Origin of the sequence: Mesorhizobium sp. M0296, assembly GCF_040321675.1 — a bacterium.
Classification (GTDB): Bacteria; Pseudomonadota; Alphaproteobacteria; order Rhizobiales; family Rhizobiaceae; genus Mesorhizobium.
The window spans coordinates 55,665-105,586 of the sequence record NZ_JAMYRZ010000022.1 but is presented as its reverse complement, the minus strand read 5'-3'; the positions used below and the strand labels follow the sequence as shown (position 1 = coordinate 105,586).

The 49,922-nt window shown below is 61.8% G+C and carries 54 protein-coding genes and 1 other RNA gene (1 of these 55 only partly in view); 13 read left to right on the top strand and 42 right to left on the bottom strand.

What is annotated here, in order from left to right; all coding sequences use genetic code 11:
- Positions 1 to 961: endonuclease/exonuclease/phosphatase family protein (locus NKI97_RS21330; protein ID WP_352836430.1), on the bottom strand; the 961-nt coding region annotated here is incomplete at its 3' end.
- Between the two features lie 187 nt (positions 962 to 1,148).
- Between NKI97_RS21330 and NKI97_RS21325 the strand changes: the two genes are divergently transcribed.
- Positions 1,149 to 1,733, top strand: coding sequence for a BA14K family protein (locus NKI97_RS21325; RefSeq protein WP_352450039.1), 585 nt, complete (start codon positions 1,149 to 1,151; stop codon positions 1,731 to 1,733).
- Between the two features lie 175 nt (positions 1,734 to 1,908).
- Positions 1,909 to 2,193 carry a PilZ domain-containing protein gene (locus NKI97_RS21320; RefSeq protein ID WP_352680286.1) on the top strand — a complete coding sequence of 95 codons (285 nt, stop codon included), beginning with the start codon at positions 1,909 to 1,911 and terminating at the stop codon, positions 2,191 to 2,193.
- Between the two features lie 10 nt (positions 2,194 to 2,203).
- On the opposite strand, the gene NKI97_RS21315 is transcribed toward NKI97_RS21320, so the two are convergent.
- The 5 genes from NKI97_RS21315 to NKI97_RS21295 form a co-directional block, all read right to left on the bottom strand.
- The gene (locus NKI97_RS21315; RefSeq protein WP_352836427.1) at positions 2,204 to 2,464 is read right to left on the bottom strand and encodes a hypothetical protein; all 261 of its coding nucleotides are present in this window, start codon (positions 2,462 to 2,464) and stop codon (positions 2,204 to 2,206) included.
- 351 nt (positions 2,465 to 2,815) lie between these two features.
- The gene (locus NKI97_RS21310; protein WP_352742387.1) at positions 2,816 to 3,337 is read right to left on the bottom strand and encodes a hypothetical protein; all 522 of its coding nucleotides are present in this window, start codon (positions 3,335 to 3,337) and stop codon (positions 2,816 to 2,818) included.
- A 501-nt stretch (positions 3,338 to 3,838) separates the two neighbouring features.
- Positions 3,839 to 4,816, bottom strand: a complete 978-nt coding sequence (locus NKI97_RS21305) for a DUF3592 domain-containing protein (protein ID WP_352836424.1) — start codon at positions 4,814 to 4,816, stop codon at positions 3,839 to 3,841.
- Between the two features lie 256 nt (positions 4,817 to 5,072).
- Positions 5,073 to 6,092, bottom strand: a complete 1,020-nt coding sequence (gene ilvC / locus NKI97_RS21300; protein ID WP_352450043.1) for a ketol-acid reductoisomerase — start codon at positions 6,090 to 6,092, stop codon at positions 5,073 to 5,075.
- A gap of 135 nt (positions 6,093 to 6,227) precedes the next feature.
- Entirely contained in the window at positions 6,228 to 6,881 is a 654-nt protein-coding gene (locus NKI97_RS21295; protein ID WP_352456491.1) for a TetR/AcrR family transcriptional regulator, read from the bottom strand.
- A gap of 153 nt (positions 6,882 to 7,034) precedes the next feature.
- On the opposite strand from NKI97_RS21295, the gene NKI97_RS21290 reads away from it, so the two are divergent.
- The gene (locus NKI97_RS21290; protein ID WP_352450045.1) at positions 7,035 to 7,463 is read left to right on the top strand and encodes an anthrone oxygenase family protein; all 429 of its coding nucleotides are present in this window, start codon (positions 7,035 to 7,037) and stop codon (positions 7,461 to 7,463) included.
- Positions 7,464 to 7,500: 37 nt separating this feature from the next.
- On the opposite strand, the gene NKI97_RS21285 is transcribed toward NKI97_RS21290, so the two are convergent.
- On the bottom strand, positions 7,501 to 7,953 hold the full coding sequence (locus NKI97_RS21285) for a MarR family winged helix-turn-helix transcriptional regulator (RefSeq protein ID WP_352742391.1): 453 nt from the start codon (positions 7,951 to 7,953) through the stop codon (positions 7,501 to 7,503).
- Between the two features lie 96 nt (positions 7,954 to 8,049).
- On the opposite strand from NKI97_RS21285, the gene NKI97_RS21280 reads away from it, so the two are divergent.
- Both NKI97_RS21280 and NKI97_RS21275 read left to right on the top strand, forming a co-directional pair.
- Positions 8,050 to 8,355, top strand: a complete 306-nt coding sequence (locus NKI97_RS21280) for a Rieske (2Fe-2S) protein (RefSeq protein WP_352742393.1) — start codon at positions 8,050 to 8,052, stop codon at positions 8,353 to 8,355.
- Position 8,356: 1 nt separating this feature from the next.
- Positions 8,357 to 9,082, top strand: a complete 726-nt coding sequence (locus tag NKI97_RS21275) for a glutathione S-transferase family protein (RefSeq protein WP_352836421.1) — start codon at positions 8,357 to 8,359, stop codon at positions 9,080 to 9,082.
- A gap of 54 nt (positions 9,083 to 9,136) precedes the next feature.
- On the opposite strand, the gene NKI97_RS21270 is transcribed toward NKI97_RS21275, so the two are convergent.
- Positions 9,137 to 9,547, bottom strand: coding sequence for a winged helix-turn-helix transcriptional regulator (locus NKI97_RS21270; RefSeq protein ID WP_352450047.1), 411 nt, complete (start codon positions 9,545 to 9,547; stop codon positions 9,137 to 9,139).
- A 136-nt stretch (positions 9,548 to 9,683) separates the two neighbouring features.
- Here NKI97_RS21270 and NKI97_RS21265 point away from each other — a divergent pair, with 136 nt between their 5' ends.
- The gene (locus NKI97_RS21265) at positions 9,684 to 10,574 is read left to right on the top strand and encodes an SDR family oxidoreductase (protein ID WP_352450048.1); all 891 of its coding nucleotides are present in this window, start codon (positions 9,684 to 9,686) and stop codon (positions 10,572 to 10,574) included.
- Between the two features lie 41 nt (positions 10,575 to 10,615).
- On the opposite strand, the gene NKI97_RS21260 is transcribed toward NKI97_RS21265, so the two are convergent.
- From NKI97_RS21260 to NKI97_RS21250, 3 genes are all read right to left on the bottom strand, one after another.
- Entirely contained in the window at positions 10,616 to 12,535 is a 1,920-nt protein-coding gene (locus tag NKI97_RS21260) for a potassium transporter Kup (RefSeq protein ID WP_352450049.1), read from the bottom strand.
- A gap of 158 nt (positions 12,536 to 12,693) precedes the next feature.
- Entirely contained in the window at positions 12,694 to 14,607 is a 1,914-nt protein-coding gene (locus NKI97_RS21255) for a potassium transporter Kup (RefSeq protein WP_352450050.1), read from the bottom strand.
- Between the two features lie 96 nt (positions 14,608 to 14,703).
- Positions 14,704 to 15,444: a pyridoxine 5'-phosphate synthase gene (locus tag NKI97_RS21250; protein WP_352471639.1), complete on the bottom strand. Its 741-nt coding sequence runs from the start codon at positions 15,442 to 15,444 to the stop codon at positions 14,704 to 14,706.
- A gap of 115 nt (positions 15,445 to 15,559) precedes the next feature.
- On the opposite strand from NKI97_RS21250, the gene NKI97_RS21245 reads away from it, so the two are divergent.
- Positions 15,560 to 15,964 (top strand): SpoIIAA family protein, encoded by a 405-nt coding sequence (locus tag NKI97_RS21245; RefSeq protein WP_352450052.1) that lies wholly within the window; start codon positions 15,560 to 15,562, stop codon positions 15,962 to 15,964.
- Between the two features lie 19 nt (positions 15,965 to 15,983).
- Here NKI97_RS21245 and NKI97_RS21240 read toward each other — a convergent pair whose 3' ends face one another.
- The 8 genes from NKI97_RS21240 to NKI97_RS21205 all read right to left on the bottom strand — a co-directional run bounded on the left by NKI97_RS21240 (position 15,984) and on the right by NKI97_RS21205 (position 25,185).
- Positions 15,984 to 17,111, bottom strand: coding sequence for an ATP-dependent DNA helicase (locus NKI97_RS21240; protein WP_352745234.1), 1,128 nt, complete (start codon positions 17,109 to 17,111; stop codon positions 15,984 to 15,986).
- A 147-nt stretch (positions 17,112 to 17,258) separates the two neighbouring features.
- Complete coding sequence (locus tag NKI97_RS21235) at positions 17,259 to 17,591, bottom strand: nitrile hydratase accessory protein (protein WP_156937343.1); 333 nt, start codon at positions 17,589 to 17,591, stop codon at positions 17,259 to 17,261.
- Positions 17,592 to 17,610: 19 nt separating this feature from the next.
- On the bottom strand, positions 17,611 to 18,270 hold the full coding sequence (gene nthB, locus NKI97_RS21230; RefSeq protein ID WP_352680213.1) for a nitrile hydratase subunit beta: 660 nt from the start codon (positions 18,268 to 18,270) through the stop codon (positions 17,611 to 17,613).
- On the bottom strand, positions 18,267 to 18,872 hold the full coding sequence (gene nthA, locus NKI97_RS21225) for a nitrile hydratase subunit alpha (protein ID WP_352570421.1): 606 nt from the start codon (positions 18,870 to 18,872) through the stop codon (positions 18,267 to 18,269). Before nthA ends, nthB begins: the two co-directional genes overlap by 4 nt.
- 56 nt (positions 18,873 to 18,928) lie before the next feature.
- Positions 18,929 to 22,087 (bottom strand): efflux RND transporter permease subunit, encoded by a 3,159-nt coding sequence (locus NKI97_RS21220; protein WP_352836418.1) that lies wholly within the window; start codon positions 22,085 to 22,087, stop codon positions 18,929 to 18,931.
- Positions 22,084 to 23,331, bottom strand: coding sequence for an efflux RND transporter periplasmic adaptor subunit (locus NKI97_RS21215; protein ID WP_352450056.1), 1,248 nt, complete (start codon positions 23,329 to 23,331; stop codon positions 22,084 to 22,086). The genes NKI97_RS21220 and NKI97_RS21215 overlap by 4 nt, the downstream gene beginning before the upstream one ends.
- Positions 23,332 to 23,499: 168 nt before the next feature.
- Positions 23,500 to 24,096 carry a LysE family translocator gene (locus tag NKI97_RS21210; protein ID WP_352450057.1) on the bottom strand — a complete coding sequence of 199 codons (597 nt, stop codon included), beginning with the start codon at positions 24,094 to 24,096 and terminating at the stop codon, positions 23,500 to 23,502.
- A gap of 132 nt (positions 24,097 to 24,228) precedes the next feature.
- Positions 24,229 to 25,185, bottom strand: coding sequence for an acyl-CoA desaturase (locus tag NKI97_RS21205; RefSeq protein WP_352705109.1), 957 nt, complete (start codon positions 25,183 to 25,185; stop codon positions 24,229 to 24,231).
- Positions 25,186 to 25,371: 186 nt separating this feature from the next.
- On the opposite strand from NKI97_RS21205, the gene NKI97_RS21200 reads away from it, so the two are divergent.
- Complete coding sequence (locus tag NKI97_RS21200; RefSeq protein WP_352450059.1) at positions 25,372 to 25,776, top strand: metalloregulator ArsR/SmtB family transcription factor; 405 nt, start codon at positions 25,372 to 25,374, stop codon at positions 25,774 to 25,776.
- Here NKI97_RS21200 and NKI97_RS21195 read toward each other — a convergent pair.
- The 8 genes from NKI97_RS21195 to NKI97_RS21160 all read right to left on the bottom strand — a co-directional run bounded on the left by NKI97_RS21195 (position 25,773) and on the right by NKI97_RS21160 (position 32,013).
- Positions 25,773 to 26,459 (bottom strand): SEL1-like repeat protein, encoded by a 687-nt coding sequence (locus tag NKI97_RS21195; RefSeq protein WP_352836414.1) that lies wholly within the window; start codon positions 26,457 to 26,459, stop codon positions 25,773 to 25,775. The genes NKI97_RS21200 and NKI97_RS21195 overlap by 4 nt on opposite strands.
- 2 nt (positions 26,460 to 26,461) lie before the next feature.
- Positions 26,462 to 27,034, bottom strand: a complete 573-nt coding sequence (ilvN, locus tag NKI97_RS21190) for an acetolactate synthase small subunit (protein WP_023676680.1) — start codon at positions 27,032 to 27,034, stop codon at positions 26,462 to 26,464.
- Positions 27,035 to 27,100: 66 nt separating this feature from the next.
- A complete protein-coding gene (locus NKI97_RS21185; protein WP_352644617.1) occupies positions 27,101 to 28,852 on the bottom strand; it encodes an acetolactate synthase 3 large subunit in 1,752 nt (583 codons plus the stop codon).
- Between the two features lie 352 nt (positions 28,853 to 29,204).
- Positions 29,205 to 29,672, bottom strand: a complete 468-nt coding sequence (locus tag NKI97_RS21180) for a PcfJ domain-containing protein (protein WP_352836411.1) — start codon at positions 29,670 to 29,672, stop codon at positions 29,205 to 29,207.
- Positions 29,673 to 29,711: 39 nt separating this feature from the next.
- Positions 29,712 to 30,353, bottom strand: a complete 642-nt coding sequence (locus NKI97_RS21175) for a hypothetical protein (protein WP_352836409.1) — start codon at positions 30,351 to 30,353, stop codon at positions 29,712 to 29,714.
- Between the two features lie 231 nt (positions 30,354 to 30,584).
- Entirely contained in the window at positions 30,585 to 31,112 is a 528-nt protein-coding gene (locus tag NKI97_RS21170) for a GNAT family N-acetyltransferase (protein WP_352836406.1), read from the bottom strand.
- A 21-nt stretch (positions 31,113 to 31,133) separates the two neighbouring features.
- Positions 31,134 to 31,445, bottom strand: a complete 312-nt coding sequence (locus NKI97_RS21165; protein WP_352836403.1) for a hypothetical protein — start codon at positions 31,443 to 31,445, stop codon at positions 31,134 to 31,136.
- A gap of 1 nt (position 31,446) precedes the next feature.
- Positions 31,447 to 32,013: a helix-turn-helix domain-containing protein gene (locus NKI97_RS21160; protein WP_352644866.1), complete on the bottom strand. Its 567-nt coding sequence runs from the start codon at positions 32,011 to 32,013 to the stop codon at positions 31,447 to 31,449.
- 150 nt (positions 32,014 to 32,163) lie between these two features.
- Between NKI97_RS21160 and NKI97_RS21155 the strand changes: the two genes are divergently transcribed.
- Positions 32,164 to 33,990, top strand: coding sequence for an ATP-binding protein (locus NKI97_RS21155; protein WP_352836400.1), 1,827 nt, complete (start codon positions 32,164 to 32,166; stop codon positions 33,988 to 33,990).
- A 36-nt stretch (positions 33,991 to 34,026) separates the two neighbouring features.
- Here NKI97_RS21155 and NKI97_RS21150 read toward each other — a convergent pair whose 3' ends face one another.
- The 3 genes from NKI97_RS21150 to miaA all read right to left on the bottom strand — a co-directional run bounded on the left by NKI97_RS21150 (position 34,027) and on the right by miaA (position 36,413).
- Complete coding sequence (locus tag NKI97_RS21150) at positions 34,027 to 34,413, bottom strand: ester cyclase (protein ID WP_352471649.1); 387 nt, start codon at positions 34,411 to 34,413, stop codon at positions 34,027 to 34,029.
- Between the two features lie 132 nt (positions 34,414 to 34,545).
- Positions 34,546 to 35,340, bottom strand: a complete 795-nt coding sequence (locus tag NKI97_RS21145) for a GGDEF domain-containing protein (protein ID WP_352471623.1) — start codon at positions 35,338 to 35,340, stop codon at positions 34,546 to 34,548.
- Positions 35,341 to 35,444: 104 nt separating this feature from the next.
- Positions 35,445 to 36,413, bottom strand: a complete 969-nt coding sequence (gene miaA / locus NKI97_RS21140) for a tRNA (adenosine(37)-N6)-dimethylallyltransferase MiaA (RefSeq protein ID WP_352836438.1) — start codon at positions 36,411 to 36,413, stop codon at positions 35,445 to 35,447.
- Here miaA and serB point away from each other — a divergent pair.
- Positions 36,403 to 37,290 carry a phosphoserine phosphatase SerB gene (gene serB / locus NKI97_RS21135; protein WP_352450067.1) on the top strand — a complete coding sequence of 296 codons (888 nt, stop codon included), beginning with the start codon at positions 36,403 to 36,405 and terminating at the stop codon, positions 37,288 to 37,290. The genes miaA and serB overlap by 11 nt on opposite strands.
- On the top strand, positions 37,287 to 37,859 hold the full coding sequence (locus tag NKI97_RS21130; RefSeq protein WP_023676690.1) for a GNAT family N-acetyltransferase: 573 nt from the start codon (positions 37,287 to 37,289) through the stop codon (positions 37,857 to 37,859). Before serB ends, NKI97_RS21130 begins: the two co-directional genes overlap by 4 nt.
- Positions 37,860 to 37,906: 47 nt before the next feature.
- Here the strand turns inward: NKI97_RS21130 and NKI97_RS21125 are convergent, their stop codons facing one another.
- From NKI97_RS21125 to NKI97_RS21105, 5 genes are all read right to left on the bottom strand, one after another.
- Positions 37,907 to 39,424 (bottom strand): DegQ family serine endoprotease, encoded by a 1,518-nt coding sequence (locus tag NKI97_RS21125; protein WP_352450068.1) that lies wholly within the window; start codon positions 39,422 to 39,424, stop codon positions 37,907 to 37,909.
- Between the two features lie 146 nt (positions 39,425 to 39,570).
- The gene (gene hflC / locus NKI97_RS21120; protein WP_023676692.1) at positions 39,571 to 40,533 is read right to left on the bottom strand and encodes a protease modulator HflC; all 963 of its coding nucleotides are present in this window, start codon (positions 40,531 to 40,533) and stop codon (positions 39,571 to 39,573) included.
- Positions 40,533 to 41,627 carry an FtsH protease activity modulator HflK gene (gene hflK, locus NKI97_RS21115; RefSeq protein WP_023676693.1) on the bottom strand — a complete coding sequence of 365 codons (1,095 nt, stop codon included), beginning with the start codon at positions 41,625 to 41,627 and terminating at the stop codon, positions 40,533 to 40,535. Before hflK ends, hflC begins: the two co-directional genes overlap by 1 nt.
- A gap of 162 nt (positions 41,628 to 41,789) precedes the next feature.
- Positions 41,790 to 42,308 (bottom strand): dihydrofolate reductase, encoded by a 519-nt coding sequence (locus NKI97_RS21110; RefSeq protein WP_352836396.1) that lies wholly within the window; start codon positions 42,306 to 42,308, stop codon positions 41,790 to 41,792.
- The gene (locus NKI97_RS21105) at positions 42,308 to 43,318 is read right to left on the bottom strand and encodes a DUF4424 domain-containing protein (protein WP_352539564.1); all 1,011 of its coding nucleotides are present in this window, start codon (positions 43,316 to 43,318) and stop codon (positions 42,308 to 42,310) included. Before NKI97_RS21105 ends, NKI97_RS21110 begins: the two co-directional genes overlap by 1 nt.
- Before the next feature lie 141 nt (positions 43,319 to 43,459).
- Between NKI97_RS21105 and cobF the strand changes: the two genes are divergently transcribed.
- Entirely contained in the window at positions 43,460 to 44,233 is a 774-nt protein-coding gene (cobF, locus tag NKI97_RS21100; RefSeq protein WP_352680226.1) for a precorrin-6A synthase (deacetylating), read from the top strand.
- Positions 44,234 to 44,266: 33 nt separating this feature from the next.
- On the opposite strand, the gene NKI97_RS21095 is transcribed toward cobF, so the two are convergent.
- The 6 genes from NKI97_RS21095 to NKI97_RS21070 form a co-directional block, all read right to left on the bottom strand.
- Positions 44,267 to 44,608 (bottom strand): winged helix-turn-helix domain-containing protein, encoded by a 342-nt coding sequence (locus NKI97_RS21095; protein WP_023676697.1) that lies wholly within the window; start codon positions 44,606 to 44,608, stop codon positions 44,267 to 44,269.
- Between the two features lie 81 nt (positions 44,609 to 44,689).
- On the bottom strand, positions 44,690 to 45,802 hold the full coding sequence (gene modC / locus NKI97_RS21090) for a molybdenum ABC transporter ATP-binding protein (protein WP_352724763.1): 1,113 nt from the start codon (positions 45,800 to 45,802) through the stop codon (positions 44,690 to 44,692).
- Positions 45,799 to 46,503, bottom strand: a complete 705-nt coding sequence (gene modB, locus NKI97_RS21085) for a molybdate ABC transporter permease subunit (protein WP_023676699.1) — start codon at positions 46,501 to 46,503, stop codon at positions 45,799 to 45,801. The genes modC and modB overlap by 4 nt, the downstream gene beginning before the upstream one ends.
- A 15-nt stretch (positions 46,504 to 46,518) precedes the next feature.
- Positions 46,519 to 47,310 carry a molybdate ABC transporter substrate-binding protein gene (gene modA / locus NKI97_RS21080; RefSeq protein ID WP_352745157.1) on the bottom strand — a complete coding sequence of 264 codons (792 nt, stop codon included), beginning with the start codon at positions 47,308 to 47,310 and terminating at the stop codon, positions 46,519 to 46,521.
- Between the two features lie 286 nt (positions 47,311 to 47,596).
- A complete protein-coding gene (locus NKI97_RS21075) occupies positions 47,597 to 48,391 on the bottom strand; it encodes a thymidylate synthase (RefSeq protein ID WP_352705121.1) in 795 nt (264 codons plus the stop codon).
- 113 nt (positions 48,392 to 48,504) lie between these two features.
- Positions 48,505 to 48,816: a DUF2853 family protein gene (locus NKI97_RS21070; RefSeq protein ID WP_352705123.1), complete on the bottom strand. Its 312-nt coding sequence runs from the start codon at positions 48,814 to 48,816 to the stop codon at positions 48,505 to 48,507.
- A 163-nt stretch (positions 48,817 to 48,979) separates the two neighbouring features.
- Between NKI97_RS21070 and ssrA the strand changes: the two genes are divergently transcribed.
- Positions 48,980 to 49,335: a transfer-messenger RNA gene (gene ssrA / locus NKI97_RS21065) on the top strand.
- Positions 49,336 to 49,433: 98 nt separating this feature from the next.
- Here ssrA and NKI97_RS21060 read toward each other — a convergent pair.
- Positions 49,434 to 49,922, bottom strand: the end of a protein-coding gene (locus NKI97_RS21060) for an acetolactate synthase 3 large subunit (RefSeq protein ID WP_352745160.1). Its footprint extends 1,308 nt past the window's final position; the window shows 489 of its 1,797 coding nt (coding positions 1,309-1,797); the start codon falls outside the window, past its right edge; it ends in the stop codon at positions 49,434 to 49,436.

The window sequence follows — 49,922 nt, the reverse complement described above, 5'->3', positions numbered from 1 at the left end:
CGGCAGCGTATGATGTGTTTATTAGACTGAGGATGTAGTCGAGCTGGCAGAGATGCCGCTCTTCCGGTCCGCGTGTGTGGTAGAAAGTCCAGCGGTCCATTTCCGGCCGCCGCTCGACCGCGTTTTCACAAAAGCCGCCGGCAGTGAGCACATCGATGCAGGACCGGCTCTCGTCGATGACCTCGAAACGGTAGCCGTCGACGGCATCGCCGGTAATCTTCACGCGCTGCCGGTAGTCGTTCATATCGCCGCAGATTGCCCAGCGCTTGTCGGCGGCATGGTCCTTGCCGAAGCGCTCCTCGATGATCCGGCGCACTGCTTGAGCTTCGGCGATGCGCAGCGGCATTGTCGCTTCACGGCCGTCGAGGCCGTTGCGGGGCGAGCCCATCGACTTGAAATGCACGAGGTAGAGCGTCAACGGCGCGCCAGCCACCGTCAGATCGATTTCCAGGCAGTCGCGCCGGAAGATGCGCTCATTGGCCTGATGCCCAAGCGCTGCCAATTCCGCCGTGTGCAGGCCGAATTGCTCGAACGTGACATAGGCGTAGCTGGTCATGCGCACGAATTCGATTGGCTGGCCCTGCGCGGTCTCGTTGCGCATCATCACGGCGACGTCGATGCCGCGCGAATCATTGCCGGCGGTGGTGTATTTCTGCCGGTAGCCTTGCCCCACCATCTTGAACAGATAGCCATATTCGAAGGCCCTCAGCGCCTCGATATTGTCGACCTCCTGCATGCAGATGATGTCGGCGCGGGTGGCCGCGATCGCCAGCGCCGTCAACTGCCGCGTGTCGTCGGACTGGGCGATGGCCCGCGCCTGCTCGAGCATCTTGTATTCGGCCTCGCTCTGGATGTCGAAAAGCGCCAGCGTGCGATCTTCGTTGAGCTGATTGCGGTATCCGGAATAATCAAACCTGTTCATCAGGTTTTCGACGTTGAAGGTGGCAAGACGCAGCGACATGGCTTTGACCTTTGCCCGCAAGCGCGCCCGAAAACAAGGGCGCAGAAATCAGGTGGCTCTGATTGATCGCGCGCGCCCTATGGTTGACGGAACCTTTTTGTTCATCTTCCGTTCAGATGGAAAGTTCCATCAATAGGCCCTTCCCCGGGGTATTCTGGGCGTGGGGCCTGAATCTTCGGAGAGTGCGATGAAACCGCTCTTTTTATCTTCCGCCAGATCCGGGCTGATGGCCCTCGGTCTGATCGCCGGCCTCTCGGCCCCGTCGCTTGCCGGGCCGATGCCCAAACCTCTGCTGCCGGTGGCGGGCAATGCCGCCGACATCGTGCAAATTCGTGAAGATTGGGCCGGCGGCAACGACAGGCAGATATGGCGTTGGCGCAACCACGGCTTTCGGCAATGGCACGGCGGCGACGATTGGAGATGGCGGTCCCACAATTTCCGCGGCCGTCATTTTTCGAGACACTGGGACAATGGCGGCTGGGACGACAGCTGGCGCTGGCGCCACCATCGCCGCCATTACCGCGGCGGCTACTATGATGATGGTGCGGGTGCCGCGATTCTTGGCTTGGGCCTGGGGCTCGGCCTTGGCAGCCTGTACAACAGCTACAACTACTACGACGCGCCGCCACCGCGCCGCTATTATCGCGCAGGGCGGCTTTCCAGTGCACATGTCCAATGGTGTTACAATCGCTACCGGTCGTACCGCGCCTGGGACAATACCTTCCAGCCCTATTACGGGCCGCGCCAGCAATGCTACTCGCCCTATAGGTAAGCAGGCCGACAACAAGCATCATTCGGCGCCGTGCTTCGCGGCGCCTTTTTCTTCCAGCCAGGAACCGCGAACATCGCCCAGTCCCGACTGCTGATAACGCTATTTTTATCAGGCAGGTCTAATAATCCTCCCGATCAGAACGCCCGAGACGCGAAAAATGGCTGGATTGCGTGCGATGGCCGAGGACGAACAGAGGGACAAACGCCGGCAGCGCGTCTTGAAGGGCGCGACGATCCTGACCGGCGTGAGCAATTCCGAGGTCACATGCACGCTGCGCAACATGCATGCCGGCGGCGCCGAATTGAAGGTCTCGATCGACGCGCGCGTGCCCGATGAGTTCCTGCTCTATGTTCCGACCGACGGCATTGCCTACAAGGCCGTGGTCCGCTGGCGCCGCGAGGATCGTATCGGCGTGATGTTCACCGGTACCGAACCAAAGCCCAGTTGGCACTACGGCTGAGATCCCGGCGCTATCCGGGTGGCAGGACTCGCAGTGTCTGCTCGTCAAACAGCGGCTCATCCTGGCCGACGCGAACGAATAGAAGCTTTCGCAGTTCGGGTGATTGCACCTCGAAATACTGAATGCCGTCCGGGGCTTCGCCCCATTCGCCGCAAGGCGGTACGACCTCGTCAGGGTTGGCGACGGTCTTCAATTCCTCACGATAGGCGGCATCGGGACTGAAAACATACCGGAGGATGCGCGCGGGCGTCGCCCCTTCGGTGTAAGGCATGAGCACGCAACGTGTGCTGATGGCTTCTCGGTCTTTTCCGTAAAAATGCGCTGCAACGCAGCATCGGCGGCCTCGCCAGGCAGCATATCGAAGACTTCGACGACGGGATCGGCCGGCCCGCCGTCGCTGTATTTGATGGCAAGAGCATTGCCGCCAAGCTCGAAATGAATCCGGCGAAAACCGAAATCGCAACGCTGCACCCAGGCAGCCAGCCCGACATCCCTGTCCGCCAGCCGTTCCCAAGCGCATTTGTCGACAGGCGGACGCGACGGCTTGCTTTGGTCGGCACGAGCGCCGGTTGCCATGGCAATAAGGACCGGCAGGGCGAAGATGCAGGCCGGCAGTCTCTTGCTATTCATCGCTACAACCCGTCAAACTAAAAGCGTCCCAGGCTGAACCGTCGGGATTGGCTTTGGCGAAATCGGGCCATTCGGTAAAAATCGCGCCGAAGTCAGGCAACAGCAACCCTGCCGGTGCCGGCGAGGCTTCACGGGAACTCAACTGCTCGGCACCGCCTGCATTGAACGCATAGACCTGCCCATCCCACACTCTGCACAGCCCGTTGCCGTCCTCGAGACCAGCCTCACGATCGTCGTCGGTGCAGGTGTGCCGGATCGTGCCCACAGGAAACGAGTACTTGCCATTGGTCCAGGTAATGTCCGACGGCAGACGAATGTCGGTGTTGGGAACGATCAACGAAAAGACCTCGGTCGTCAGCGCGGCCGGCTCGTTGTTGGTTGGCCGGAACTGTATCGTCGCTCCCGAACGCGGCTCGCGATAGGTCGCATGGCTGAGCGAACATTCTGTTGCGTTCGCTGCTTGCAACAGGCTCAGCATGCTCAGAAAAATAGCTGCTGCTTTGTGGATGATCATTTAAGTCCCTTGGAGCAGCATCATTGTGAAGTCTGAGCATCGATGCTTTAGCATGGCCCAAGGCCACGTCGAAAAGAAGAATCGATGATGCGAAATCTCTTGATGCTCATTTCGATCTTAACATTTTCGTGCGGCAGCGCCTTTGCCACGGAACCCTATGTGGGCACATGGTCCGGGAACAGATCGAACTGTACCGGCGTTGCGGATGTTCAACGCCAGACTGTCTACACATTATACCGCGACGCGCTGTCGGTCCCTGCTCTCGGCTGCGAACACGCAACGTTCCTCAAGACGCCCACGGGCTGGGTGGCGCGGGCCAGCCAATGCTACGGATCCGACCCGTCGGCCGAAGAGCCGTTCTCCCGTGTCATCCATATTGTGGTCGACGGGGCGACGGTGAGATTGACATGGCCTGGCTTCGACAGCGGAGTTCTTGTCAGATGCTGACGACAAGTGTCCTCTTCCTCTGGATCTACAGCGTCTAGGACGGCAGCTTCAGCATTAGATCACCCCGACAAGCAGCGCGGCTCCACCTATCAAGCCAACGGCGCAGACCCACAGGAGCCAAAGCCCGCTCACCCTGCATTCGAGAACCGCTGCAACTGGGTTGTCGGGATCGTAGTGGACCTCAACCCTGTCGCCCTGAAGATAGCGCTGTGATTGACCGCTGACGAGGCTCGGCAGCGAAGCCGTCACGTTTGCGCCGAAAGCGATGCGATCGGCGGCGTAGCGCTGGCCGGCGACGCTATAGCTGTAGACGATGCGGGATTTGAAGACTGTTCGCCAGGGCCGATAGCCGCCTCCGGACCTGTCGCGGGTCTCGAATTTCTGCAGGCCTGAAGCATCGATGCGTCCTGCCGTGATCGGCCATTTGGCCGCCTGTTCCGCAAGTGACTTCTGGGCAAAGCCCATGCGCAAGACAAACAATCCCATGAAAAGCAGCAGGGCCGCGGCGCCGAGGTTCTGCGGCCTGGGCAAAAACGGCCGGATCGCTTCGAGGACGCCGCCGACGGAGAAGACCAATACAAGCGCGCCGACCACCAGCCCGGCCGAAAGCTGGACCATGAACTTGAAGGAGCCATCGGGCATGGTGCGTTCGATCACGGCCTTGGCTGGATCGGCCGGATTGTAGAAGACGGTTACGCCGGCCCCGTTTGGAAATTTCGCAAGGGTTTCCGCCACGGCAAAGTTTCCAAGGTTCTCCTGCACGCTGTAGTGCGAACTGCGAAATGTCTTGCCGTTCACTTTGTATTCGAAGGTGATTGCCGGGAAGTTGCGGATGTCGGTCGACCCTCTGCTGTCCGAGCCGGATCCCGAACTGGTCACCTCGCGAGCCTCGACCCGCGACGAGATGATCTTTCCCGGCGTCGGAGACCAGCGGCTGACCGCCCTCACCTCCAACCACTTCAGCAAGGTGACGAGGGAGAGCATGCCGGCAACCGCGCAGGCAAACCCGACCAACAGAAATTCGAGTTCCAACTCTCACCCCCTTGGCACTTTTGTGCTATGCCCCGCACAGGCATATCACGGTGATGATGATAGTGCGCCTGTCCAGAAGCCTGGAAACCACACAATCTTGATGCGAAAGGCCGGCGGATCGCTCCGCCGGCCTTTCTTGATCGGCAATGAAATTGCGATCAGGTCTTGGCTTTGTCGACCAGCTTGTTCATGGAAATTCCCACGCGCCCGCAGGGCGAAGCCCGAGGACGGGTAACGAAACGAACGTGGATTTCCTTCAGTTCTTGGCCTTATCAACCAGCTTGTTCTTCGAAATCCACGGCATCATCGCGCGCAGCTTGGCGCCGACTTCCTCGATCTGGTGGCTGTCGTTGTTGCGGCGGATGCCCTTGAAGCGCGACATGCCGGCGCGGTATTCCTGCATCCATTCCGAGGTGAACTTGCCGGTCTGGATATCCTTCAGCACGCGCTTCATCTCGGCCTTGGTCTCGGCGGTGATGATGCGCGGGCCCGAAACATATTCGCCCCATTCGGCGGTGTTCGAGATCGAGTAGTTCATGTTGGAAATGCCGCCTTCATAGATCAGGTCGACGATCAATTTGACCTCGTGCAGGCACTCGAAATAGGCCATTTCCGGCGCGTAGCCGGCTTCCACCAGTGTCTCGAAGCCGGCGCGGATCAATTCGACCAGGCCGCCGCACAGCACCACCTGCTCGCCGAACAGGTCGGTCTCGCACTCCTCGCGGAAATTGGTCTCGATAATGCCCGAGCGGCCGCCGCCAACGCCGCAGGCGTAGGAGAGCGCCAGGTCGAGCGCATTGCCCGAAGCGTCCTGGTTGACCGCGACCAGGCACGGTACGCCACCGCCCTTCTGGTATTCGCCGCGCACCGTATGGCCAGGCCCCTTCGGCGCGATCATCACAACGTCGACCGAAGCCTTAGGCTCGATCAGGCCAAAATGCACGTTGAGGCCGTGGGCGAAGGCGATTGCCGCGCCATCGCGGATGTTTGGCGCGATCTCGGATTTGTAGATGTCGGCCTGCAGCTCATCCGGCGTCGCCATCATCATCAGGTCGGCCCATTTGGCGGCATCGGCTACGCTCATCACCTTGAGCCCGTCGGCCTCGACCTTCTTGGCGGTCGCCGAGCCGGCCTTGAGGCCGATGGCGATGTCCTTGACGCCGGAATCCTTGAGGTTGAGCGCATGCGCCCTGCCCTGGCTGCCATAGCCGATGATAGCGACCTTCTTGCCCTTGATCAGGTTGAGATCGGCGTCGCGATCGTAATAGACACGCATTTTTCTTCCTTCCCGTTTTGAACCAGAGCATGATGCCGAAAAGTGTGAAGCGGTTTTCGGACGACATCATGCTCCATCTTTTAGTGTAGAGCCGGATTCAGATTTCAGGTCGATTCGACCTGAAATCATCCGGCTCTATGGGCCCTGCGGCCCGGTTTTTGCCCCGAAAAGAGCGAGAAACTGCTGCGTCGCCCGGACGGCATCGCCGCCGATCGCCACATCAGTCAATTCCAGCCGGTCGCCAAGCAGCAAGCGGATCTGCACGTCACGGGCGACCAGCCCGAAAAAGGTGCGGAACGCTGTCTCCGCGTCCGAAAATTCAAGGAACCCGGCCTGTCTCCCGGCCTCCAGCACCGGCTTGAGGCGCTTGGCCAGCGCAAATCGACCGTTCTCCAGCACGATGGCGCCGAGATCGTCCTTCCCCGAACTAGCATGGCCGACCGCCACCCTGTTCAGCGCGATCGAGGTGTCGCTCGAAATTACCTTGAGCCAGTCCGAAGCGAAGCGTTCGAGGCTCGCCGTCAGCGAAGGGAGGTCGAGCCCCTTGCGGTCGACCGGCACTACCCGCACCTTGGACGCCTGCCATTGTACCGTTGCCGTCAACAGCCCGTCGCGATCGCCGAACCATTTGTAGAGCGTCTCCTTCGAGCAGCTCGCCCGCCGCGCCACGGCGGTCATGGTCAACTGATCGCCCTCTTCGACCAGCAGGCGAAGGGCGGCGTCGAGCACGTCCTTCTGCCGCTCCGTCAGCGCCTCGCTGGTGTCGATGTCGGTCACAGCGTGCAACACAGTTTTTCCTCAGGAGGCAAACTCACCCGCAGTTCAGATACGAGCTCGATGGCGTACCGTACGTTACGGTTCGGCTTTATGGCGTATTGCCCGACCCGACGCAAGCCTTTATTTCTATTTGCTCCATGCGGGGCATCACGGGAGACACGGATCATGCTCGCCGGATTGCTTGCCTTGACCGTTGCCGCAGTGTTCGCTGGCGCGGCTATCTACGTCAGCGTCGCCGAACAGCCGGCGCGGCTTCGCCTCGATGACAAGGCATTGCTGCAGGAATGGCAGCCTTCCTACAAGCGCGGCGCCGCCATGCAGGCCTCGATCGCCGTCATCGCCTGTATTCTGGGCCTCGTCGCCTGGTGGCTGACCGGCAATCTCGCTCATCTGGCCGGCGCCGTGCTGATCATCCTGCCTTGGCCATGGACGCTGCTGGTGATGATGCCGGCAAATAGGTTGCTGGAGGCGATGGACGCGAACTCCGTCAATCCTGAAGCTCGGACATTGATCGCCAAATGGGGCAATCTGCATCTGGTCCGCGTCGGGCTTGGCGTTCTGGCGACGTTGGCATTCCTCTTGGGCAGTGCCTGACCTCGCCAATCGGTGCCATCTTCGTCATGAAGGCGTGTCACTCCAGGGCGGGCGGACCTCGCAGGCGCCCAAGCAGAGCTGACAGCGCGTCGAGCTCATCATTGGAAAGCCGGGAGCCGACCAACTCCGCGATCGACCGGCCGTAGACAGCCCACATGCGGCGGCGCGTCTCGCGTCCCTTTTCTGTGACGCGGACTGTTTGCCCGCGGCCGTCATCGGCAACTGGAAGCTTCTCGACCTGCCCGTCGGCTTCGAGCCGCGCCAGCAGCCGGGAGATGTTGTACTGCGCAAACAGAGTGCGCTCGGTGAGTTGGAACGGCCGCAATCCGCCCTCGCCCGCCTCGGCAAGCTCATGCAGGACGTCGTACCAGGCAAGCGGCGGCAGGCCACTGTCCTTCAGCGCGTCCTCGGCTCGTTCCAACAACTGGCGCGAAACCCGCATCAGGCGGGCCCAGGCCTTGATGGCTGGAGGTGAAGGAATCCCGGTCATGATTGCATCGTAGGCGATAGATGCAATTGCATCAAGACGATCGATGCAAATGCATCTATATAAATGCAATCGCATCAATCATGAGAGGCAATTCCGATGAAGCATGAAATCTGCAGGATTGCCGACATTCCGGAAACAGGCAGCCTGATCGCTCCGTTCTTCGGCCGCGAGGTCCATGTCTACCGCAGCGGCGAGCGTATCCGCGCCGCCGCCAACGTCTGCCTGCATTTCGGTGGCCCGCTCGGCTGCAAGGACGGCAAGCTCGTCTGCCAGTGGCACGGCGCCTCGTTCGACATGGCCAACGGTGATCGCCTCGAAGGCCCGGCGCCGAAGGGCTCCCGCCTGATGTTCCTCTCCACCCGCGTCGAGGACGGCGCTTTGAACTATGTCTGGGGAGAGTGAGATGATCGACAAGCTCATCCTCGTCAGCCACCATCTTTGTCCCTATGTGCAGCGCGCGGCGATTTCACTTCGCGAAAAGGACGTGCCATTCGAGCGCATCACGGTCGATCTCGCCAACAAGCCTGCCTGGTTCAAGGCGATATCGCCGCTCGGCAAGGTGCCGCTGCTCCGCGTTAAGCATGACGGCCAGGAAACGGTGATCTTCGAATCGCTCGTCATCCTCGAATTCCTCGAGGAAACCCAGCCCAATCCGCTGCATCCCACCGACCCCTATGCCCGTGCCCGGCATCGCGCCTGGATCGAGTTCGGCTCGGCAATCCTCAATGCCATCGGCCGCTTCTATTCAGCACTCACCGAAGCCGCCTTCATCGCCGAACGCGGGGCTCTGGCAGCAATGTTCGATCGCCTGGACGTGGAACTGGCGAACGGCGCGGCTGGGCCACGGTTCGACGGCGAGCGCTTTTCACTGCTCGACGCGGTCTACGGGCCGATTTTCCGTTATTTCGAGGTCTTTGACCGGATCGGCGATTTCGGCATCCTGGACGGAAAACCGCATATCCAGGCCTGGCGCAAGGCATTGCACGAACGCCCATCCGTGAAGGACGCGGTCGCTCCCGATTATCCGGAACGCCTCCACGCATTCTTGCAGGCTAAGGGTTCGCACCTTTCGGAAATCATCCGCCAAAACGATCCGGCCACAGCGCTTCCGCAAGCCCGATCGGCTTGAATGGATTGAGCACCGTTCCTGTAACCATGGAAGCCGCTGTCTCGGCCTTGAGGCTCAGCCCTCGGCAGCATCGAAAATCTTCCGCGCCTCGCGTACAGCGCCGTGATTGAGCTCGGCCCATTGGATCAGCTGATGCAAGGGTCCAAACATCGAGCGCCCGAGATCGGTGAGGCTGTATTCGACGCTCGGCGGTTTGGTCGGAAACACCTGGCGATGCACATAGCCGTCGCGCTGCAGATCGTGCAGCGTCTGGGTGAGCATTCGCTGTGAAATATCGGGCACCAGCCGCCGCAATTCGCCGAACCGGTACGGCTTCTCGGCCAAGGCCTCCATCAGCAGTGAACTCCATTTATTGCTTATGCCCTGGATCACGTCGCGAACCGGGCAATCCGCAAGGTTTCCGCCACCGCTGCCTGCTTTGTATATCTCGAGCTTCGATCTCAGATTGACGATCTTGCCGTCCATGGCTGGTTCCCTGGATGTGCCTACCTCCCGCAAAACTGCCTTCTTTACGAGGATGGGTCAATTCCTATTTTAGTGTTGGTCTCTTTTTGAGACTAACATATGCACCCGCCGCTCCGGCGCAACGTCAGGACATCTCATGACCGACACCCTTCTCGTCACCGGCGCCTCCGGCCAGCTTGGCCGCGGCGTCATCAATCATCTTCTTGACACGCTCAAGGTCTCCCCTCAGCGCATCATCGCCGCCACCCGCAATCCGGAAAATCTGGCCGATCTGGCAGCCCGAGGCGTCACCATCCGGGCAGTTGACTTCGACGACACCGCGTCGTTGGCCAGTGCATTTACCGGCGCCGACAGGGTTCTGATCATTTCGACAAACGAGCTCGCCGTTCCGGGCAAGCGCCTGAAGCAACATGAGGCCGCGGTCGCCGCCGCAAAAAGCGCCGGCGTTTCGCATCTGCTCTACACGTCGATGCCCAATCCGGAGCCAGGATCGCCGGTACTGTTTGCGCCCGATCACCACGGCACCGAGCAGGCGATCAAGGCGAGCGGTATCCCCTACACCATCTTCCGCAACGGCTGGTATCAGGAGAACCTGTTCATGGCGCTGCCGCACGCCATCGCCTCGGGGCACTGGTACACATCCGCTGGAGACGGCCGCATTGCACACGGCGCGCGCGACGATATGGCCGCGGCAATCGCCGCCGGCCTCGCTTCGAGTGCAACCGAAAGCACGACATACACACTGACTGGCCCCAAGGCCCACACGATGGCCGAGATTGCGGCCCTCGTCACCGAGGTCACCGGCAACCCGATCGAAGTCGTCCAGCTTTCGGATGAAGCGCTGACCGAGGGATTGAAGGCAGCCGGCGTTCCCGAAGCTTTTGCGCCTGTCATCGTTTCCTTCGACACCAACACCCGCTCCGGCCGGATCGGCATGGTGACCGACGCGGTCGAGACGCTGTCCGGCAGGAAGCCGCAGCCGCTGAAGCAATTTCTTGAAGCAAACAAGGCGGCTCTGGTGAGCTGAGCCTCACAATGGCCGTGCCCTCAAAGGGCACGGCCATTTGTTCAGATAGCCACCTGCGTCCCGATCTCGACCACCCGTCCGGTCGGGATCTGGAAATATTCCGTCGCATCGGCCGCCGTGCGCGCCAGCCCGATGAACAGCTTGTCCTGCCAGACCGGCATGCCGGAATTGGGCGAGGCCTTGAGAGAGCGCCGCGACAGGAAGAAGGAGGTCGTCATGATGTCGAACTTCCAGCCCTGTTTGCGGCAGATCGCCAGCGCACGCGGGATGTTGGGCTGCTCCATGTAGCCGAAGGTCAGCGTCACCCGCATGAACAGCTCGTTGACCATTTCCATCTTGACGCGCTCGCTGTCGGGCACAACCGGCTGCGGTGCCGTCACCACCGAAAGGATGACGTTCTGCTCGTGCAGCACCTTGTAGTGCTTCAGGCTGTGCATCAGCGCGGTCGGCGCGCTCAGCGGGTCGCTGGTCAGGAACACCGCGGTGCCCGACACCAGATGCGGTTTCTTCTTCAGCAGATTGCCGGCAAGGAAATCGAGCGGGATCTCGTTCCGGCGCGTCTTGTCGAACAAATAGCGGCTGCCGCGGATCCAGGTCCACATAGTCATCACGATAACTGCGGCGATGGCAAGCGATGCCCAGCCACCTTCAAACACCTTGACTATGTTGGCGGCAAAGAAGCCGGTATCGACGAAGGCGAACACGGCCATCAAGGCGATCGCGACGCCGAGCGGCCATTTCCAGATGCGCGTCATCACAACAAAAAGCAGCACATTCGTCACCAGCATGTTGCCGGTCACCGAAATACCGTAGGCCGAGGCCAGGCGGCTGGATTCGCCGAAGCCGACCACCAGCAACATCACCACCAGCGCCAGCATCAGGTTGATGCGCGGCAGATAGATCTGGCCCGACTGTTTTTCCGACGTATGCTGGATAACGAAACGCGGCAGCATATTGAGCTGCACCGCCTGTCTGGTCAGCGAAAAAGCGCCGGAGATCACCGCCTGGCTGGCGATGACGGTCGCCGCCGTCGCCAGCACGACCATCGGAATAAGCGTCCAGCCCTGGTTCATCTCGAAGAATGGATGACCGACAACGCCGCCATTTGCCAGCACGAAGGCGCCTTGCCCGACATAGTTGAGCAACAGACAAGGGAACACGATTGCCAGCCAGGCGAGTACGATCGGCTTGCGGCCGAAATGGCCGAGGTCGGCATAGAGCGCCTCGGCGCCGGTGACGGCGAGGAAGACCGCACCAACCGTGACGAACGCGACATCGGGCGAGTTGACCAGGAACGACACGATGTAATGCGGGCTGATCGCCAGCAGGATTTCCGGATCGGCGATGATGTGGTTAATGCCGGAAAGGCCGATGGCCAGGAACCACAGAGCCGTGACTGGCCCGAACACCAAACCTACGCCGCCGGTGCCGAATCGCTGTACCGCAAACAGGATCGCCAGGATGGCCAGTGTCAGCGGCACCACATAGGGCTGGAATGTCGGCGTGACGACATTCATACCTTCGACCGCCGATAGCACCGAGATCGCCGGCGTAATGACTGCGTCGCCGAAAAAAAGCGCCGCGCCGACGATGCCGATGCCGAGGATCACCGCCGAGCGCGTCGGGAAACTGTTGCGCGCCAGCGCCATCAGCGACAGCACCCCGCCCTCGCCTCGATTGTCGGCGCGGAGCACGAACATGATGTATTTGATGGTGACGGTGATCGTCAGCGACCAGATGATCAGCGATAACACGCCGAGGATGTCGCCACGGTTGGCGACGTTGCCACCGGCCGATGCATGCAACGCCTCGCGAAATGCATAGATCGGGCTGGTACCGATATCGCCGTAAACCACGCCGAGCGCGCCCAGCATCAGCACCTTGGTGCTGTGCTGCTCGACCTCAGAATGGCTGGATTGTTCGACAGGTTCTGCCTCGTTACCAGCATTGGTAAGGGCCATGGACGACACTCCGGTAAGCGGGCGGTGCTCTACGCTTGCTGCGCTGCAATATCAAGTGCCGTGACGTAATGGCTCCGTCCCGATATTGCGAGTCCTCCACGACTTGGCAGACTCAGTCCGATCGGCAGACCACCTGGAATGTCGCAACGGACACGTTTTTAAATAGCCACCTGCGTCCCGATCTCGACCACCCGTCCGGTCGGGATCTGGAAATATTCCGTTGCATCGGCCGCCGAGCGCGCCAGCCCGATGAACAGCTTGTCCTGCCAGACCGGCATGCCGGAATTGGGCGACGCCTTGAGTGAGCGCCGCGACAGGAAGAAGGACGTCGTCATGATGTCGAACTTCCAGCCCTGCTTGCGGCAGATCGCCAGCGCACGCGGGATATTGGGCTGCTCCATATAGCCGAAGGTCAGCGTCACCCGCATGAACAGCTCGTTGACGGTCTCCATCTTGACGCGCTCGCTGTCGGGCACGACAGGCTGCGGCGCCGTCACCACCGAAAGGATGACGTTCTGCTCGTGCAGCACCTTGTAGTGCTTGAGGCTGTGCATCAGCGCCGTCGGCGCGCTCAGCGGGTCGCTGGTCAGGAACACCGCGGTGCCCGACACCAGATGCGGCTTCTTCTTCAGCAGATTGCCGGCGAGGAAATCCAGCGGGATCTCGTTCCGGCGCGTCTTGTCGAACAAATAGCGGGTGCCGCGTATCCATGTGGACATGATCAGCCCCATGCCGCAAGCGACCGTGATCGACACCCACCCGCCTTCGAGGATCTTAACGACGTTTGCGAGGAAAAATCCGGTATCGATCGTGCCGAACAGCAGTGTGAGCGCGGCTGCCAGTGCAAGCTGCCATTTCCACCGGAACCGCATCACCACGAACAGCAGGATGGTTGTCATCAGCATTTCGCCAGTCACCGAAATGCCATATGCGGAAGCCAGCGAACTCGAGCTGCCAAAGCCGACCACCAGCAACATCACGCCCAGCGCGACCACCAGATTGACCCGCGGCATGTAGATCTGGCCGGACTGCATCTCGGAAGTATGCTGCACCTCGATACGTGGCAGCAGATTGAGCTGCACCGCCTGCCGCGTCAGCGAGAAAGCGCCGGAGATCACCGCCTGACTTGCGATCACCGTCGCTGCCGTGGCCAGCCCAACCATGGGCATTAGCGCCCAATCCGGCAGCATCTGGAAGAATGGATTGGTGGGTTTGCCGCCGTTGGCCAGAACGAACGCGCCTTGTCCGAAATAGTTGAGGAGCAGACAAGGGAACACCACGGAGAACCACGCCAGCACGATCGGCCTGCGGCCGAAATGGCCGAGATCGACATAAAGGGCTTCGGCCCCGGTGACCGCCAGGAACACCGCCCCGACCGTGACGAACGCACCGGTGGGCGTATTGGCCAGATAAGCGACCGCGTAATAGGGATTGATCGCCAGCAGGACCGACGGGTCGTCCAGCAGATGGTAGACCCCGGCGGCGCCGATCGCCAGGAACCACGCTGCCGTCACCGGTCCGAACACGGCCGCCACCCTGCCGGTGCCAAAGCGTTGCACGGCAAAAAGTATTGCCAGGATGATCAGCGTGATCGGAACAACATAAGTTTCCAGCGTCGGGGTCACCACTTCCAGGCCCTCGACCGCCGAAAGCACGGAGATGGCCGGCGTTATGATGGCGTCGCCGAAAAACAGCGCCGCGCCGCAAAGTCCGATCCCCAGAATGAACCGGGCTCCCTTTGGATAAGCGTTGCGCGCAAGCGCCATCAGCGACAGCGTGCCGCCCTCACCCTTGTTGTCGGCTCTGAGCACGAAAGCGACGTACTTTATCGTGACGATGATCGTCAGCGCCCAGACGATAAGCGACAGCACGCCAAGGACGTCGTTGCGCGCTACCGGTCCCGACGATGCGTGCAGCGCTTCCCGAAACGCGTAGATTGGGCTCGTGCCGATATCGCCGTAAACCACGCCCAACGCGCCCAGCATCAAAACTCTGGTGCTGTGCTGCTCGGCCTTGGAGTGGCTGGATTGTTCGATGGGTTCTGCCTCGCTACCAGCGTGGGCAAGGGCCATGGACGACACTCCCATAGACGTGCGGCGCTCTATGCTGCGGGATGGAAAGGACGCGCTGCCGTGCCGGGAACGCATGGCCTATCGGCTCGCCTTTCTCTACCAGCCACAAGCCTTCAGAAACCGCCTGACCGTTGCGGCCATGCCATACTCCAACGCATCGGCTGTCAACCCATGTCCGATCGACACTTCGGCCAATGCCGGGATGCGCCTGGCCAGCGCCGGCAAATTGCTCACCACAAGGTCGTGCCCGGCATTGACCTGGAGCCCTGCAGCCAGTGCGGCATCCGCCGTTTTTCCCAATTTCTCCAATTCCTTCGCCGCTTTTGCCGAATCGGAATGATAGCTGCCATATGGACCCGTATAGAGTTCGATCCGGTCGGCGCCGGTGTCGCGAGCGGCGTTCACGCCAGCGGGGTCCGGATCGGAAAACAGCGATACGCGAAAGCCTCCCTTCTTCAGGCGCTTGACGACCGGTGTCAGAAACGCAGCCTCGGCGGCGAAGTTCCAGCCATGGTCGGAAGTCGCCTGCGCCGGGTCGTCGGGCACCAGCGTCACCTGCTCCGGCTGGTGCTTTTCCACAAGCGCCAGGAACTCCTCGGTCGGATAGCCCTCGATGTTGAATTCCGCATTCGGGAACTCGTCGTCGATCAGCGCCCTGATCTCAGGCAGATCGGAATGCCTGGTGTGCCGCTCGTCGGGTCGCGGGTGCACCGTCAGCCCATGCGCGCCGGCAGCAAGCGCGATGCGTCCAAGCCCGGTCACGCTTGGCCACGGCAGGTCGCGTCGGTTGCGCAGCATGGCGATCGCATTAAGGTTGACGGAAAGCTTTGCAGGCATTTGCACGGCTCCAGGCTGATCTTGGCGCGCATCTATACCGCCTTTAACGGGAACAGACAGAGGGTTTCAGGTGTTCCAAGGTGTGCGAAGAAAATCGAGCCCAAGGAGTTCCCTGTTGAATTTTCTCGAGGCCGTGCCGGCGGTTCGCCGCATCGACACCGATCGCGAAGATCTTTTCGCCATCGATGTCGTCGGCCATGTCGCAGCGGCTGACGCCGAAAACCTGTTCGGATTGCTGGAGGCGGCCTATGCGCTGCATCCGAAGATCGACGTGCTGGTGCGCCTGATCGACCATGAGGGTGTCGACTGGGCCGACGTATCGGACGAGACGATCGAACAGGGCATAGCTCATGCCGTGGAGCATATCGGCCGCTGCGCGGCGATCGGTGAGCCGAACTGGATACCGGAGGCAAGAGCCTTTTTGCCTGCCTCTTTGCCTATCGAACTCCGGCATTTCGAGGCCAAGGACGAAGCCGCCGCCTGGGAATGGCTTGACGCCAGACCGATCGCCCAGCGCTGATACGACGGACCTGACAGCCCTATCGGACGATCGTCAACCGTTCGGCCGCGCGCGTGATCGCGGTGTAGAGCCAACGCTGGCGAGTTTCCTTGAATGCCCAGCTTTCGTCGAAAAGCACGATCTCGTTCCACTGCGACCCTTGCGCCTTGTGCACGGTCAGCGCGTAACCGTAATCGAAATCGTCGAAGCGCTTCTTCTGCTGCCAGGGAATGTCGGCGTCGGGATCCTCGAATGCGGCCTTGAGCAGCTTGATCTTGGCGACGCCGCGATCCGGGTCATCTTCCTCCGGTGAGACCAGCAGATTGATGCCGGGCTTGACCGTCTCGCGCGACGAGGTCATCACCTTCCACAGCGAGCCGTTGAGCAGTCCCTTGGCCGGATCGTTGCGCAGACAGACCAGCTTGTCGCCGGCTTGCGGATAATTGGCGTTGAACCCCTTCAGCTCGCGCAGCCGCTGGTTATAACGGCGGCGCGTGCGGTTGGTACCGACCAGCACCTGGTCCGCCTTCAGCACCAGTTCCTGGGTGACGTCTTCCTTGCCGATCACCTGCGCCGCGCCATAGTCGCCGCGCATGAACTCGCGGCCCTCGCGCACGTCAAGCGCAAGCCGGATGATCGGGTTGTCTCGCGCCTGGCGATGGATTTCGGTGAGCAGAATGTCCGGCTCATGGTCCGTGAAGAAGCCGCCGCCGGAAATTGGCGGCAACTGGCCGGGATCGCCGAGCACCAGGATCGGCGTGCCGAAGCTCATCAGGTCACGGCCGAGTTGCTCGTCGACCATTGAGCATTCGTCGATGACGACGAGCTTGGCGCGCGAGATCGGGCTCTGCCGGTTGAGCGAAAATGTCGGCGACATCGATGTCTTGCCGGTTACCTCGTCCGCTACCGATTCTTCGCCCTTCGGCCGGTAGATCAGCGAATGGATGGTGCGGGCATTGACCGCGCCCTTGGAACGCAGCACCTGCGCCGCCTTACCCGTAAACGCGGCGAACTGCACCTGGCCGTCGACATGCTCGGCGAAATAGCGCGCCAGCGTCGTCTTACCGGTGCCGGCATAGCCGAACAGCCGGAACAGCTGCGGCTTGCCGGCTTTCAGCCAGCCGGCCACCGCCTTCAGCGCTTCGTCCTGTTGAGGGGAGAATTCCATCAGCGCGACAGACCGGATTCGCGAGGGAAAGACAAGGTGACTGCCGTCACCATCAATTTTCATCGCCGGCAATCACGCCGCTGCGACAGGGTCAGGCTATCAGTGACGAACAGGAACGTAAAGAGAACAAGGCCAGGCGACCGCAGCTTACCCGGCCCGCTGTGGATCGTTCTCCAGCTGGATCGGCTTGCCATGCGGCGTTGCATGCGCGGCGCGTTCCCAGGCAGCGGCGAGCGCATCGACGTCGCGCTTTCCGGCAACGCCCTTGGCCAAAAGCAGCTTTTCCAGCGCTGCCAGCCAGTGCTCGTAGTAATCGTGACCGTCGCGCGCGGCGCCCGGCCGCTTCACCTCTGCCGACAAAGCATCCGCCCATTCGCTCCACGAAAACAGCCCGTTGTCGTGCAGTGCTACCGTCATGGCAAAGGCCTCTGCTTGCCACGGCTCGGCAAACACAGGCGCCTCGACACCGGCGGGCAGCATGGCGGCGACTGAGCCCGTCTCACGCCGGCTCAAGGTAGCTCTCCCAGGCATCGATCGACACGACGAGTGTCGGATCGGCGCCCTCGCCCCAGATTTCGCCGCCGGTGAAGGCCACCGTATAGACCCATTGCGGGTTTTCGCCCTGGCCGTGCGCATTGGTGTCGGGAAAGACAAAGCCGTCGCGCACAGCCTCGACGACACCTCGCTTGCCGCGTGCATAGCGCGGCAGTCTGGTGTGGCCGGTCGGATGAAAGTTCCTGGTTCGCACGGGGTCGCCCGCCTTGAACCGCGCAGGCACGGCGACAGGCCGGTCGCAGTGCCCGCCCTTGGCCAGCACCGCCGGAACGTCCTTAGCCTTCAGCACCCGTTTGGGTGTCGCTGCCGGGTCGACTGCGTCGCCCGTAGCCAGGTCGCGGTCGCTGACGAAACCATGGCGTTTGAGCAGCACCTCCAGCGCCTTGATCCATATCTGGTAGTAGCTGGAGGCATAATAATCCGCTGGATGCAGCGATTCTCGCGCGTGCCGACTCTCGTCGATGGTCCAGGCGCCCATGGCGCCGGCGCACAACGTCACGCCCAGCGCCCGCCTTTCCCAATCGGCATGGAAATAGGGTTCGTCCGGTTCGGGCGCGACCGGCCCGAAACCCATCTGGCCGCCGAGATCCTGCGGCCCGTTCATGCCGGCTCCCGCGCCAACGCGGTGCCGATCATGGCATCGCGCGTCACCAGATCGGCGAGCCGTGCCTCATCCCAGCCCTCCGTACCCCGGGGGCGCATCGGCACCACCAGATAGCGCAGCTCGGCGGTCGAATCCCACACCCGGATTGTCGTCCTCGCCGGCAAGGTCAGACCGAATTCCTCGAGCACGCCGCGCGGATCGATCACTGCGCGCGAACGGTAGGGCGGCGCCTTGTACCAGACCGGCGGCAGGCCGAGCACCGACCACGGATAGCAGGAGCATAGCGTGCAGACGACGAGGTTGTGCGTGTCGGCCGTGTTGAACACCGCCTGCATGTGCTCGCCTTGCCGGCCGGTGTAGCCGAGCGATTCGATTGCCGCCGTCGCATCACGCTTCAGCCATGCGGCAAACCCGGGATCAACCCAGGCCTTCGCCACCACCTTTGCGCCGTTGCGCGGCCCGATCTTAGTCTCATAGGTGTCGACGATAACATCGATCGCCGCCGGATCGATCAGGCCTTTGCGGGTGAGAATCGTCTCCAGCGCGCGCACCCGCGCCGCAAAGGGATCAAGCTCGTTGTCGTGGTCGTGATTGTGCGGCATGGCGTCAAATTACGATCGCGGACCTCCGGCCGCAAGCACCACGGCTTGGGCCAGCGCTATTCGGCTGCCGCCTTTTGCGGCACCGGTTCTTCCTCCTCGTCGAACAGTGACGGCTGGTCGACCGCTTCGACCGGGCTCGGCTCGCCCCGGCGCCGCGCCCACAGCCTGACCAGCCAGCCGGAAAAATGCTCCATGTAGACGTAAATGACGGGTGTGACGAACAGCGTCAGTGCCTGCGAGGCGACAAGACCGCCGACCACCGCCACGCCGAGAGGCTGGCGCAATTCCGCGCTGGCGCCGGTGCCGAGCGCGATCGGGATGGTACCCATCAGCGCGGCAAGCGTGGTCATCATGATCGGCCGAAAGCGCATCAGGCAGGCCTTGTGGATGGATTCGACGGGCGACATCCCCTCGCGCCTGAGTTCCAGCGCCACGTCGATCATCATGATGCCGTTCTTCTTGACGATGCCGATCAGCATCAGGATGCCGATCACCGCGATCACCGACAGATCCATCCCCGCCAGCCGCAGTGCCACCAGCGCGCCGAGCACCGCCGATGGAAGCCCGGTCAGGATGGTGAGCGGGTGGATGAAGCTCTCATAGAGCATGCCGAGAACGATATAGATGGTCAGAATCGCGCCGCCGATCAGCAGCCCCTGGTTGGAAAGCGAATCCTGGAACGTCTTGGCCGTGCCCGAGAAGGCGGTCGAGATCGTCGGCGGCATGCCGATCTTGTCCTTCAGCGCGTTGATGTGGCTCACGCTGTCGCCGAGGGCCACGCCTTGCGGCAGATTGTAGGAGATGGTCACTGCCGGAAGTTGGCCGAGCTGGTTGACGGTCAAAGCACCGGCGGTCCGATCGACGCGGGCGAACGCACCGAGCGGCACTAGGCTGCCGCTCGCCGTTCTCACCTTGATGGCCAGCATCCGCTCGGGCGACCACTCGATCTTCGGATCGAGCTCCATGATCACGTCGTAGCTGTCGGCCGAACCGAAGATGGTCGACACCTGCTGGGTGCCGAAACCGCCGTAGAGACTGGAGCGCAGCGTGTCGGTATCGACGCCGAGGTTCGCCGCCTTGTCGCGGTCGATCACCAGCGTCGCCTGTAGCGCGTTGTTCTGCAGGTCATTGGTGACGTCGGTGAAGGCGGCATGATCGGCAGCCATCGCGTCCGTCAGCCTCTGCGCCCAGACGTTCGTCAGGCCGGTATCGAGGCCCTGAACGGCAAGCTGGTAGGCACTCGCCGAAGAACGCGCGCCGAGCCGCAGGTTCTGCACCGGCTGCATGTAGGTTTCGATGCCGGGCACATTGGCCAGCTGGCGCCGCAGGTCCGTAAGCACCTTGTCGATGTTCGGTCGGTGGTCCTTGTCTTTCAGCTGCACAAACAGCTGGCCCTGGTTGAGCGCATTGTTTCCACTGCCCGCCGACCAGCCGACATGCGCGACGTAGGGCGAATGGGTGAAGACATCCGCCACTTGCCCCTGCAGCTTCACCATCGCGTCAAACGAAATGTCCTGGCGCGCGATGGTCGTCACCGAGACCTGGCCGATATCCTCCTGCGGGAAGAAGCCCTTCGGCGAAATCTGGATCAGCCACACCGACAGCCCGGCGGTCACGAGGAAGACAAGGAAGACAAGGAAATTGTGGCGCAGGCAGAATGTCAGCAGCCTGTCATAGCCCCGCATGAAGACGTTTTGTCTATGGCCTTCACCGTGCGCTGCTTTCTGCTCGGCTTTCGATAATGACAACAGCCGCGAGCACAGCATCGGCGTCAGCGTCAGCGAGACGAACATCGACGCCAGGATGGCGACCGTCACCACCACCGCGAATTCGTTGAAGATGCGCCCGATCACGCCGCCCATCAAAAGCACCGGAATGAACACGGCGACCAGCGAGATCGAGATCGAGATGATGGTGAAGCCGATCTCGCGCGCGCCCTTGAGTGACGCCTCGAGGGCCGAGAGCCCGTCCTCCTCCATATGGCGGAAAATATTTTCCAGCATGACGATGGCATCGTCGACGACAAGGCCGACCGCCAATGTCAGCCCCATCAATGAGACGTTGTCGATGGAAAAGCCGAACAGGTACATCACGCCTAGCGTGGCGATGAGCGAAATCGGCACCGCCACAGCCGGGATGACCGTCGCCGTTACCCGGCGCAGGAACAGGAAGATCACCATCACCACCAGCGCGATGGTGAGCAGCAGCGTGAACTGCACGTCATCGACCGCCTCGCGGATCGATGTCGAGCGGTCGTTGAGCAACTGGATGCTCGCCGCTGCCGGCATCTGATCGTCGAAGGAAGGTAGCATCGCCTTGACGCGGTCGACGACGTCGACGGTATTGGCATCCGGCTGGCGCTGCACCGCCATGATGATGGCGCGCGTGCCGTCATACCAGCTTGCCGTCGTCGTGGTCTCGACCGAATCGATGACGCGGGTCACCTCGCCGAGCCGCACCGGATGGCCGTTCTTGGTGGCGATGATGATGTTGGAGAATCCCGCCGCATCGGTCAGCTGCGTGTTCGCGGTGATCGTCAGCTGCTGTTTGTTGTTCTTGAGCACGCCGAGCGGCGTGTTGCTGTTGGCCGAGGCAATGGCCGTCTGCAGCTGGTCGATCGAGATGCCCCGTGCGGCGAGCGCCGTCGGATCGATCTGGACGCGCACGGCATATTTCTGCTGACCGTAGATCGAAACCTGCGCAACGCCATCGATCGTCGACAGCGATGGCGAAATCACATTCTCGGCAAAGGCATCGAGATCGGTCAGCGGAATGGTGTCGCTGACCAGCGACATCAGCAGGATCGGCGCGTCGGCTGGATTGACCTTGCGATAGCTCGGCGGGCTGGTCATCTCCGGCGGCAATTGTCGTTGCGTGCGTGCGATCGCTGCCTGCACGTCGGCCGCGGCGGCGTCTATGTCGCGGTTGAGCACGAACTGAATGGCGATCGAGGTCGAGCCGAGCGAGTTGGTCGTCGAAATCGAATCGATGCCGGCGATGGTGGCAAACTGCTTGATGAGCGGCGTTGCCACCGAGGTCGCCATGGTTTCCGGCGAGGCCCCGGGCAGCGAGGCCGAGACGTTGACCACCGGAAATTCGGCGCTTGGCAGTGCCGCCACCGGCAGGAATTTGTAAGCAAATAGCCCGCCCAGAACCAGAGCGAACGACATGAGCAGCGTGGCGACGGGCCTGCGGATGCAGAATTCGGAAATCATGGCTGTGTTCCGGCTGTCCGGTCAGCCTCGGCAACCTTCGGAGCCGCCTGATCGCCGGTGCCGGTCGAAGCCTTGCCTTCGCGCACCGCCGCGCCGTTCTTCAGTTTGGTCTGACCCTCGACGACGACACGCTCGCCGCTTTTCAATCCTTGGCTAATTGCGGTGTTGGTGCCTTCTGTCAGCGCGACCTGCACGGGCCGCATTTCAACGGTGTTGTCCGGCTTGATCACATAGACGAACGGGCCCTTCTGGCTGGGCTGGACGGCGACCGTCGGAACGGAGGTCATTTGTGGCATGATGCCGGCATCGAGCACGACGTTGACGTATTGGCCCGGCCATAGCGAAAGATCGGCGTTGGGCACACTGGCCCGCGTTGCGATCGTGCCGGACGCCGTGTCTACGCTGGAATCGACGAAATCCAGCGTTCCCTTGCCGATCTGCTTCGGGTCGCCGTCCTTGGTCAGCGTCACCGCACCTTGCTGCGGCGCTGCCAGCGCCTTGTGCAGCAAGGCAAGATCGCTTTCGGGGAGATTGAAGTTCACCTGCAGCGGGTCGACCTGCGTGATCGTCACCAGTGGAGTCGACGTGCTGCTGCCGTTGCTGGTGGTGACGAGATCGCCGACGGCGACGCTGACTGCGCCAAGCCTGCCGGAGATCGGCGCCCTGATCGTGGCGAAGCCAAGCTGGATTTGGTCCGCATCGATCGTTGCCTTGTCGGCGTCGACGGTGGCCGCGGCGGATTTCTGCGCCGCGACGGCCTGATCGTAGGTCTGCTGTGTTCCGGCCTGCCTGGCGACGAGATTTTTGGCGCGCTGAAGATCGGCCGTGGCGCTGGCAAGCAGCGCCTGGTCTTTCGCGAGCGTCGCCTGATCGCGTGCCAGTTGCGCCTTCAACGAGCGATCGTCCAGCGAGAAAAGAAGGTCGCCGGCCTTCACCATCTGTCCGTCCTTGACCGCGATTGCGACGATCTGGCTCGAGACCCGCGCGTTGATGCTGACCACGGCTGGAGAGGACACAAAGCCGATGGCATAGCGCCGGACCGGGAAATCGGCCGTCGTAGCGGTGGCGGCAACCACCGAAGTCGTACGCGCGGCATTTGCCGCTGCAGCGGGCTTGTCCGCCGTCGCCGTCTGCTTCGCCGACAGCATCTGCTGAAGACCGCTCATTGCGCTGGGCGAAAGATAGAGCCACGCCGCGGCAACGCAGGCTGCAGCGATCACCGCTAATACGATCTTTCCGCGCATCGACAAAAGACCTCTCGATCCGACACGCCGCTATCCGGTGGCCGTAGTCTAGCTCAACTCGCAGCCTCTTGCCGCGCTTTTGCCAGATAATAGAGGATGCCGACGGCGAAAAAGGGCCAAAACCCGTCATTACGAAGATTTAATGTGCAGTGCACAATAGAACGGCAGCTAACGCAGCATCGGCCACAGCGTCGCCGCAAGCATCACACCCATGGCGATGTTGAACCATTTGAGCCGCACCGCATCCGCCAGAAAGCCGCGCAGCGCCATGCCGAAACCGGCCCAGGTCGAAATGCTCGGCAGCATGACGACGGCGAAAGCGGCTCCGATCAGCACCACCGACACAAACGGGCGTTCCGGATTGGTATAGACGGCCATGGCTGTAATCGCCATCACCCAGGCCTTGGGATTGACCCACTGGAAAGCCGCAGCCTCGATGAAGCGCATCGGCTGGCCCTTCGCCTCGCCTTCGCCGCCGAGCGAGCGCGACATGGCGATCTTCCAGGCGAGATAAAGCAGGTAGAGGCCGCCGGCGATCTTCAACCCGGTATGCAGGACCGGAAAGGCCGTCAACACGGCGCCAAGCCCGAAGCCTACGGCAAGCAACAGCACGAGGAAGCCGATGCCGATGCCGAGCATGTGTGGCACGGTCTTGACCAAGCCGAAATTCACGCCCGAGGCCAAAAGCATGAAATTGTTCGGACCCGGCGTGATCGAGGTCACGAAGGCATAAACCAGCAGGGCGAAGAATGCGTCGAATGTCATGGAGGAATCGCAAAGATCAATAATACTAAAATACTGACTTAAATCGATGAAATGCTGAGTGCAAATGCAATTCGTTGGTCCACGCGCCCCAAGCGTTCCTTCATATCTTAGGCCAATATCCGCTGAGAACATCTATCTGCGGTAGGGCTGCACCGACCATAGATCTGAATCCGGGGCAGTTTCGCGCTGACGGCGCACGCGTCGCAGCCCTTTGCGTCTCGGCGTATTCTCCGGAATCTTGACGCTGTGCGCCAGACCCAGGATCGCCAGAACCTGAATGAATAGCCAGCCGAGATCGATCTGTCCGTGTTCCAGACCAAGCCGTGCAGACTCGGGAAACGCGTGATGGTTGCCGTGGAAACTCTCGCCGAACGTTACCAGCCCGAAACGCGGCAAATTGTATCCTTGCACGGCAACGTCGTCGACGCGCCATCCTTGCTCCCCATCCCGGTGCGCAAAATGCCCAACCAACCAATGCCCGGTAAGCGACACTGAAACGCGCACCGCGATTCCCCATACCACCCAATCCCAGCCGCCAAGTGCGAAAAAGAGGATCGCCCAGGGCAGTTGTTGCAGCATCCAGGTGCGTTCGACGAACTTGTAGAACCGGTCATTCCTGATCGAGGGTTCGATGACGAAGGTGGGTGGATTGCGCAAAGCGACCGCGCAATGCATCTGCCAGAAGGCATCGGTGAAAAATGGCCGACGATGGGCATGGAGATCGTGACATGCGGTCTGGCGCTGAGCCCAGTCACGAATATCGTGAGCATAGATCATCCCAAAAGGACCGGCCATGCCGACGAGCACGCCAAGGTAGACCAGCGCATGCTCGACCCAGATATGAACCTTGAACGACCGGTGGATGAGCAGACGGTGCATCCCCACCGAGTGTCCGGCGCAGATTGTCGCCGCCGTTGTCGCAACGAATAAGGCGAAGGCACTCCAGCTAAATGTCATCGGTCCCAACACAATGGCGGCTATCGTCATCGCCCCGACCCAGATCGACTTTGCCGGCACCCACACGACTTTGCCGTCTTCGGCGTCACTGTCCTGTTGGGAAATCATTCTGCCCGTGGATATGGTTTTCATCGGTACCCCTCCTCCTGCATGAACATTTCCGGACCACAGGCTTGCCTTCTGGCGCGTCTTTCGTTACTTAGGCAGTAAGCTAATCGTCTACTACTACTAATTAGGTATTTAGGCAATAGTCTAAATTAAAATGAGAAAAGCGGACCGAGGCGCAGCCAACGCCTCGGCATCACAAGGTGGCAGACAGTGATCGAAGATGCAGAGCACGCAGCGGATGCCGAAACGGCTGCTCACGCAAATGGCGCGATACAGCGCGTGTTTGAAGCGCTATCTTCAGCGCCCCGGCGCAAGATCCTCGCCTATCTTGCGCACTCTTCCCTAACGGCGGGCGAGATCGCGGCGCGCTTCGAGATGTCGAAACCGTCGATCTCGCAGCATTTGAGCATTCTCGAGACGGCCGGGCTCATCGCCAAGGAGCGGCACGGACAGTTCATCCACTACTCTCTGGTCCAGAACAATCTTGTGAACACGCTGAATGGATTTGTTCAGGATGTCTGCCCGGTATCGCGCCCTATCAAGAGAGAAAGCAAAGTACTTGGTCGAGGCGAGGCAGCGCAAAGATCGCACTTGCGCAAATCTGAAAAGCCCTAGCGGCTTTGCATCGTTTTCATGAGCGCCTTGGCGTATCGGCAGGCGTCAAATTCCATAGCGATCTCGCAAGACTTTTTGTAAGCGGCCATCGCCTCGGCTTCGTCCACAGAGACGCCTTCACCATGCTGAAGGGCGCTGCCATACATGGTGCAACCCCAGGCATCGCCCTCATTGCAGCTCAGCTTGAATGTGCGATAAGGGCAAGATTCATTGGCACTACCGGCGGCAAGCGGTTTGTTTAGCCCAAGCCGACCCAAGAGAATTCCCGCGCCGCGATTTGTGCAGCCGCCGATACTGCCAATAGCGCAGGCCTGGGCGAACATCTCCTCGGTCCATTGCTTGTCTTCTGGCGAGTGCTCCTGGATGACCCTGGCCGTCTCGAAACAGGCTTCGCCCCTGCGTCCGTCGAAACACCGCTTGGCACAGGCCAAGACGTCTTTCTCACAACCTTGGTAATCTATTCCCGGCGTGGAAAAGAGCGCGTCATCGACGCCCGACGCCCTGCGCCAAATATCGGCCGGGCATTGTTGGAAATAATAGCTCGGTGTGCCCCTGCGGTCGATTTCTTCAAACAATTTCGGCAGCACTGACTTGTCGAATACCGGCTCCTGGCTGGCCGCCGCCGTCGTGACCGCAAGAACGATTGCGCCGGCGCCTGCTAGAATTGCCGCCGCGAGCATCATGATCACATCCCTTGTGGGCCGCGGTTCATCGCCGCCACTCCGGTACGGCAGATTTCAACTAGCCCGAGCGGTTTCATGATGGCGATGAACTGATCGAGCTTGGAGCCCTTGCCGGTGATCTCGAAGATGAAATGCTCGGTGTTGGCATCGATGACGCTGGCGCGGAATGCATCGGCGAGCCGGAGCGCCTCGACGCGGGCTTCGCCGGTGCCGGCGACCTTGACCAGCGCGAGTTCCCGCTCCAGTGGCCGCTCTTGTCCGAATTCCTGCGACCGCACGGTGAGATCGACGACGCGGTGCACCGGCACGATGCGCTCGAGCTGGTGCTTGATCTGCTCCAGCACGTGCGGCGTGCCGCGCGTCACGATGGTGATGCGCGACAGGTGCTTTTCGTGCTCGGTTTCCGAGACCGTCAGGCTCTCGATGTTGTAGCCACGTCCGGAAAACAGGCCGATGACCCGCGCAAGCACGCCCGGCTCGTTGTCGACCAGGACCGAAAGCGTGTGGTTCTCTGGTTTTTCCGTCTCCTTGGCGATGAAATAGGCGGAGCCGGTCGGTTGCAACTGTGCGTTCATGACATAAATCTCGATTTCAAACTTTTGCGCTAATCTGCTGTTTCCGCACAGCTTCCTCCAACCAGACTACACCAGTTCCCTGCCCTTGGCGTCGATCGCGTTGGCCACAGCTTCGTCCGTCGCCTCGTCCGGCAACAGCATCTCGTTATGCGCCTTGCCGGACGGGATCATCGGGAAGCAGTTGGCGAGCGTCGCCACGCGGCAGTCGAACAGGACGGGCTTCTTGACCGCTATCATCTCCTTGATGGCGTCGTCGAGCTCGTCCGGCTTGTCGCAGCGAATGCCGTGGCCGCCATAGGCTTCGGCGAGCTTGACGAAATCCGGCATCGCCTCGGTATAGGAGTGCGACAGCCGGTTGCCGTGCAGCAGCTGCTGCCACTGCCGCACCATGCCCATATATTGGTTGTTGAGGATGAAGATCTTGATCGGCGCCTCGTGCTGCACCGCGGCGCTCATCTCCTGCATCGTCATCTGCACCGAGGCGTCGCCGGCGATATCGATGACCAGCGCATCCGGGTGCGCGATCTGCACGCCGAGCGCGGCCGGCAGGCCGTAGCCCATCGTGCCCAGTCCGCCGGAGGTCATCCAGCGGTTCGGCTTCTCGAAATGATAGTGCTGTGCCGCCCACATCTGATGCTGGCCGACCTCGGTGGTGATGTAGGTGTCGAGGTCCTTGGTCAGCGCATAGAGCCGCTGGACGGCATATTGCGGCATGATCACCTCGTGGTTCATCTTGTAGGCGAGCGAATCGCGCGCGCGCCATTTGGCAATCTGCTCCCACCACGGGTGAAGCGCTTTCTTGTCGGCCTTGGCGGTTGCCCGCCACAGCCGCACCAGATCCTCCAGCACACGCCCGACATCGCCGATGATCGGCACGTCGGTGTGGACGTTCTTGTTGATCGACGACGGGTCGATGTCGATGTGGATCTTCTTCGAATTCGGCGAAAACGCCGTCAGCCGCCCGGTGATGCGGTCGTCGAAGCGCGCGCCGATGCAGAGCATGACGTCGCAATCGTGCATCGCCATGTTCGCTTCATACGTGCCGTGCATGCCGAGCATGCCCATCCAGTTCTTGCCCGACGCCGGATAGGCGCCGAGGCCCATCAGCGTCGAGGTGATGGGAAAGCCGGTGAGGTCGACCAGCTCGCGCAGCAAATGGCTCGCCTCCGGGCCGGAATTGATGACGCCGCCGCCCGAATAGATGATCGGCTTCCTGGCGCCGGCCATCAGCTCGACCGCCGCCTTGATCTTTTCCAGATCGCCCTGGACCTTCGGTTGGTAGCTGGTGCGCGGCGCCGTCTGCGGCGGGACATAGATACCCTTGGCGAACTGCACGTCCTTCGGAATGTCGACGACGACCGGACCGGGGCGCCCTGTGGTTGCCACATGGAAGGCCTCGTGGATCGTTGCCGCGAGCTCGTTGACGTCCTTCACCAGCCAGTTGTGCTTGGTGCAGGGCCGCGTGATGCCGACCGTGTCGCACTCCTGGAACGCATCCGAGCCGATCAGCGAAGTCGGCACCTGGCCGGTCAGGCAGACCAGCGGGATCGAATCCATCAGCGCGTCCTGCAATGGCGTCACCGCATTGGTGGCGCCCGGCCCTGAGGTCACCAGCATGACGCCGGCCTTGCCGGTCGAGCGCGCATAGCCTTCCGCCGCATGGCCCGCGCCCTGCTCATGGCGGACGAGGATGTGCTCGACCTCGTCCTGCTGGAAGATTTCATCGTAGATTGGCAGAACCGCGCCGCCCGGATAGCCGAAAACATGCTTGACGCCGTTGTCCTTCAGCGCCTGCACCACCATTTCGGCGCCCGTCATTTCGCTCCTTGGCATTTCAGTTCTTGGCATTTCGCGCCGCTCATTCTGTCCACTGCTCATCGGTCTGGTCCCGTACTGTTCGCCATCTGGCGATTGCTGGTCGTTTAGTCGTATTTCGGGCAATAAAAAAGGCCCCCGAGGGAGCCTGTGTCTTGCGCATGGGAGGTCATCGCCCGGCGGTTACACCGCCTTGCCCACGCGCTTTCCTACGAGAATGAGTGCCTTTTTCATGGTGGCGGACAATAGAATTGGTTTGACGCCGCTGTCAACGGCGAATGTGCACTTGGCCTGACGTCGGCACATCCGCCCATTGTGCACCCGCGCGGCCTTTCCGTCGCGCGGGTCTTCCGTTTCAGGCGCAGAGCACCACACCCCTCGCCTTGGCCCAGCGCTCGATGATCTTGCGCTCCTCGAGAGAGGCGAGACGGTTGCCGAAACCGCGCACCTGCACCGCACGGTTTTGCGGGTCGAGTTCGATCGTCAGCAACCGCTCGATCTTGCCGAGCGCCGAGCGCCGCAGCACCCAGATCGAGGCATTGCCGGCGATGCATTTGGCCGCGTATATCGAGACGCAATGATGCATCGCCCGGCTCTCGGCGACCAGATCCTCGGCTGTCTTCAACTGACGGATGAAGAAACGCTCGCCATGCGCCCTTGCCTCTTTGGTCGACGGCTGCCAGTCCCAGTCGTCGAGGCGCGAGCCGTCCCAGGCGCGACCCTGCGACTGCGTCCCGGCAGTACGCGTGGCCCGCCCGGCAGCGCGGCGGCGCATTGCCTCGATGCGTTCGATCGCGGCAATGTCTCGATGCCATTCCAGCATCTGCCGACGCAGCGAGGCGAGCGTGCGACCCTTCAGGCTTTACGCCGCATCGCGCTGGTGCACGGCGCCGATATAGTCGCATAGATCGTCGATCTCCTCCTTCGACGCGGGTTGCCCGCAGAAGAACCGTGTCACCTCGCGCCAGAAGGCCAGATCGTTACGTGGCGTGCGCGCGATTTTCGACTTGGCAAGTCGGGCCGCCAACCCGGAATCATCCGTGTAGGACCGGACGATCGCCACCCAAAATGCCTCGTCGAACGTGAAATCGCCGGGCAAGTTCAAGAAGCAATGCACCTCCTTGCGAGACAGCCACGCACAGGCGCCCGCCTTGTAAAGCGAGTCACCACGCGCCACTGCGATATACCAAGCCTTGCGAAGCGCAATCTCGCCGGCATTCAACCCCGAGCTGTCCAGCCAGATCCCCTCGAGCGCGGCTGTAACCGGGTAGCGCGCATAGAGATGACGCGCCGCGGCCAGCCGCAGCCGCGCGGGGTCGCGCGTCTTCAGCTTTGGACGCCACAGCGCGCCGTCGCGGATCGCCATGCCGGCAAAGCCCCGACGTGCCTCGTCGAGCGCCCGCTCGAAATCCGGAGCGGGACGCGGGACGGGAAAAACCCGCCGCAGCGTTACGGCGTATGCTTCAATGCGTTCGCGCTCGGCATCCTGCCTGCGCTGGATCATGGACTTTGCCATGGCCGTTCTTCCTGATTGGAACCCTGTCGGCCGCACGCAATTCCAGCGTCGGCACGGAATGTGTCGATCTGGATCGCCGGGTCATTGACAGGTCTCCTTTCAGGACGACGGATCAGAATGGGCGGCTTCTCTAAGCTCGCCGCCAATTTGACGCAAGAGCTATTCTTTCCATGCCCGCGATGGTCTGACTGGTGTTGCAAAGGTGCATCGTTGTCGCCATCAGCGTGTCCGGCCGACGCGTTTCCAGTAGATGAGGGTGCCTGTCAGCCCGCCATGCGGCTTCAGCGCATAATCCGGTATTTCGCCGGCCAGCGTGAAGCCGAGCTTTTCATAGAGCCCGGAAGCCCCCTCCTCTTTTGCCGTGTCGAGGACCAACAGCGTGCGGCCTTTCTCCACGGCAACGGCTTCCGCCGCCTCCATCAAGCGGGTTGCGATGCCCTTGCCGCGATAATCGAGGCGGGTCATCAGCTTGGCGATCTCGGCCCGGTGCGGCTGGTTGGGAGGGCAGTCGAGCAGCAAGGTGACGGTGCCGACCAGAGCCTCGCCGTTCCAGGCCCCAAGCACCGCCCTTTCGCCCCTGGCGGCCGCATGAAGCGACCTGTTCCAGAAGGCCGCGGCCATCTCCGGCGCCAGCGGATGCATAAAGCTGACCGAGCCGCCGGCAGCGACTGTCCCGATCAGCAGATCCGCCAGCATTTTTTGCGTTCCGTCAGTCGTGGTGAGTGGCCTGATTTCGATCGAACTCATGTGGTTCCCCTGCGCCGTCCGTCAATCGAAATGACTGATCCGCTTCCGCTTCCTGGCCCGCCGGATTTCCGCGATGCGATCGGCGTCTTCCTCTTGCAGATGTCGCCCGCGTTCCAGCAGTTCGAGCGTGTATTCCTCATAGGTCAGGCCCAGCCGCTCGGCCTTGTCCAGCCGCATCAGCATGATCTCGCGGCTCGGCACTTTCCATGCCTGGGCATGGGCGGTCCGCCAGGCAAGAAACACATAGGGCTCACCCTTGCCCCAGGGCGGACCGTTATAGTCGTCGAACGGCGGACCGCCATTGTCGGAGCGTTTCGGACGGCGCGCCTTCACCTCAGCTCCTGGCCAACGCAACCAGATAGTCGGCGGCGTCCGGCCCCGGAGCGTGAAAGACGCAATCGGATGGCGCGCCGAGTGCCAGGCAGTCGCCGGGTTCGAGCCGGTGAACGATGTCCCCCTCGGTGAATTCCAGCCGCCCGGAGATCAGCCATATCTGTTGCCTGATGAAGGCATAGGACGCCGCCGGGAAACTTACCTTGGCGCCGGCCGGCAACTGGATCCGGATCAGTTCGAGGGGTATGTCGGAGACCGGCGAAAGATGCCGCCGCACATAACCCGTAGCCGGATCGCGCCAGAGCGGCTGGTCACGTTCGCGAAGCAGGCCACCGCCCTGCAATTCCGCCCTTGCGATCAATGTGGACAGCGTCATGCCGAAGGCGGCCGCAATGCGCACAAGGAGTGCCGCCGTCGGGCTGGTCATGCCGCGTTCTACCGTGCTCAGCATGGCTTTCGAAACATCGGACCGCTCCGCCAGCTCTGCCAGGGACCAGCCTCGAGCCACTCTTTCGGCATGTATTCGTCTGCCGATGGTCGAGGAGATGTCGTTCGCTATATCATCCATTAATCCAATATATCGAAATTTTTCTACGGAGCAACGGCCGTTTCATCCATTTTTCGCAAACTCCTTAATGTCCGCTAAACCATCCGGCCTCATCCCACCTTAACCCCGTTCGCCTAGGCTCATCGCTTGGGAAAAGGGATCGGCGTGTCCATGCTCGTTGAACGCGAAGGCTCCATTGGGGAACCGACTTTGCTGGAGCGCCGCAGGGCGGAGCAGAACGACAAGCGCATTCTGGGCAATGTCGTGCAATGCGACGGCGCGCGCGCCACCATCAGCGCCTATGCCGACGATATCGAAGGCACGGTCACCGGCCTGTGGAGCGTCGGCAAGATGATCTCGATCAATCTCGGTACATCACGAACCGTCGGCCTGGTCTATGAAATCGGCAAGTCGGATCGTGCCTGGAGCAGCGAGGGCCAGAATCCGATCGAGGTCAGCATCGAATTGATCGGCGAGGTGCGCGACGGTGCCGAACCCGGCGCGAAGCCGATCTTCGACCGTGGCATCACAACCTACCCGCATATCGGCGCCATTGCCCATCGTATCCGCAGCCGCGACCTGCAGGCCGTCTACGATCTCGCCGGTCGTCATTCGATCACCATCGGCACGCTGTCGCAGGACGAGGCCATCGACGCCAATATCGCCATCGACGATACGCTGGCGCGCCATTTCGCCATTGTCGGCACCACCGGGGTTGGCAAATCGACCGCCGTGTCGCTGCTCTTGCGCAAATCGATCGCCGCCCGGCCCGACCTGCGCGTGCTCATCCTCGATCCACACAACGAGTTCGCCGCGTCGTTGCCCGAATATTGCGTCAGGGTCGATTCGACGACGCTCGACCTGCCCTTCTGGATGTTCAAGCTCGAGGAATTTGCCGAGGTGCTGTTTCGCGGCCGCGAGACGGTTCCGGAAGAGGTCGACGCCTTGCGCGATCTCATTCCCGCGGCCAAGAACCTCTACCGCAATCCGAACTCCGGCAACTATCTACGGCGCAGCACCGATGTGCTGACCGCCGACGCGCCGGTGCCCTATCGCATTGCCGACCTCATCAAGCTGGTCGACGAACGCATGGGATTGCTGGAAAGCAAGAACGATCGCCCGACGCTCAGGTCACTGAAGACACGTATCGAATCGGCGGCATCCGATCCGCGCTACCGTTTCATGTTCAACTCGCGCCTGATCGAGGACACCATCCACGAGACGATCGGCAACATCTTCCGCGTGCCGCATCACGGCCGCCCTGTGACCTGCTTCGAAATGGCCGGCATGCCGTCCGAGGTGGTCAATTCCGTATGCTCGGTGCTGGCGCGGCTGGCCTTCGACCTGGCGTTGTGGAGCGAAGGCCGTCTGCGGCTGCTCTTCCTGTGCGAGGAAGCGCATCGCTATATGCCGGCCGATCCGCGCCTCGGTTTCGCGCCGACGCGGCACGCGCTGTCGCGCATCGCCAAGGAAGGCCGCAAATATGGCTGTTATCTCGGCGTCGTCACCCAGCGCCCGGGCGAACTCGACCCGACCATCCTGTCGCAGTGCTCGACGTTCTTTGCCATGCGGCTCGCCAACGAGCAGGACCAGGCGATCATCCGCTCGGCGATCGCCGACTCCTCGGCTTCGACGCTGGCGTTCCTGTCTTCCATGGGCCAGCGCGAGGCCATTGCCTTCGGGGAAGGCGTGGCGACGACGATGCGGATGAAGTTCGAAAAGCTCTCCGAGGATTTGATCCCCGGCACCGCCAAGCGCGCAGACGCCTTGCGGTCCGAAACCGGCGACGAGGTCGACCTCGTGGCGATCGTCGAACGGCTGCGCAACGTGCCGAAATCACAGCAGGCAATGCCTTTCGCGGAAGTCGTCGATCCGGGCCGGCAGTCCGGCGATTCGGACTATCGCAAGCCGTCGGCCGCACGCACCCAGCGAAACGACGATTTCGACTTGCGCTACGGCCTCAAGCCGGCGACCTTCGGCCTGCGCCCCCCAGAATGATTGAGCCGAGCGACTTTTAGGCAGCGCTCGCAGATATCAAAGCTGAGTTTCGATGGCTGTCTTGTCTATAACTGACCACACTTGGCGAATTTTCCCTCTCTGAAACTCATAGAATACGTTCTCGGCAAACGAAATTCTCTTCCCGCTTACATCGAGCCCAAGGAACGTTCCCCTTGGCGCGCAGTCGAAGCTTAGCCGGCTCGCTATATAAGGCGGATCGGCAACCAATAGCTGAATGTCGAAGTAAAGGTCCGGAATTTCGTCGAAGTCTCTCACCAACATTTCGAGATAGCCGGACAATCCGAGCTTGCGACCGTTGTGGGTCACTTCATCATGAACAAACCGCCCCAGATTTGGCCAATCCTGCTTGTTCAGGCATGCAATATAGCCTCGGTAAAGACCGGAGAGATCGGATTTAGTCACGGCAACACCTCTATTTCCGGCAAGCCCCGCAAAGGCAGCATCTCGGCTTGACTGGGTGACGTCAGTCTGCGTGCACCGGAAACGCAGAAAACGATACCAGACGGCCGGCATCACGAATTCAATGACGGAATTTCAGGCACAGACGCGGTTGCGCCCTTGCCTCTTCGCCTCATAGAGCTGGCGATCGGCGCGGCGATAGAACTCCTCGGCGGTTTCCTTGCGATCCCAGACGGCAAGCCCGACGCTGGTGGTGATTTTCAGTCGGACATTGCCCGTCAGCACCGCCATGTTGGCGATCGCCTTGCGGATGCGCTCCGCGAATTTGGATAGCAGCTCGGCGTCCATATTGGGCGTGACCACCGCGAACTCCTCGCCGCCCAGGCGCGCCACCACGTCGTGATAGCGTGTCATGTCCTTGAGACAGTTGGCGACCGCCCGCAACACCTCGTCGCCGACATCGTGGCCGTGGCTGTCGTTGACCTGCTTGAAATGGTCGAGGTCGAGGATCATCAGCCCTACTGGTTTCTCGATGCGACGGAACTCTTCGAGATATTCCTTCAGCGCATCGTCGAAATAACGCCGGTTCTGCATGCCGGTGAGGCTGTCGGTGAGCGCCGCATGCTCTAGCGTCTCCGAACGCGCGCTGAGCGAAACGGTCATGGCGCGCAGCTTGCCTTCTTCCGTCGCCTGCTTTCGGATCAGCGGGTAGATGAAGAAAATGCCGAAGAACAGCGCAGTCGCCAGCAGCACGCCCGTCGCAAACAGCAGCTTGTTGAGATAGACGATTTCATCGAGTTCCGAAGGCGTATTGCTAATGTCGGCGGCCAGGGTTTGCAGGAGCCCATAGGCGTAAAGCGTCACCAGGCCGGCGGCCAGGATCACAAAAATAAAGACGAAAAAGGCTGATTCCGCCTTGTGGAAACGCATCTGCTCCCCGTTGGAAAGTTCGTAACGATCTTATGGCATGCGGGAACTTACGGACAGTTAACCTGGACAACTTCAACGCGAAATGTCCCCTCGGTGTCGACTTTTCAGGTTGCGCTCGAAGGAGGGAGTGAGAGCATCGAGTCGATCCCCTCACCAGGACGCAATCTCTGCCATTCCGGGCCCAATTGGTGCCTGAACCAGGTCGCCTGCCGTTTGGCATATTGCCGCGTCGCGATTTTCGCGCGCTCGATGGCCTCGGGAAAACTGAAGGCGCCGGCCAGCGCGGCCTGAAGCTCGCGAACACCGATTGCTTTCATCGCCGGCAGGTCGGGATCGAGGCCGAGCGCTGAAAGCTGTTTCACCTCGTCCAGTGCCCCCTTGTCCAGCATGCGGTCGAAGCGAGCATCGATCCGCTCCACCAGCGCCGTTCGCTCCGGCTCGATGACGAAAAAGCGCGCGCTGCTCCTGTCGATCAACGGCCGGCCACGCGCGGCCTGCCAGTCCAGGATGGAACGCCCCGACGCGTCGAGCACCTCCAGCGCCCGCACGATGCGCTGGCCATCCGTCGGCTTCAGCATCATGCCGGCCGCAGAATCCTCGCGCAACAGGATGCGGTGCAATCTCACTGCGCCCTGTTCCTGGAGCTCGTAACGCCAGCGATCGCGGATCGACTTCGGAATGTCGGGCATCTCCGAGATACCTTCCGTGAGCGCCCGGAAATAAAGCCCGGTACCGCCGACGAAAATCACTGGCCGCTCCGAGAGCGTGCCGTCGTCGATCAGCTTCGTGACATCACGCAACCAGGCGCCGGTGGAATAGGCGGTGGACGGATCGACGTGTCCATAAAGAAAGTGGGGGACGCGGGCGAGTTCGGCAGGACCAGGCCGCGCCGTCAGCACGTCGAGCACCGAATAGCCTTGCATGGAATCGGTGTTGACGATGACACCGCCATTGCGCTCGGCGAGGTCGAGTGCGAGCGCCGACTTGCCGCTGGCGGTCGGCCCGGCTATCAGGATCGCGTTCTTCACGCGGCCTTCGCCCGCCTGTCCGCTGGAATTTTCGATGCCGCTGATCGCCACGCTTCTATCCCATCCCGCCGGCCGCGCATTGACGCCGACGCTAGCGAATATGGCCTCGCGGTCGGTCGGCGCAAGCGCTGTTCGCTGGCTGGCCGAAGGCATTGCCTGCGAACTCGACTTGCCGGAGACCGCCGACGCTTCCGAAATAACGGCGCGCCTGCAGGCCGCGCTTGCTTCCGAACCGATCGACGTGGCCGTCCAGCCGGCTGAGAACAGGCGCAAGAAGATCCTGATCGCCGACATGGATTCGACGATGATCGACCAGGAGTGCATCGACGAGCTTGCCGACGAGATCGGCGTCAAGGATCGCGTCGCCGCCATCACGGCGCTATCCATGAACGGCGAGATCGCATTCGAGCCGGCCTTGCGCGAGCGCGTGGCGCTGCTCAAGGGTCTCGATGCCGCAATCATCGACCGCATCATCGACAATCGCCTGACGCTAGCCTCCGGCGGCCGCACGCTCGTCCAGACAATGGCGGCCAATGGCGCCTGGACGGCGCTGATCTCCGGTGGTTTCGACATCTTCACCACCCGCATCGCAGCATTGCTCGGCTTTCACGAAAATCGCGCCAACCGCCTGATCGAGCAGGATCGCCGCTTCACCGGCTTGGTCGCCGAACCGATCCTCGGCCGCGCCGCCAAGGCCGAAGCCCTTATCGAGATTTCCGCCCGCCTCGGCCTGACGCCTGCCGATGCCATTGCCGTCGGCGACGGCGCCAACGATCTCGACATGATCCGTCTTGCCGGCATCGGCGTCGCCTTGCATGCCAAGCCGGCCGTGGCAGCCGAGGCAAAGATCCGCATCGACCACGGCGACCTCACCGCCTTGCTTTATCTGCAGGGTTATCGCCGGGAGGAATTTGTCGAATGACGCCGATCCGCACCGAGCGCCTGATCCTGCGCAACTGGGGAGATCGTGACCGCGAGCTCTTCCATCGCATCAATTCCGACGAGCGCGTCATGGAATTCTTTCCGTTTCGGCGCGACCGTGCCCAGTCGGACGCCAAGATGGAGGAGTTGCGCGCGGCTATCGATCGCGACGGCTTCGGCTTCGCGGCCGCTGAGATCGCAGCCACAGGTGAATGCATCGGCTTCGTCGGCATAACCCGAACCGATCATTTGCCATTCCTGCCGCCCGGCACGATCGAGATCGGCTGGCGGCTGGCACCCGAATTCTGGGGCCGCGGCTATGTCACCGAAGCAGCCGAAGCCTGGCTGACCTATGGCTTTGAAAGACTTGGCCTCGACGAAATCGTGTCCTTCGCAGTCAAGGATAACAGCCGGTCCACTGCCGTCATGGAGCGCCTGGGCATGATCGCCGACCCGGCCTCCGACTTCGACCATCCCGGTGTTCCGGACAGCCACACCGCACTCAGGCGACATGTCTTCTACAGGCTGCCACGCACAGACTGGCAGGCAAGAAAAAGGGCGGCCCGCTAGCCGCCCTTTTTCGTTTCAAGATCAGAGTGTGGCAGGCTCTTCCGGACTCAATCCATCCGGATTGTCACAAACCTCAGCTCGCCGGTCTTCGACGCCAGCATCAAAAGCGCGTTCTTGCGCCCCTGCTCCTTCAGCGCGCCGATCCGGTCCATGACGTCCTTGGGCGTTGCGACCGATTCCTGCGCGATCTCGGTGATCACTTCGCCCGGCTGGATGCCGCGTTCGGCAGCCGCCGAATCCTTGGCGACGTCGGTCACGACGACGCCGGAGACGTCGGCGGCAATGCCGAACTTCGTGCGCGTCTCCTCATTGAGCTCGCCGATCGTCATGCCGAGCACGGCAGCCGTCGAAACCGCAGGCGCCTTGTCGGCATCGTCCTGGTCGGTGTTGCCGTTTTCACCGCCGCTGGCAAGCTTTTCGCCGTCCTCGAGCCGGCCGAGCGTCACCTTGACGGTCTGCTCGACCCCTTTGCGCACGATGATCACGTCGACCGCCTTGCCGACCGGGCTCTCCGCCACGACGCGCGGCAGGTCGCGCATTTCATGGATGTCCTTGCCGTCGAATTTGATGATGACGTCGCCGGCCTGGATTGTGCCGTTGTCGACCGGCCCGCCCTTGATGACGCCGGCGACCAGCGCGCCCTTGGCGGTCGCCATGCCCAGGCTTTCGGCAATGTCGTCGGTCACCGGCTGGATGCGCACGCCGAGCCAGCCGCGCCGCGTCTCGCCGAACTGGCGAAGCTGGTCGACGACGCCCGAGGCAAGCTGCGACGGGATCGAGAAGCCGATGCCGATCGAGCCGCCCGATGGCGAGATGATTGCCGTGTTGATGCCGATGACTTCGCCGCTGCTGTTGAACAGCGGTCCGCCGGAATTGCCGCGGTTGATCGCGGCATCGGTCTGGATGAAGTCGTCATACGGGCCGGAATTGATGTCGCGATTGCGTGCCGAGACGATGCCGACCGTCACCGTGCCGCCGAGACCGAACGGATTGCCGATCGCCATCACCCAGTCGCCGACACGCATCGTGTTGGAATCGCCGAACTTCACCGCCGTCAGCTTGTGCCCTTTCGGATCGACCTTCAGCACCGCGACATCGGTCTTGGTGTCGGTGCCGACCAGCGTCGCCTTGAGCGTCACCCCATCGGAGAAATTCACCTCGATGTCGTCGGCATCGGCAATGACGTGGTTGTTGGTCACCACGATGCCCTGCTCGGCGTCGACCACGAAGCCGGAGCCCAGCGACTGCACCTTTTGCCCGCCGCCGCCCTTGTCGCCGCCACGGTTCTTGAAGAAATCGTCGAAGAAGTCCTGGAAGGGCGAGCCCTCCGGCAGCTGCGGCATCGGCACTGCGCCCGGCCCCTCAGTGCCTTTAACAGTCTGCGACGTCGAGATGTTGACCACGGCGCCAAGCAGGCCGGCGGCGAGATCGGCAACCGAGGGCGGCCCGTCGGCTGCCATCGTCGGCGCCACGAACGACGGAACGGCAACGGCGCCGACCAGAAGCGCAGCGGCCCCGGCGATGAACGTCCGCCTCGCTGCACGCAGAAGGGTGGTGGATGTCATCGAAAGGCCTCCGGGTGTTCTGAAAAAAAACCGCTTCGGCAAAAATGCCGGTCCGCGTCATGTTGGCAAGAAATAAGGCACGTTTGCGGCTATGGCTACCGCCAGAGGATAAATCCTCCGTTACGCCGGCTATCCCTGCACCGGCCCTACTGGCCGGTGCTTGGCTGCGCTGCCGGTGGGGCGGGAGCGGCAGGTGCTGGCGCTGGTGCCGCCGGTGCCACAGGCGTTTCCTTGCTGTCCGGGTCACGGAAGAAGCGGAAGAACTCGGAATTCGGCGACAGCACCATCGTCGTTCCGGCGCTGTTCAGCGCCGTGCCATAGGCATTCATCGACCGATAGAAATCGAAGAAGGCCGGATCGCGCTGATAGGCCCCGGCAAACGTGGCACTGCGCTGGGCTTCACCTTCACCGCGCAGGATTTCAGACTCTTTTTGCGCTTCGGCGACGATTTCGACCACTTCGCGATCGGCGCGAGCCCTGATCCGCTGCGCTGCCTCGTTGCCGCGCGCTCTCAGCCGCTCGGCTTCGGCGAGACGTTCGGCCTTCATGCGGTCGAAGGTCTGCTGCGAGACTTCGGCCGTGAGATCGGTGCGGCGGATGCGGACATCCTCGATCTGCAGGCCAAGCGAGGTGGCATCGGGCCTCAGTTGATCGCGCACCTCGCGCATCATCACCGCGCGCTCTTCCGAGAGTGCCGCCTCGAAGTCGCGCAGGCCGTAGACGCGGCGCAAGGCAGCGTCGAGACGCGTCCTCAGCCGGGCCTCGGCCAGTTCGATCTGGCCGGAGACCGCGGCGCGGAACACACGCGGGTCCGAGATACGATAGGCGATAAAGGCATCGACCTCATAGAATTTGCCGCCCGAAACCTGGACACGGATGTTGTCGAGGTCGAAGCGCAGGACCCTGTTTTCGATCAGCTGGACGGTGTCGGCATCGAAGAAGGAGAATGGCGCCTTGAAATAGATGCCCGGCTGGTTCTTGACGTCGACGATTTCGCCGAACCTGAGCACCAGCGCCTGCTGGCGCGCATTGACGACGAAGACCGACGAATAGAGCAGGAACAGGATGACCGCGGCGATGACCGCAATGACGGGAAGACGGTTGGCCATCACTGGTTTCCTCCGGTGGCCGGTGCCGGCGCCTTCTGCTGCAATGCCGGCAGCGGCAGGTAGGGAACGACCCCTTGCCCGTTGCCTTGCTCGACGATGACCTTGCTCGAATCCTTCAGCACCCTCTCCATCGTTTCCAGGTAGAGTCGCTTGCGCGTCACCTCCGGCGCCTTGGCATATTCGTCATAAACCGAGATGAAGCGCTGCGCCTCGCCTTCGGCCTCCTGCACGACCCGGTTTTTGTAGGCGGCCGCGTCTTCGCGGATCTGTGCGGCCGCACCGCGTGCCTGGCCGAGCTTCTGATTGGAATACTGATTGGCCTGCTCGACGAACTTGTCCTCGTCCTGCTCGGCGCGCTGCACCTCGTCGAACGCGTCTGCCACCTCGCGCGGTGGCGCGGCGTCCTCGATCGAAATGGCGTTGACGTTGAGGCCGGCCTTGTAACCGTCCAGCGTCGTCTGGATGATCTCACGCACCGACGCCGCGATGCCTTGCCGGTCGTCGCGGAAAATGTCTTGCGCCGGGCGCCGGCCGACCGCTTCGCGCATCGCGCTTTCGGCGACCTGCTGCAGCATGCCGTCCGGGTCGGACACGTCGAACAGATAGGCCTTAGGGTCGGAGACCTGATAGGCCACAGAGAACTGCACATTGACGATGTTCTGGTCGCCGGAAAGCATCAGGCCATTGCCGCTGGAACTGCCGCCGCCGATACTGACAAGCTGCTCGGCGATGTTGGCGGTCTCGACCGTTTCGATGGGCCACCAATGGAAATGCAGGCCAGGCTGCGACAGCTCCGCCTTCGGCTTGCCGAACCTGAGTTCCACCGCAACTTCGTCGGGCTGCACGGTGTAGACCGCCTTGAACGCCCATAGCACCACCAGCGCCGCGGCAATCAGCCCGAACACGGCAGGGCTCGCGCCACCGCCGCCCGGCAGCGCGCGCCGCAACCTGTCCTGCCCGCGCCGGATGATATCCTCGAGATCGGGAGGCGAGCCCTGCGGGCCGCTGGGTCCTTTTGGTCCCTGACCCCAAGGCCCCTGATTGTTGCCGCCGCCCCACGGGCCGCCGCCGCCGCTCTTGTCGTTCCAGGGCATGAATGTCCTTTCGCTTGGAATTCCCTCAAGCGCCGGCTCACCGGCGCAAAATCCAATATTATTATTCTATAGGGATGCAGCGGCACGCTTTCAACGCGATCGGCTGCCGCCACTGTCCGCCTTTTGGGTCCATCTAGACCTGTCGCGACCCCTTTGTCGCCTTCAATGCACGTCGCGGCGCCGCTCGTAAACCGAATAGCGTGTCGCATGGCTGTCCTTTTCGCCAGCCTCCACCTCCTGCGAGCGGACGATCCGCCACAGCGCCGGATCGATCGGCGGGAAATGGGCATCGCCGTCGCCCGCGGCCAGAACATGGGTCACGTGCAGCCGATCGGCCAACGGCAGCGCCTGAGCGTAGATCTCGCCGCCGCCGATGACGCAGATCTCGTCGGCGCCGGCCATGCAGCGCCCGCGCACCGTCGCCAGCGCGATTGCGTCCTCGATCGAGTGCGCGACTTCGACGCCCTCGGCGCGCCATGCCCTGTCTCGTGTCACCACGATGTTGAGCCTGCCCGGCAATGGGCGGCCGATGCCTTCATAGGTCTTGCGGCCCATGATGATGGGCTTGCCCATCGTATCGGCTTTGAACCGCTTGAGATCGGTGGACAGCCGCCACGGCAACCCACCCTCGCGCCCGATCACGCCGTTCTCGGCGATGGCGACATAAATCGCGAGGTCCATCAGCCGCCGTTTCCGCCATCGGATGGCTCCAGCAGCAATATGTCGATATCGTGCTCGGGGTAGAAGTTCTGCGCCTTCATCTCGAACGTCGTCGGTCCGATCTTCCTGACGTTTTCGCCGCAAAACGAGACCAGGTTCTTCGCATCGCCCTTGTCGACGGTCAGCTTGAAACTGCCGATGTTTCCCGACGCCCAGTTGCCGCCCGTGGTCAGGATATAGGCGATGCGGTTCTCGAAATATTTGGGGTAGCCGTCGGGATCGTCCTTGGCTGCCTTGCGCACGGCATTCTCGAAGGCATCGTCCATGCAGTAGCGTGTCTTGTAGGCGGCATACTGACCCTGGAACTGGCCGTCATAGAAGAAGCTGACCGAGGAGGTGCCGCCGACGCTCGGCTTGTAGCGATGCGAGACATGGACCGCCTTGTTGGCCGGAAACGTCGAGCGCCACCAATAGGTCGAGCGCAATTGCCAGAACGGCGTATAGACGGTCTTCATGCCCGAACCGTCGTCGGCAGTGTCCTCGATGATGATGCCGCGGTTGACCCAGTCGTCGGCGACCGCTTGCGGCAGCTTTGCCAGCGCTGCCTTGGCCGCATCGCCGAACGGATAGAACGGCACGCCCTGCGCCTTCAGGTCAGCGCCGATGTCGATGCCGAGCGCGAACACCTTCTGCTCGAGCTGCGGCTTTGCCGGTACCCCGTCGATCGTCACTTCGAAGCCGAGGAAATTGTCGCTCTGTGCCTCCGGAATCGCCGGTATTTCTTCGGGGTCGCCTTCGATGTCGGGCATCGGAAAGGCGACGATCGCATCGACATCCTTGTCGGTGTTGTTGCGGAAGACGTAATCGACCATCACTTTTTCCGGCGAGATGTAGAGATCCTCGCTTTCCATCGCCACCGCATCGCTGCGCGAAAGGATCAGCCCACCAGTGCCGAGTTCGGCCACCGAATCATTGGCGAGCGCAGGCGTAGCCGAGAGCGCCAAGGCTGCGGTCAGGACGTAACGGAACATGGAAACTCCCCCGGCGAGAATGCCAACATGACTCTAGCTGTTCAATGTGGCGTTTCAAAGCCTTTCGGCAAATGTGCCGGCGCCTGCCGGCATGTCGTGTCGGTCTAGACACGCCGGTCCCGATCGGGCAGGAGTTCGCCCATGCGCAAGCTTCTCGTCATCGGCATCGGCGCCGGCAATCCGGAGCACATGACGGTCCAGGCCATTAACGGTCTCAATCGGGCCGACGTGCTGTTCATTCCCGACAAGGGCGCCAAGAAGAACGATCTCGCCGAATTGCGCCGCCAGATCTGCGACCGCTTCGTCATTAATCCGAACTCGCGCCGTGTCGAATTCGAGGTGCCGGTGCGCGCCGAGCCGGCGCCTTCCTACCGCTCGACCGTCGACGACTGGCACGAGGCGATCGCCGCGATCTACGAAGGCCTGATCCGCGACGAACTCCCTGAAGATGGCTGCGGCGCCTTCCTGATCTGGGGCGATCCGTCGCTCTACGACAGTGCGCTGCGCATCCTCGAGCGCGTGCGCCTCAGAGGCAATGTAGCGTTCGAGCTGGAGGTCATCCCTGGCATCACCGCCATCCAGGCACTCGCAGCCAGCCACAAAATGGCATTGAACCGGATCGGCGACGCCATTTTGATCACCACCGGCCGCCGGCTCGCCGAGGAAGGTCTGCCCGAAAACGCCGGCAGCACCATCGTCATGCTGGACGGCAAATGCGCCTTCAACACGCTGGACGACAACGACGTCACCGTCCACTGGGGCGCCTATCTCGGGACGCCCGACGAGATCGTCATCTCGGGCCGGATTGGCGACGTCGGCGACAAGATCGTGAGCACCCGTGAGCAGGCCCGCCGGAAAAAAGGCTGGATCATGGACACCTATCTGCTGCGCAAGCCGGGCGAGCCAAAGAAGTAACAGGGATCACACGCGGCATGAATTCCGCCGGCGTCACGCTGCGTCGATCTCGGCCTGCAGCGCCTCCATATGCGCCGCCGCTGCTGAAGACGCAGCCCGCTCGATCGCGCGGAAGCGGCTGACCACAGCAAGCCCGACCGACGTCAACTGGGCGCCACCGCCTTTTTTGCCGCCCGTCTGTGCCGCAACCAGCGGCTTGCCGAACACGCGGTTCATGTCTTCGACCAGATCCCAGGCGTGCTTGTAGGACATCTCCATGCCGCGTGCTGCGGCCGAAATCGAGCCGAAGGCGGCGATCTGTTCCAGAAGCTCGATCTTGCCCGGTCCGATGCGGCCATCTGGATCGAGATTTATCCGCAAACTCAGCGACGGCATTTGCTCCTCCGCGGTCACGCTATTCTACAAGTTCTCCAGCGATACCGCTATTCCAAAACGATATAGCGAATCATCGGCCGTTCACTCATCCGCCTCGGCGGGCAGGCCGGCGCCGGTATTCGCCCGGTCGAAGCTCACCGTCTTGACCACGGCGAAGACCTGTCGACCAAGCCGAAGCCCCAGTGTCTGCCGCGACTGTTCGGTGATGCGGGCAAGCACGGTTGCGCCATTGCAGTCGAGGCCAATCTCGACCGTAGGTCCTTCGCCCGGCTCTATCGCCACGATCATGCCCGGCAATATGTTGAGCGCGCTGAGGCCAACCGGTTGCTCGGTGGCGATCATCACGTCGCGGGCACGGATGCGGACGCGCACCGGCGCACCGACTGGCGTTGCCAGAAGCGGCACCCGGATCTCGCCCGCCAATGAGCCTAGCACCGTCATGCCAAAGGCTTCGTCGTGGCGCAGAACCGCGGTATCCAGCACGGCACCGCCCTCGCCGCGCTCTTCGGCCGGCAATAGATCCAGACGCTGCATGATCGCTCCGGTCGGACCGGAAGCTGCGACCTTTCCTTGCATCAGCACCACGACGTCGCTCGCCAGCCGCGCCACTTCGGCGATCGAGTGGCTGACATAGACGATCGGGATTTTCGTCTCGTCGCGCAGCCGCTCGATATAAGGCAAGATCTCGGCCTTGCGCCCCTCGTCGAGCGAAGCCAGCGGCTCGTCCATCAGCAGCAATTTCGGACTGGCAAGCAGCGCCCTGCCGATTGCCACACGCTGCTTCTCGCCACCGGAGAGTTTTGCCGGCCGCCGGTCGAGCAAATGGCCGATCCCGAGCAGTTCGACCACGCCATCGATATCCGCGTAACGCTCAGCAGCCGGCGTGAACCAGCGGCCATAGCGCAGATTGCTCGCCACGCTCATATGCGGAAACAGCCGCGCATCCTGGAACACCATGCCGATCCGCCGTTTGTGCTTCGGCACGAACAGACCGGCATCGCTATCGACCAGCACGCGGCCCTCGGCCGCGATACGACCTTTGTCGGGGCGGATCAGCCCGGCAATCAAATTGATCAGCGTCGTCTTTCCGGAGCCGGAAGGCCCGAACAGCGCAGTCAGCCGCCCGGCGCTTTCGAAGCGGGCATTGACGGTGAAACCGCCAAGCCGGTGGCTGATGTCGACCTGAACCGTCATTCGATGTCCATCCGCCGGCCGACGCGCCGCGCCAGCACTTCCGAGGCAACAAGTGCCGCCATCGAGATGACGATCGAGATCAGCGTCAGCCTGAGCGCGCCGGCGTCGCCGCCGGGAACCTGCGTGAAAGTGTAGATCGCCGACGGTAGCGTCTGCGTCTCGTTCGGAATGTTGGAGACAAAGGTGATCGTCGCGCCGAATTCGCCCATCGCCTTGGCGAAGGAGAGGATCGCACCGGCGATCAGCCCGGGCAGGATCAGCGGCAGCGTGATCGTGCCAAATACCCATAGCGGATTGGCGCCGAGCGTGCCGGCGGCCGCCTCGATTTTGCGGTCGACGGCCTCGATCGACAGCCGGATGGCCCGCACCATCAGCGGAAAGCCCATCACGCCGCAGGCGAGCGCGGCGCCAGTCCAGCGGAAGGAAAAAACGATGCCGAAATGTTCGGCCAGGAAAGCGCCGGCCGGACCACGCTTGCCGAAAGTCAAAAGCAGCAAATAGCCGGTCACCACCGGCGGCAGGATCAGCGGCAGATGCACCAGACCATTGAGCAGCGTCTTGCCCCAGAACTGGCCGCGGGCAAGCACAAGAGCGATCAGAATGCCCGGCGGCAGGCTGGCAATCATCGCGACGGTCGCCACCTTGATCGACAGCCGGACCGCATTCCATTCGTCGGGAGCGAGATCCAGCAGCCAGTTCATGTGCGGTGCCGTACGTCAGTTGCTCGGCGCGAGGATTGTAAAACCTTGCGCCTTGAAGAGTTCGCCAGCCTTGGCGGATTGCAGGCATTTCAGGAACGCCGGGGTATCCCTGCTCTTCGAATCCGCAAGCTGGGCGACTGGATAGATGATCGGCGGATGGGTACCCGCGGGGAAAGTGCCGATCACCTTGACGCCGGGCTCCGCATGCGCATCCGTGGCATAGACGATGCCGAGTGCTGCCTCGCCGGTCGATACCAGTTTTAGCGCGGCGCGGACATTCTCGGCCTGCGCCACCTTGCCTTCGACCGAAGACCAGGCACCGAGCGATTCGAGGGCTGCCTTGCCGTATTTGCCTGCCGGCACAGCTTTGACATCGCCCATGGCAAGTTTGCCGTCACCGACGAGCTTGGCAAGATCGAAACCCTTTTCGATCCTGGTTTCAACCTTGGAATCCCGCGGCGCAACCAGCACGATCTGGTTACCGAGCAGTTTCACTTGGGTTTCGGGCTTGGTCAGCTTCCTGTCGGCAAGATATTTCATCCAGTCGAGATCGGCCGAGATGAACAGGTCTGCTGGCGCGCCGCTTTCAATCTGCCTGGCCAGCGCCGAGCTCGCCGCGTAGGAAATGGTCGCCGCCTCGCCGACATCGGCCTCGCAGGCCTTGTTGACGGCATCGAGCCCATCCTTCAGGCTCGCCGCGGCAAACACGACCACCTTGTCATCGGCATGGGCCGCCGGCACCGCGGCCATCAGCATGGCGGCGAGACCCGCGATGGCAATCGTCGTCGAACCTTTGCGCGCCAGCATGAAACTCTCCTCGTCCCGGATCGCCCGAAGCCGTCCATCGATATATCCGTGCGAACATAACAAGGAAAGGCTCTTTACCGGCGACGGCATTCTGAACCGAGGTTTTCCCGGCCTGCGATAATCGTCGTTGGATACAGCGGCGTCGAAGCCGAAGGAAATATTCACATGAAAATCAGCGACCAGGGATTGCCCGTCAAGTCGACGTCGGCCAATCAAGATGGATGCTGACAAGGCCCGAGGGCGCAGCCGCAGTAGGCAATGTCGATATGCACGGTCGGCTATGGTGCTAGACCGCGATCGGCGCCTTGATCGTCGCGTCGGCGAAATAGTTCTCGAGCCGGAAATCCTCGAAGCGGAAGGCAAAGAGATCCTTCACCTCGGGATTGATCCACAGCGTCGGCAACGCCTTGGGCGTGCGCCGCAATTGTTCGCGCGCCTGCTCGAAATGGTTCGAGTAAAGATGCGCGTCGCCGAGCGTGTGGATGAAATCGCCGGGTTTCAATCCGGTCACCTGCGCCACCATCAGCGTCAGCAACGCATAGGAAGCGATGTTGAACGGCACACCGAGAAAGATATCGCCCGACCGCTGATAGAGCTGGCAGGAAACCTTGCCTTCAGAAACATAAAACTGGAACAGGCAATGGCAGGGCGGCAACGCCATGGCCTCCACCTCGGCCGGGTTCCACGCCGAAACAATCAGCCGCCGCGAATTAGGATTTTTGCGTATTTCCTTCAGAAGATTCGCAATCTGGTCGATGGCGCCGCCATGGCCGTCCGGCCACGACCGCCATTGTTTGCCATAGACCGGGCCGAGATCGCCGTTCTCGTCGGCCCACTCATCCCAGATCGAGACGCCGTGATCGTTGAGATATTTGATGTTGGTGTCGCCGGCCAGGAACCATAAAAGCTCGTGGATAATCGACTTCAGGTGCAGCTTCTTGGTGGTGGTGACCGGAAAGCCGCGGGCCAGGTCGAAGCGCATCTGGTAGCCGAATACCGAGCGCGTTCCGGTGCCGGTGCGGTCGCCGCGATCGGCGCCGTTTTCCAGCACATGCTTCAGAAGGTCGAGATACTGGCGCATCGGCTCCGGTCCGATTCGGGTTGTCAGCCATCATAGCCGAATGACCGTCGGCCGAACACAGCAAAGCGAGACGATTCCAGCAGAAGCCTCACCAGCACCGGCGGCGAGGTTGCTCAGAGCGAGCCGAGCATGCCCAGATCCTTGGCGACGAGGTAATAGAATGTCACCCGGCTCTTGCTGTTGTCGGCCGCCATAGCCTTGCAGGTCTTTTCGATAGCCCCATCCGCCTTGGCACCGTCGGTGACGCCGAGCTTGCCGGCGACCCAGCTGTTCCTGACACGCTTCAGTTCCTCCGGGTCGGTGCAGGACACCAGCGAGGAATCGCGGTTCCTGAGCGCGATGCCCAGATGCTTGACGATCTTGGCGACCGCGTCGGCATCGGCCGCCGCATCATACTTCTTTACGTCTGCGAGATAATCGGCCATCGAATTTCCCCTCGTCGGCGCCACGGGATCCGGTCAGTGAGGATTGTGGCGCGCTGCCGCAAATAATGCGCTAGGTCTCCTCACCGCCACAAAGCTTCGGTTGAGACCGGCTGCAAGTCAACCCCTTGATGATCCACTTTGGCACGGACGAAAGTGGTATTCCGGCCTTTCATTTTCCACCGCCAGTCCCTATATTCGCTTCGTCGGCTCGACCGACTATGGCGATAAACAGGCGATGAAATAAGCCGTTCGGACCCGGGGGCGGTACCCGGCGCCTCCACCAAAAACCGCTGCTCAGGAGCGGCTTTTGCTGGGGGCGAAATAGGATCGACGAAGGTGTAAAGATCGTACTTTTGCCCGGCATTGTACCACCGTTATCGGGCTAAACTTATAGTTGCCAACGACAACTATGCGGAAGCACGTCTCGCCGCGTAAGCGGTGCGATAGCTTCAATTCAAGCCCTAGTGGTTCGCACTTCTAGGCGGGGTTCGGAGGTACCTGGCAACAGAAACCTCCATTTCTCCCCCTTTTTGATATGCGCAGCCGCAGGCTCGGCCGATATGTGCAGCTGCAGGCCTGGGGTTTTCACGCCCTGATACGCGCTGGCGCCGCGGCGTTCATACCAGTCCCTGGCTGATCGTTTCGATCGCGCTGCCAAAGGTTTCGTCGGCAGCCTCATGTGACAGAAGCATCTCATTGTGCGCCCTGCCCGTCCTGATCATCGGAAAACAATTGGCGAGCTTGGCAACACGACAGTCAAGAAGCACCGGCCGGTCCACATCAATCATTTCCTGGATCGCATCATCAAGGTCGGCTGGTTTGTCGCAGCGCAGGCCGACCGCTCCGAACGCCTCGGCCAATTTGACAAAATCGGGCAAAGCCTCGGAATAGGAATGCGCGAGGCGGTTGCCGTGAAGAATTTGCTGCCACTGGCGAACCATGCCCATATATCCGTTGTTCAGGATGAAGACCTTGATCGGCGCGTCGTACTGGACTGCCGTCGACATCTCTTTCATGGTCATCTGAACCGATGCGTCGCCGGCGATATCGATGACGAGGCTGTCCGGATGTGCGATCTGCACGCCCAGCGCCGCCGGCAGGCCGTA

Excerpts from the sequence above, each read along its gene's own strand:
- NKI97_RS21070 (WP_352705123.1), bottom strand. The coding sequence starts at position 48,816 with ATGGCCGATTATCTCGCAGACGTAAAGAAGTATGATGCGGCGGCCGAT.
- NKI97_RS21145 (WP_352471623.1), bottom strand. The coding sequence starts at position 35,340 with ATGCGTTTCCACAAGGCGGAATCAGCCTTTTTCGTCTTTATTTTTGTG.
- NKI97_RS21170 (WP_352836406.1), bottom strand. The coding sequence starts at position 31,112 with ATGAGTTCGATCGAAATCAGGCCACTCACCACGACTGACGGAACGCAA.
- NKI97_RS21270 (WP_352450047.1), bottom strand. The coding sequence starts at position 9,547 with ATGGACGGCAAGATCGTCAATCTGAGATCGAAGCTCGAGATATACAAA.
- NKI97_RS21325 (WP_352450039.1), top strand. The coding sequence starts at position 1,149 with ATGAAACCGCTCTTTTTATCTTCCGCCAGATCCGGGCTGATGGCCCTC.
- NKI97_RS21205 (WP_352705109.1), bottom strand. The coding sequence starts at position 25,185 with ATGAAAACCATATCCACGGGCAGAATGATTTCCCAACAGGACAGTGAC.
- NKI97_RS21290 (WP_352450045.1), top strand. The coding sequence starts at position 7,035 with ATGCTCGCCGGATTGCTTGCCTTGACCGTTGCCGCAGTGTTCGCTGGC.
- NKI97_RS21250 (WP_352471639.1), bottom strand. The coding sequence starts at position 15,444 with ATGCCTGCAAAGCTTTCCGTCAACCTTAATGCGATCGCCATGCTGCGC.
- cobF (WP_352680226.1), top strand. The coding sequence starts at position 43,460 with ATGCGCAAGCTTCTCGTCATCGGCATCGGCGCCGGCAATCCGGAGCAC.
- nthA (WP_352570421.1), bottom strand. The coding sequence starts at position 18,872 with ATGCCGCACAATCACGACCACGACAACGAGCTTGATCCCTTTGCGGCG.
- NKI97_RS21160 (WP_352644866.1), bottom strand. The coding sequence starts at position 32,013 with ATGGATGATATAGCGAACGACATCTCCTCGACCATCGGCAGACGAATA.
- NKI97_RS21125 (WP_352450068.1), bottom strand. The coding sequence starts at position 39,424 with ATGACATCCACCACCCTTCTGCGTGCAGCGAGGCGGACGTTCATCGCC.
- NKI97_RS21285 (WP_352742391.1), bottom strand. The coding sequence starts at position 7,953 with ATGACCGGGATTCCTTCACCTCCAGCCATCAAGGCCTGGGCCCGCCTG.
- NKI97_RS21220 (WP_352836418.1), bottom strand. The coding sequence starts at position 22,087 with ATGATTTCCGAATTCTGCATCCGCAGGCCCGTCGCCACGCTGCTCATG.
- NKI97_RS21195 (WP_352836414.1), bottom strand. The coding sequence starts at position 26,459 with ATGATGCTCGCGGCGGCAATTCTAGCAGGCGCCGGCGCAATCGTTCTT.
- serB (WP_352450067.1), top strand. The coding sequence starts at position 36,403 with ATGCCGCTGATCGCCACGCTTCTATCCCATCCCGCCGGCCGCGCATTG.
- NKI97_RS21280 (WP_352742393.1), top strand. The coding sequence starts at position 8,050 with ATGAAGCATGAAATCTGCAGGATTGCCGACATTCCGGAAACAGGCAGC.
- nthB (WP_352680213.1), bottom strand. The coding sequence starts at position 18,270 with ATGAACGGGCCGCAGGATCTCGGCGGCCAGATGGGTTTCGGGCCGGTC.
- modA (WP_352745157.1), bottom strand. The coding sequence starts at position 47,310 with ATGCTGGCGCGCAAAGGTTCGACGACGATTGCCATCGCGGGTCTCGCC.
- NKI97_RS21175 (WP_352836409.1), bottom strand. The coding sequence starts at position 30,353 with ATGATCCAGCGCAGGCAGGATGCCGAGCGCGAACGCATTGAAGCATAC.
- NKI97_RS21095 (WP_023676697.1), bottom strand. The coding sequence starts at position 44,608 with ATGCCGTCGCTGAGTTTGCGGATAAATCTCGATCCAGATGGCCGCATC.
- hflC (WP_023676692.1), bottom strand. The coding sequence starts at position 40,533 with ATGGCCAACCGTCTTCCCGTCATTGCGGTCATCGCCGCGGTCATCCTG.
- ilvC (WP_352450043.1), bottom strand. The coding sequence starts at position 6,092 with ATGCGTGTCTATTACGATCGCGACGCCGATCTCAACCTGATCAAGGGC.
- NKI97_RS21105 (WP_352539564.1), bottom strand. The coding sequence starts at position 43,318 with ATGTTCCGTTACGTCCTGACCGCAGCCTTGGCGCTCTCGGCTACGCCT.
- NKI97_RS21275 (WP_352836421.1), top strand. The coding sequence starts at position 8,357 with ATGATCGACAAGCTCATCCTCGTCAGCCACCATCTTTGTCCCTATGTG.
- NKI97_RS21075 (WP_352705121.1), bottom strand. The coding sequence starts at position 48,391 with ATGCGCCAGTATCTCGACCTTCTGAAGCATGTGCTGGAAAACGGCGCC.
- NKI97_RS21310 (WP_352742387.1), bottom strand. The coding sequence starts at position 3,337 with ATGATCATCCACAAAGCAGCAGCTATTTTTCTGAGCATGCTGAGCCTG.
- NKI97_RS21315 (WP_352836427.1), bottom strand. The coding sequence starts at position 2,464 with ATGCCTTACACCGAAGGGGCGACGCCCGCGCGCATCCTCCGGTATGTT.
- NKI97_RS21265 (WP_352450048.1), top strand. The coding sequence starts at position 9,684 with ATGACCGACACCCTTCTCGTCACCGGCGCCTCCGGCCAGCTTGGCCGC.
- NKI97_RS21185 (WP_352644617.1), bottom strand. The coding sequence starts at position 28,852 with ATGACGGGCGCCGAAATGGTGGTGCAGGCGCTGAAGGACAACGGCGTC.
- NKI97_RS21210 (WP_352450057.1), bottom strand. The coding sequence starts at position 24,096 with ATGACATTCGACGCATTCTTCGCCCTGCTGGTTTATGCCTTCGTGACC.
- NKI97_RS21180 (WP_352836411.1), bottom strand. The coding sequence starts at position 29,672 with ATGCTGGAATGGCATCGAGACATTGCCGCGATCGAACGCATCGAGGCA.
- NKI97_RS21235 (WP_156937343.1), bottom strand. The coding sequence starts at position 17,591 with ATGCTGCCCGCCGGTGTCGAGGCGCCTGTGTTTGCCGAGCCGTGGCAA.
- modC (WP_352724763.1), bottom strand. The coding sequence starts at position 45,802 with ATGACGGTTCAGGTCGACATCAGCCACCGGCTTGGCGGTTTCACCGTC.
- NKI97_RS21110 (WP_352836396.1), bottom strand. The coding sequence starts at position 42,308 with ATGGACCTCGCGATTTATGTCGCCATCGCCGAGAACGGCGTGATCGGG.
- ilvN (WP_023676680.1), bottom strand. The coding sequence starts at position 27,034 with ATGAACGCACAGTTGCAACCGACCGGCTCCGCCTATTTCATCGCCAAG.
- NKI97_RS21260 (WP_352450049.1), bottom strand. The coding sequence starts at position 12,535 with ATGGCCCTTACCAATGCTGGTAACGAGGCAGAACCTGTCGAACAATCC.
- hflK (WP_023676693.1), bottom strand. The coding sequence starts at position 41,627 with ATGCCCTGGAACGACAAGAGCGGCGGCGGCGGCCCGTGGGGCGGCGGC.
- NKI97_RS21215 (WP_352450056.1), bottom strand. The coding sequence starts at position 23,331 with ATGCGCGGAAAGATCGTATTAGCGGTGATCGCTGCAGCCTGCGTTGCC.
- NKI97_RS21255 (WP_352450050.1), bottom strand. The coding sequence starts at position 14,607 with ATGGCCCTTGCCCACGCTGGTAGCGAGGCAGAACCCATCGAACAATCC.
- NKI97_RS21155 (WP_352836400.1), top strand. The coding sequence starts at position 32,164 with ATGCTCGTTGAACGCGAAGGCTCCATTGGGGAACCGACTTTGCTGGAG.
- modB (WP_023676699.1), bottom strand. The coding sequence starts at position 46,503 with ATGAACTGGCTGCTGGATCTCGCTCCCGACGAATGGAATGCGGTCCGG.
- NKI97_RS21320 (WP_352680286.1), top strand. The coding sequence starts at position 1,909 with ATGGCCGAGGACGAACAGAGGGACAAACGCCGGCAGCGCGTCTTGAAG.
- NKI97_RS21240 (WP_352745234.1), bottom strand. The coding sequence starts at position 17,111 with ATGGAATTCTCCCCTCAACAGGACGAAGCGCTGAAGGCGGTGGCCGGC.
- NKI97_RS21130 (WP_023676690.1), top strand. The coding sequence starts at position 37,287 with ATGACGCCGATCCGCACCGAGCGCCTGATCCTGCGCAACTGGGGAGAT.